Genomic DNA, 55,601 nt, shown 5'->3' with positions numbered 1-55,601 from the left:
GATTTCGAGGGGTCCGGCGCGGAGAAACCGGTGACCCGTTCGGGTGTCACGCGGACGATGAACCGGCGGATGGTGTCAGGCTCCGGCGGCGGCTGTTCGCCGAGATACTTCCGGGACAGTCGCAACGGTAGCGATTTGCCCGGATCCTCGATCAGTTCGGCGGTGCCCTGGATATCCACTGAGCGGTACGGGTTCGTGGCATCCAGAACGGTGAGCGAGATCCGCGGATCGCGCGCCAGATTGCGCACCTTGCGGCGGGTGGTCGTCGAACTGAACAGGATGGAGTCGCCCTCCCGGTCCATCCAGACCACCGAGGTCTGGGGGCGGCCGTCCGGGTCGATCGTCGCCACGGTGGCGAAATTCTTCCCGTCCAGCAGGCGGCGGGCCTCGGCGGGCAATTCGATCGTCATATCGGTTCCTTCGTGTCGTTCCGGTTCGGTCGGATATCGGTGCGGGATCGGAGCCGGGGTCAGGAACGAGCCGCGGCGGGCGCGTTGACCGGGAGGGCGGCCGTCGGGGCCGGGCGCAGCACGGTGACCGCCACTGTCAGTGCGGCCACCAGCAGACCGGCGGCGACGGCGAAGGCGGTGCGGTATCCGCCGGTCGATGCCTCGGCATCGGAGGCACCGGCCGCCGCCAGGGCGCCGGTGCGGGAGGCGGCGAGGGTGGTCAGTACGGCGACGCCGAGCGCCATACCGATCTGCTGGGTGGTGTTGAACAGACCGGAGATCAGCCCCGCGTCATCGGCCGCGGCACCGGACATGCCGAGCGCGGTGAGTGCCGGGAGCACCAGCCCGAATCCGGCGATCAGCGCCATCACCGGCAGCAGGTCGACCGGGTAGGAGGCATGCACCGGCACACTCGCGAGCCGGATCATGGCGGCCAACAGGAGCAGCAGGCCCGCGATCAGCACGGCGCGCTCACCGAAGCGGAGGGTGAGGCGGGCCGAGACGAACAGCGCCACCCCGCCGATCGCCACGGCCGCCGGCAACATGGCCAGCCCGGTCTCCAGCGCCGCGTAACCGAGGACCCGCTGGAGATACAGCGCCAGCAGCACTTGGAAGGCGAACATGGCCGAAACCGTCAGCATCTGCACGAGATTCGCCCCGGCTACAGCCCGCGAACGGAAGATCCGCAGTGGCAGCAGCGGGTCGGCGACCCGGGATTGCCGGATGACGAACGCGGCCAGCAGTACCAGCGATACGGCCGCGAGGGCGAGCGTGCGCGGCGAAGTCCCGCCGTGGCTCTCGATCCCGACCACCGTGTAGATACCCAGCATCAGCCCGGCGGTGACCAGGGTGGCGCCGAGCAGATCCGCCCGGCGCACACCGCCCTCGGCCCGATCCGCCGGCAGCACCGCGAACGCCAGGGCCACCGTGGCCAGCCCGATCGGCACATTGATCAGGAAGATCCAGTGCCAGCCGAAGGTGTCGGTCAGCACCCCGCCCAGTACCTGGCCGATCGCGGCACCGGCGGCGCCGGTGAAACCGAAGACCCCGATGGCGACTTTGCGCTGCCGGTTGTCGGTGAACAGGGTGACCAGAATGCCCAGCGCGACGCCGGAGGCGAATGCGCTGCCCACGCCCTGGAGGAAGCGGGCGCCGATAAGCAATGCGGGGGTGGTGGCCGCCCCGGCGACAAGGGAGGCCGCGGTGAACACCGCGTTCCCGACCAGGAATATCGTCTTGCGGCCGAGCAGATCGCCGAGGCGTCCGCCCAGCAGCAGTAGCCCGCCTAAGGCGATCAGGTAGGCGTTGACCGTCCAGCTCAATCCGGCCGAGCCGAATCCCAGATCACGCTGGATCTCCGGGAGCGCCACGGTGACGATGCTGCCGTCCAGGACGGTCATCAGGGTGGCTGCCGACAGCACGGCGAGGGCGAGACGTGCGTGGGTACTCATGGTGTTCTCCTGTCCGGAACCCGACAGGAGAGACTGTAATAGATAGTTTTGTTGCAGACAATCTATTGGAGATCTATTGCCGCGCGCGGCGCGCCGTCGACGGCGCTTCCACCACCTCGGCGAGATACCCCTCGGTCAGATTCCGCAACGCACGCACCAGAACCTCCCGCTCCCCCGCCGGCAGCGAGCCGAGTGTCGCGCTGTGCACCCCGTCGACGATCCGCTGACTGCGCTCGGCGACCTCCCGCCCCTTATCGGTGACGGCGATGATGCGGGCCCGCCGGTCCGCCGCGGACGGCCGCCGTTCGGCGAGCCCGGCCCGCTCCAGCGCGTCGACGGTGACCACCATCGTGGTCTTGTCCATATCCCCGATCGCCGCGAGTTGCGCCTGGGTCCGCTCCTCCTCCAGGGCGTGCACGAGCACGCAGTGCATGCGGGCGGTGAGTCCGATCTCCGCCAGCGCCGCCGCCATTCGGGTGCGCAGGACGTGACTGGTGCGGTCGAGCAGGAACGACAGGTCCGGTTCGGCGCGGACGGGAGCCATTGCGGTCATACCTTCATGATAGTTCCGTTGCAGACTTTCTACGGCAGCTGAAGATCACCGCTCCGAAGGGCGCTTTCCGATCATCCGTTCCGGCCTTCCGGACAGGGGCGACCGACCTCCGGGCCGGGTGCGGAACATGCCGCGGCAGCCACCCTGCTGTCCTGGAACCCGACGCCCACCCGACCGCCAAACCCCTCGAGAACGCGCTGGTAGAGGACGGAATCCCGTTCACCTCCGCGCGGTCGACGATATCCACGCCGAGCACGAGAGACTGCAAGCGCTAGGCGTGCGCTTCACCCAGACCCGGTGGACCACGGGCCGGTGACCACCGCGGTCCTCGACGACACCTGCGGCAACCTCATCCAGATCGCCGAGCACAAGGACCGACTTCCCGGCGGCGGTACGCAGGCGGGATTTACTGCCTGTGGGCACCGGACGCCCTACGCCGCGCCACGGTAGCCGACATACTCGGGTGCGGAACTGGCCACTCGGCAGGTCGAGGAGAAGAAGTGCAGACGAGTACTGTTCTCGCGGACCTCTTGCGGAAACAAGTACTGCCCGAGGTCGGCCGGCCGGTCGCGGACGCAGCGGACTACACGGCGACGGAGATACGCAGAGTGGGCGGCACACTCAACAATGAAGTGGCGCCACGCACCCTGGGAGCCGATGCGGAGGGCGCCCGCCTTGTCGGACACGCGAGCACCGACGACCCGGCCGCTGCCGGCCTCGACGACGTGACCGCGGTGATCGAACAGCGATCGGCCGAACTGGGCTTGCGTTCGGCAGCAGAGCGCGCGCTGGAATCGAGCCTGCTCATCGACGAACCACTGCACCGAATGGCCCTGATCCGCGACCAACCACACCCGGAACTACTATTCGGCGACGGTGAATGGGCCGGCTACCTGGACGCCCGCGCGTTCGCCCGGCGGCACGGCTCCGGGGAGCTGTCCATATCATTCCTCACCGAACTCCACCAGCGCCTGGCGCGCTTCTCCCCCGACGGGGCCGGCGGAGTCTTCGCCGATCGCGAGCGCTGGGGTACCCAGAGCCGTCGGCTCACCGACGAGGAGATCGCGCAGCTCGAGGCGAACCCGCACCTGGAATACCTGCCACCGGGCACCGGTGGCTTCCTCCTCGACGGCGGCTTGAGATACCTCATTTCGACACCGGACGCCGCGCGGGCGAAACTCGAATCCCTGTGCGACTGGTATCGGAATGTCCGGGGCGGGGCCGGTTTCGATCCCTATGCCCTCGCCGCCGAACTCCAGCAGCGCGCGGTATCGATCCACCCCTGGCAGGACTACAACGGCCGGTTCTCCCGCCTGCTGATGAACTGGTCGCTCGAATGCGACGGCCTGTCCCCGGCCGCGCTGCACGATTTCGACAAGGACGTCTTCTCCACCACATCGGATTGGGCGGACGCGGTACGAACCGGCAGCCAAGATTTCGCGGTGCGGGCACATCGGCTGGAAACCGGTGCGGGCGAGATGGAACCGGTCGAATTGTTCGACCTGGACGGAGATTACGAACACTACCGTGCGCTCGGCCGGTCCACGGCCCCGTTCGACTGCGGCGACCACCAGGATATCGAGGGCTGCCGCAGGCAACTCGACCAATTGCGCGCGACGCCCCGGGATTCCTAGCGAGAGCGTAGAGCGCCGACGCCTCGCCGCCCCCGACCATCACGACCGGCTACGCGTCGTACCCGTATCCGACGGCCGGGCGACTTCCGCCGCCAGGGCCGTGCTTCGAGCGGCCGGCGGGACGATCGCGTGCGATCCGCGATCGCGGGCCGGGATCCAGCCTGTCTTCGCCTCCGGACGGACGCCGACACGACGCGGCGACCGCGCGCGGGCAGCAGCACCGGGGACTGCGGGCCGGATCAGGACTTGCGACCGACCCCGGCGTAGCCGGGCACCTTCGTGTCCATCGACTTACGGAGGCCGCGCGAGGATCGCGCCGGTGCACGCCCCGGCGCCGGCGGTGGCGGAGTTCTGCCAGGATGACCGCATGAGAACCATGGCCCGCTCCGGCACGATCTCCGCCGGGACTCTGGTTCTGCTGGCCGCCCTGTATTTCGCGCAGGGGCTGCCGTACGGGTTCTTCACCCAGGCGCTGCCGGTGGTCCTCCGCGAATCCGGGTTCTCGCTGATCGAGATCAGCGCCACCGGAATCCTGTTCGCACCGTGGGCGCTGAAATTCCTGTGGGCGCCCTACGTCGACCATTACGGCACCCGCCGGCAGTGGCTGCTGACCCTGCAACTCGCCGCGTCGGCGGTGACGCTCGGCCTCGCCTGCCTGGACCTGTCGGCCTCCCTGCGCTGGCTGCTGGTGGGCATCGCGGTGGTCAACGCGATATCGGCGACCCAGGACGTCGCCACCGACGGGCTCGCCGTCCAACTTCTCGGTCCTCGGCAGCGCGGCCTGGGCAACGGTATCCAGGTCGGCGCGTACCGGATCGGCATGATCGTCGGTGGCGGCGCGCTGCTCTGGCTCTTCGCGCTCGCGGGGTGGCGCGTCCTGTTCGTCGTGATGTCGCTTCTGCTGCTGCTCACGGCGATTCCGGTGTGGTGGTCACCGCGGACCACGATCCGCAGTACATCGGAGAAGGCGCCGTCGAGCCCGGGCCGGTTGCCGATCGGATGGTGGCAGCGGCTGCGTCGGCCGGGCATGCTCGCGTTCATCCTGCTCATCGGCGGCTTCAAATTCGGCGATTCGATGGGTTCGGCGATGGTCGGCCCGTTCATGTCCGACACCGGACTCACCCTTGGGCAGATCGCCCTGGTCAAAGGGGTCCTGTCCTCCGCCGGCGCGCTCGCGGGCGCGGCCCTGGGCGGCTGGCTGTGCTATCGGCACGGCCGGCGACGCGCCCTGCTGATCGGCGGTGTCACACAGACCCTGAGCCTGGCTCTGTACCTGCTCGCCGCACTGGGCATCGGCGGCTTCGAGTTGATCGTCACCGCGAGCCTGGCCGAACACATCCTCGGCGGCGCCGCGACCGTGGCGGTGTTCACCCTCATGATGGACGCCGCCGATCCCGACCATGCCGGCAGCGACTACACACTGCTGGCCTGCGCGATTGTGGTGGTACAGGGTATCGCGGGGTTCGCGGCGGGGACGGTCGGTGAACTGCTCGGGTATCCGGCACTGTTCGGGTCGAGCCTGGTGCTGTCGGGAATCGGCTGCGCGGTGTTGCTCATCGCGACGGACCGGGGCGCGGGGCCGGCGGGGGTACACGCGGTGTGGGCAGCACACGGTCGCCGCCCGATCGAGCAGAGCCCGGCCCGCTGACCGCACGTACGAGAGAACCATTCACAGTCCAACCTCACCGCGGCTCACGCCGCCGCCGGAACTCGGGGCGCCCAGTTCAGTTCGCTGCCAGCAGACCCGTGAGCACTCGGCCCAGTAAGAGTTCGAAAAGGTCACCCGGATGCTCCGCGTCACGGTTCGAGGCGGCGAGCGCTGCCGCCAGATACGGATGACCGCCCGCCTCGGCGGCCCTGTGCACATACGCCACCTGGGCGGTACGGCGCGATTTGTTCGCGGTCCACTCGGCGAACTCGGCGCGAGCGAACTGCTGGGCGAGCGCGTTCAGTACCGCGACTGTTTGCAGTTTCACCTGTTCGGACACATCGACGGAGGCCATTGCCCGGAGCGCGTACTCGAGATAGTCGATACCGCGCGGGCCGAGGCGTAACGGCTCGACCGGAATATCGGCCAGCCACGGATATTTCAGGTACACATTCTTCGCCCGGACGCCCAGTGCGGTGAGGTCGTCGATCACCGCGCCGGTCAGCGCCACCCCGAAGTCCATCTCGCCGGCGGCGACGTCGGCCATGAGGTCGAGTACATCGTCCCGGCCGGATACGTAGCGATACAACGCCGATTGGCTCACCCCGAGCCGCTGCGCGATCCGGCGCGTGGACACAGCGGCCAACCCGCCCTGCCCGGCGAGTTCGATGGCGGCGGCCGCGAGTTCCTCCCGGCTGTGCGCGGGGGCGGGTCCGCGCCTGCCGTCGGATCGCTCCCAGACCGTCAGGTCGGTCTTCCCGGACTGTGCCACTCGCCCTACCCCTCTGTTCAACGGCGCCTGCCAGGCCCTATTCTAAACTGCGTTCAGTGAACACTTTTATGGGAGGTACCGAATGCCGGCACAAGGAGCCTGGGAACCGCGAGGCTGGGCGCGGAACGGCGCGGTACGCCTCGCGTTCGACCGGTACATGCCGGAGCGAGGCGGGGAACCGCTGCTGATCGCCACCGGGCTGGGTGCGAACCGGCACTGGATCCCCGACGGATTCTGCGAGCAACTGACCGAACACGGTTTCGCCGTGGCGCGATACGACCAGCGCGACGGCGGCGAATCCACCCACCTGCCGCCGACGGCCGTACGAAACCCCATCACGGCGCTGCTCACCCGGCGCGGTGCGAACTACACCGCCGAAGACATGACGGACGACGCGGTCGCGGTGCTCGACGAACTGGGCTGGCACTCGGCACATGTACTCGGGGTATCCCTCGGCGGCGCGGTGGTGCAGCGCCTCGCCCTCCGGCACCCCGGCCGGGTGCGGTCACCTCGGCCGACGCTGTCCCCGGCGACGTCACCGGACTGCGCGCCCTCCGCTATATCCGGTTGCGCACCCTCGCGAAATTCGCCCGGGTGCAGTTCCCCGACACCCCGGACGGCGCGATCGACGCAGGCGTCACGGTAGCGAAACTGCTCGCCTCACCGCGCCACGAGTTCGACGAAGCCGCTGTACGAGCGCGGTTGGCAGCCCGGCCGGACAGCGGAATCCACGACGCGCAGGCCCAGAGCCGGCAGATCGGGGCACAGTGGAGCGGCCCGCCGATCACCGAGATCACCCGGCCCACCCTGGTAGTGCACGGCGAAGACGACCCCCTCATCAAGCCCGGCACCGCACGTGCCATCGCGTCCCGCATACCCGGCGCTCGTCTGCTCGTACTTCCCGGAATGGGGCACGACCTGCCCGAACACGCGTGGAAGCCGCTCGCCGAGGCAGTCCGCGAGCTGGCGGACGGGAGCGCAGGATGAATTCGGCCGAACCGCGCACGGCCACCGACGCCCGGACCGCGCTCTCGTGCTCGATCTTCGGGCGGACGCGAGGCAGCCGCCGGTACGTTGGCAGCCGGGCAGCCCGGCAGTGCGTTATCGTCGGCACCCCGATGGACACACCGACTGTCCGGGAGACATCGCGTCCTGATGTTCGATACCGACCCGATACGCGGTAGCAGGGAGGGATTGTGGACATAACCCAGCTGATCCTCGACGACCACCACGAGCAGCGGCGGCTCTTCGCGATCCTGGAACAGATCGATCGCCGGGAGACCGGCGTGCTCTCCGCGATCTGGAACAGGCTGGCGGCCTTCCTCGAACTCCACGCGCAGGCGGAGGAGGAGATCTTCTATCCCGCGCTCCTCCAGGTGGGTATCGCGGCCCGGCGCACGGCCGGAGTGGAGGCGGAGACCATCGACGCTGTCCACGACCACAACGACATCAGGGACGCGGTCGCCGAAGTGGCACGTCATCGGGTCGGCAGCGATGACTGGTACACGGCCGTGGCGGCGGCGAACACGGCCAACAGCGACCATATGGCCGAGGAAGAGCGCGAGGGCCTGACCGATTTCCGCCGTCTGTCGGGGTTGTCGCATCGCCATCGCCTGGCCGTCGCCTTCGCCGCGTACGAGGCGCGGAACTACGCGGGCGTCCGCCCGGTCGACAAGGATCCCGTCGGCTATGTCCGCACAGCGGAGAAAGAGCTGCGGACCACCCCGAGCGGATCCCTGAGTGTCGGCACCCTGAAGCGTGCCCGCCCTCGCGACGCGGACTCTCCGGCCGGCTGAGCCGCAGGTTCCGGCAATGACGACTCGGCGATGCCGGCGTCGAAGATCAGAATCCGCATTGCCGTGCCTCGCGTTCTCGGGCGCGGATCGGCGAACGGGTGACGATCCGCGGCACTACTCCGCGCGGCTGCCACGACCTGTGTCTTGAAGAAACGTCAGCGGCTCGGGCAGCGATCGCCCCGGCTTCACTCTTCCAGGGTCATATGCAGTAGCGGATACGGCCTTCCCGCTTCGTCGTGGTCACTGCGTCCGGCGACCACGAACCCACGCCGCGTATAGAAGCGCACCGCCTGTTCATTCTGTTCGTTCACGTCGACCCGCCGCACCCCCTGTTCGCGGACCGCGTGTGCGAGCAACTCGCTTCCGGCACCGCACCCCCGGGCGTCGGCCGCAACGAAAAGCATTTCGAGGCTGTCGCCGGCCGTCCCGGAAAAAGCGACCACTCTTCCGTCGACCTCCATGACCGTGAGCCGGACCTGGGGAAAGTACGTATCGATCAACCGACTCTCGATGTCCACGCGGTCGTCTTCCGCCAGAAAGTGGTGGGTCGCCACCACCGCACCGCGCCACACATCGACCAAACGGCCGTACTCGGCCGCACCGAGACAGTCACGCAGGCGTGATCGTGGCGACGGGCTCGTCTCCGCTCGCAGGCTTTCATCCATACCGGAACTCCATCACGTCGCTGCCGGCCGGTACCACGCCGCCGTCGGCCACGACGTGGTCCTGCCTGTCTCTCCGACCTTGCCCGCCGCCCTTCGCCGCAGCCATGGATACCGCCACGAACGCGGGCTCGCAGCGGCGACCACGTCGGCCGCGCCGCACCCGCGGCCGGAGTCTTGCGTTCGCCGAGCGATATCCAGCGGCGGCACGGGGTGCATTCGGCCTTGTCAGCGATCCGATGGTTAACGTTATGAACGGTTCGGGTAACAAGCGCGATTCCTGTGCGATGTGTTCATACAACATCAAACCAGGAGGTTCGACAATGCTCTCTGCGAAGCGACTTGCGGCCGGTGCCGTTGTGGCCGGCGCGACCGCGGCCACCGTGCTCGCCGGTGGTGGCGTGGCCCGGGCCGACGTACCAGTGGGGCAGGCGAACTGTCACGTCTACAACGTTTTCAATACCGGCGGGATGGCCAATTGCGAGCTGCCGACCTGGCACCAGGTGAAACTCACCTGCGTCGCGTGGCCGGTTCCGTTCACCTACTGGAAGTACGGCCCGGTGCAGTACGGGCAGAACCAGTCCTGGGCCAGTTGCGACTCGTTCAACGCACTGACGAGGATCGAGGTCATCCAGGCCTGAAACACAGAACGGCCCGCGGCACCCACTCTCCCGAGCACGCCGCCCCCCCGCTGCCGCAGCGAACGCTTTGAACCTACGACCGCTCCCACCGATTCTCCCGATGGAGATCAGTAGGGGCCGGGACAGCAGCGGGCGCCCGCTCAGCAATTATCGCGCAAGCGAGCGGCACCGACCCGGCCTACCCGCCCGGGTATTCCGCGTAGATATCACCACCAAACAATTTTCGGTAGAAGGCGTTCATCCGCGCGGCGGCAGGTGCGTGGCGGGTCAGGATCGAGGCCACCACCGGCGACACGTCGTCCGGGATGTGGCCGGCGGCGCATCGAAGTACGTACTCGTTACGGGCGGCAGGGCCACCGTCGGCCGCCGATATCCCACAGACATCGCTCACCAACCAGTTGACCAGTCGCATTGCGGCGTAGCAGGCGTCATGAGTGGCATGGCTTTCGGCGAAGTCACGTTCGGCCGGCGACAGCTCGAAACGCGGCGAGGTAGCAAGTCCGAAATCGGTGAGATAGATCCGCTGCCCGTCGGTGCGCATGTTGCCGAAGTGGCCGTCCATGTGCAGTAGCTGACGATCACGCAGGAATGTCACGATCTCCGAGAATTGCTGTTCGACCGTGGCGGCCTTGCCTTCCGGGTGCTCGCGCAGCCAGTCCGGCAACGGCCGCGGGATGTATTCGCAGAACAGCACGAGGCTCGACGCTGCGGCGGCCAGTGCTTCGAGACGCGCACGCACAGCCGGGCACCCGTCATAGGCGGCGACCACAGAATCTACGTCGGCGTGTTCGGCGGCGATCGGCGAGCGGCCGGGGAGCACCCGCCAGTGGTAGAGCATCGGGAACGATTGTGTCCCACCGGCCAGAACACCCTCGGTGACGAGGATGTTCGCGGCCAGCTCGCGCCAGGCGTTGAAACTCGGGCCGGCGATACCGTATTGGCAGAACACCGGCAGGCCGAACAGATTCGCGGTGGAGCCGCGGTGCGCGAGTTCCCGGTCGGTCAGCGGGATCCGCTTGGTGAACACCGGCACGCCGTCGATGTCGAGGACTGCCGAACCCCCACCCACTCCTATGGTATCGGTCTGCCCCGTTTCCATGAGCGCGGCAAGTTCGATGTCGCTGCGAGCGGCCAGATGAGCCGAAAGTTCCTGATAACGGACGCTCCTGGCAGCTGTCATCGTATAATCCTGGCACCGTTCGATGGATGATCACCGGCAGTCGGCCGGGCGATTACGGCCCACTCGCATATCCGCACTTGCCGCGTACCGCGCTACGGGACCGATGCGCCGCGACCGGCTCATTGCGGCACTCCGGTAGCCGCCGGTCATCCCCGGATCGAGTCCGGGGCCCGGCGCCCAGCAGTCGTGTTCACCGATCGGCGGCCAGTATTGCCGCGAGGCCTTCCTGCAGGTCCTTGACGAAATACTCGGGAACCTCCAGCGACGGAAAATGTTCTCCATTTGCGGTCGGGTCGCCTGCTGCTTCGCGTATGCCGCGCGGTGGCGCCAGAATTGGCGGGTTTCCTCGGTCCATCCGCGTTCGGCCGCCGTCAGCCCTTCCGTTGTCAGCCCGGGCGGTGCCTCGGCGAACAGGGTGTGGATGCCGAGAACGTGCGCCGGGAACCTGCCGCCGAGAACCGTGGGTGATATTCCCGCCCCAGTCGCCACCGTGGGCTGCGAACCTGCGGTAGCCGAGCCTCGCCATGAGTTCGCCCCAGGCAGCCGCGATCTTTTCGGTTCCCCATCCGGTGGTGGCCGGCTTGTCGCTGTAGCCGAAGCCCGGCAGAGAGGGCGCAACGACGTGAAATGCCGGTGTGGCCGCATCTCTCGGATCTGCCAACTCGTCTATTACATCGACGAACTCGGCGATGCTGCCCGGCCAGCCGGGCGTCAGGATCAGCGGCGTGGCATGCGGCCGAGCGGATCGGCGGTGCAGGAAATGGATTCCCAGATCGTCGATGGTCGTACGGGACTTTCCACGCTCGAGTGGGCTGTCCGGCTTCCGCGGCTCGGTCTGTGACCGGATCTCCGCGAACACATCCTCGAACTCACCCTCGTCGATGGCGTCGAACAACTCCCGGCGTAGCCGCAGCTTCACGCCCTCCTCCATCGCCGCCCGTACTACCGCTGCCTTGGTCTTCACCCCGTATACCCGCATCGCCTGCTCGACGATCTCCTCGTCCAGATCAATGACAGTCCTGGCCATCGGTCATCCCTCCAGCCGATTCGAGCACATCGACCGGCGCAGCTCAGCGGTGATACAGCGCGTGGAGCAACACCCTCACTCGCGACGGTTCCGGTTCCACAGCTGGTGCGTCAGACCGCTGGATGTACTGATGGACTCGACGCTGAATCGCTCTTCCAGGCCGGTGAGGTGATCCCAGATCCGCACACCGGCACCGAGCACGATCGGAATGATCGACACGTGCAGAAAATCGATGAGATCGGCCTGGAGGAACTCGCTCACGGTGGACGGCCCACCACCGATCCGGACGTCCAACCCGCCGGCTGCCTCTTGGGCCAAGCGAAGCGCCTCCTGCGGTGCGGCATCCACGAAGTGGAAACTGGTGCCGTTGTCGAACTCGATCGCTTCGCGCGGGTAATGGGTCAGCACGAAGACCGGAGTGTGGAAGGGCGGCGCATCTCCCCACCATCCCGTCCAGCCGTCGTCCGGCCATTCGCCCGCCTGCGGGCCGAACTTGCGACGACCCATGATCTCCGCCCCGATGCCTTGGCCCCACATGCTGAACATGGCACGGTCGACGGTCACCGGTTCGTCGATTCCGTGAATGCCGTGGATGACGCGGCCATCGAACTTGCCGAAGAGCGCCTGAGCTCCGCCGATCGGCGCCTCGAATGTCACATGATCACCGGCGGCATACCCATCCGAGGAGACGAAGAGGTTGTGCACTCGCGTACGGGGCATAACGGACTCCAATGCATGTAGTTGCAAAATGCAATCAGCGGCATCGTATAGTAGGGCGATCGTCAACTGCAACCACTTCGGCGGGCCGGTTGGCGAGAGGTCCGCCCCGATCAGGGTGCGCAATCGATGCGGCGATCGAGGTGCTGGGCGACTCCCAGAACCTCCTCGTGCTTCGCGAATCGTTTTCGCCGGTCGCCCGGCACTTCCGCAAGCTCCTCAGGCAGCCGCGCAGCAGGGGCAACATCGCGGTGGTGACACGGATGACGCCGATCACGTTGGTTTCCACCACAGCTCGCACGGTCGTAGCGCACTGACCGAACCGGCCGGGGGCGGTACAGCCGAAACGGCGAGCCCCCACCCGGATAGGGGCTCACCAGAGTCTCCACCAGCAGCGCTACAAACGCGGCCCTACTTCTTCGCAGAGGCTGAGCAGCTACACGTTGAAGCGGAACTCGACCGCGTTTCGGCACCGAGCAACGTCATGGCGAAGGTGCGACATATTCGCACTGCAGGTCGGACACCCTCGCGATGTGCTCGAAGTCGTGGTCCGCGGCAAGCACGGTCGCATCGTTCACGATGGCGTAGCCGGCGATGAGGATGTCGTGCGAGCCGGCCGCCCGGACAAGCCCCGCGTTCCATAGTGCTGCCTGGATGTCGAGCACGAGCGATTCGTCGGGTGCATGCTCGAGCGGAAACCCGAGGGAGATCTGCTCTCGGTAGTCCGCGTGCTCTTCGGGCGTCCGGGCGCTGTGGCAGAACTCGAGCACCTGCGGCGGGCAGGTGACGAACAGGTCGGCCGGCGCTCGCTCGATACGCCGCAGGCGCGCAGTGATACCCGGGTCCCCAGTGGCCAGCCTCGCCCAGACCGAGTTGTCGACCAGGTAGTCGGTCACGAGGACTGGGACCCGCAAGGAGGGACCACCGGCGCGCCGAGTTCGTTGTCGAGGTCGGCCAGTCCTGCGATACCGTCGATCATCGCGCCCTTCTGCTTCGAGGCGATGAGCCGGCGCAACGCGAGGTCGAGGACGGCTCGGTTGGATCGCTCGCCCGTGAGCGCTCGGGCACGCTCGATGAGCTGCGGATCCAGGTCGACGCTGGTGACTGCCATGATTACCCCTCCCGTTTGCTATATGACCGATTATATATCGAGCGGGTGTCACAGGGCCACCCAACCGTACCGGGACTACAACTCGGGCATGAGTACCAAAGCCACCGAGCCCTGCGGGCCCTGCACCAGGGCTACTGCCACAAGTCCGCTCCATTACGCCCACTGGGGTCCATGGCCAAGAGATCTTGTGCAGACCCGAGAGAGAGCGTGCTGGCCGACGGATTCGGCCCGTGGGAAGCAGCCACCTCATACGAGCCCGAGCCGGATTGGGCTCCCCAGGCCAATCGTGACCTGGCAGCTGTCGCGGAACAATTCGCTCCGGGCCGCCGAGCGTCGGCAACGGAGATCATCGCGCAGGCCACACAGGATACGCGGACCAGTCCGCCGATTCCCAGCCACAGGTCAACGAAGCGGCGTAACCGCTCCCCCGCGTGGCCGGACTCAGCCGGCACGCTGCGGGCTCTGCGCGGGCCGTAAAGGCCGCCCAACCCGCTCCGCCGCAGTTCGGACAGCCTTTTGCCAGACTTCTCACACGTTGAATCTGAACTCGACCACGTCGCCGTCGGCCATGACGTAGTCCTTGCCCTCCATCCGGACCTTGCCCGCCGCCTTCGCCGCTGCCATGGACCCTGCCTCGACCAAGTCGTCGAAGGCCACCACTTCGGCCTTGATGAAGCCGCGCTCGAAATCGGTGTGGATGACACCGGCCGCCTTCGGCGCGGTGTCGCCCTGGTGGATCGTCCACGCCCGGGACTCTTTCGGGCCGGCGGTGAGGTAGGTCTGCAGGCCGAGGGTGTGGAACCCGGCCCGGGCCAGTGCGTGCAGGCCGGGTTCGGCCTGGCCGATGGATTCCAGGAGTTCGGTGGCGGATTCCTCGTCGAGTTCGAGGAGCTCGGATTCGACCTTGGCGTCCAGGAACACCGAATCGGCCGGCGCCACGGAGGCTTTCAGTTCGGCGACCCTGGCTTCGTCGCTGAGCACCGACTCGTCGGCGTTGAAGACATACAGGAACGGCTTCGTGGTGAGCAGGGACAGTTCCCTGAGCAGCTCCCCGTCGACTTCTTTCGCGGCCGCGAACAGCGTGCGGCCGCTGTTGAGGATCTCCTGGGCCTGCTTGGCGGCGTCGGCGTAGGGCTTGCGGTCCTTTTTGACCTTGGCTTCCTTCTCCAGGCGGACGACGGCCTTCTCGAGGGTCTGCAGGTCGGCGAGGATCAGTTCGGTTTCGATGACTTCGATATCGGAGGCCGGGTTCACCTGGCCGTCGACGTGCACCACATCGTCGTCGGCGAAGACGCGGACGACCTGACAGATGGCGTCGGCTTCGCGGATGTTGGCGAGGAATTTATTGCCGAGGCCGGCACCCTCGGAGGCGCCCTTCACGATGCCGGCGATATCGACGAAGGAGACCGTCGCGGGGACAGTGCGGGCCGAGTCGAAGATTTCGGCGAGCTTGTCCAGGCGGGGATCGGGCAGCGGAACCACACCGACATTGGGCTCGATGGTCGCGAACGGGTAGTTCGCGGCGAGCACGTCGTTGCGGGTCAGCGCATTGAACAGCGTCGATTTTCCGACGTTGGGCAGGCCGACGATTCCGAGGGTGAGACTCACGAGGACAGCAGTCTACGCGGGTGAGTGCCGCGGGTGACGGTCGGCCGGGGCGTGCGCGCGGGCGCCGGCACGGAGGGCGGCGGAGAAGGCGGCGAACTTCAGGTGGTCGCCGGGCTGCCCGGTGATGTCGAGGAGTTCGGTGGCCCGTTCGTGCTGGACGGCGCGGACGGCGAAGTATGTCGGCAGGTCGGCGTACCGTGAGTCCATGAAGCCGACCTCGCAGGTGGTGACGGCCTACCCGGCCCCCGCACTGGCCGCCTTCATCGACCGGTACATCGGATATCGGATGACCGGATACGAGGCAGGTCTGCACCGCGGGCTGCCCTCACGACATATGACGTTCATCGTCGCCATCGGACCCGACATCGATGTGATCAGCCAGACCGATGCCCGCCAATCACCGGACGACTACCGCTGCGTGCTCAGCGGACTCCAGGACGGTCCGGCGATGATCGCGCACGACGGCACCCAGGAGGGGGTGGCCATCAAGCTCACCCCGCTGGGCAGCCGGGCCCTGTTCGGGCTGCCCGCGGCGGAACTGTGGAGTACCTCGATCGAGTTCGCCGACCTCATCGGCGCGCCGGGACGGCAACTGTGGGAGGAACTCCAGGAGCAGCCGGGCTGGCCGCAGCGGTTCGCGGCGTGCGACCGCGTGCTCACCCGGCTGCTGGTCCCCGAACGGTCGGTGGTGCCGGAACTGAGCTGGGCGTGGCGGGCGGTGACGGGGTCGCACGGGACGATGGGTGTGGAACCGCTCGCCGAACGGGTCGGGTGGAGCCGCCAGTACCTCACCAAACGTTTCACGAGCGAGTTCGGGTTGAGCCCGAAGGTGGCCGGGCGGGTGGCTCGATTCGAGCGGGCCAAACAGATGCTGCTGCACACGCCGTCGTTCGTCTCCATCGCCCAGGTCGCCGCCACCTGCGGCTACTACGACCAGCCGCATCTCAACCGGGAGTTCGCCCGGCTGGCCGGATGCAGCCCCACGCAGTGGCTGGCCGAGGAGATTCCATCCGTCCAAGACCCGGAGATCACCGGCGGGCCAGGCTGAAACCATGACCGCAACCGAGAAAACCACCACGACCACCACACCCGCACCCGCCGTCTGGCCGTGCCTGGCCTTCACCGATGCCCGCGGCACCGCGGACTTCCTGGTCCGGGCGTTCGGCTTCGAGCTGACGGCCATGTACGCCCGCGAAGGGGACCCGTCGGTAATCGAACACGCCGAAATGCGCTGGCCGGAAGGCGGCGGGATCATGTTCGGCACCGCGAACAAGGGCGGTGGACTGCCGGAGCGGCGCGTACCGGGCACCGAATCGATCTACGTGGTCTGCGCCGACCCGGACGCGCTGTACGAGCGGGCCACCGCGGCCGGTGCGGAAACCGTCGCCGGGTTGAAGGACGAGGACTACGGGTCGCGCGGGTTCACGGTCGCCGACCCGGAGGGCAACTACTGGAGCTTCGGGACCTATCGAGGGCAGTGAACCGCGTCGCTGCGCCGGATCGGGACCGGCACATGGTTCGCTGTTCCCGGTGGCCGCGGCGGTGTCGAGCCCTGCCGCGGCGCCTCTTCGAAGCGGGCAACGCGATCGGGACTTGACCTTCAGGTCGCTCGAAGCCCGATGATGGGCGCGTGCCCGAATCCGACCTGATCACCATCGGCGCGTTCGCCCGCTCGTGCGGTATCACGGCCAGCGCGCTGCGCTTCTACGACGACTCCGGCCTGCTCGCACCGGCCGGGGTCGACGCGACCACCGGATACCGCTATTACGCACCCGCCCAGGTCGAGCGCGCGGTGACCATCCGCCGCCTGCGCGCCATCGAAATGCCGCTGGACGAGATCGCCCGCGTGCTCGCCAGCGACCCGCATACCGCGGCCGGGCTCATCGACGACCATATGGCGGGGTTGCTTCAGCGGACCCGGCAGGCACGGCGGACCGCCGAAGTGGTCAAGGCCGCGCTCGGCGAACCCTCCGGTTGGTGGGTGGCGACGGTGCGGGGGCCGGTGCTGGCGGCGGCGGTCGAGCAGGTACTCGCCGCCACCGGCACCGACCCCGAGCTGCCGGTGCTGGCCGGGGTGCGGCTCGAGGCGACGCCCGAATCGCTCACCCTCACCGCCACCGACCGCTACCGGCTCTCCACCCGCACGCTGGTCCCCGAACAGCCCGGATCCGCCGAATGGGCCGCCACGGTCGACGGCGCCGACCTGAGCGCGGCGCTGCCGGAGATCCGCAATACCCACTCCATCGATATAGAAGCCGGTGAACACAGCGTCCGGTTTCGCTCCACCGACGGCGCCGTACGCAGCTGCCGGACGCTGGCCGAGCCGTTTCCCGACCACCGCGGGCTGCTGGCCGCGCTGCCGGCGGCGCCCACCCACGCCGTGGTCGCCAAACACGACCTGATGCGCGCGCTGGAACAACAGCGCGACCGGTACCTGTGGGTGACGACCGCGGCGGGCACCCTCACCGTCTCGGGCACCGGAGGCGAGCCGCCGGCCGAAGTGTCCGCGTGGGTCACCGGCCCCGACAGCCAACTCGTCTTCGGGTTCACCATCCTGCACCCGGCCGTCGCCACCGCCATCGGCCCCGATGTGCGGCTGGATATCGGCGGCCGCACCGATCCGATGGTCGTCCGGTCCGCGGACAACGGCGACCTCACCACCCTGGCCATGCCGGCCGACCCCGCAGTTGCCGACGAGAACGGAACCCCGAGATGACCACCACCGACCAACTCTCCTCCGACGCCACCATGAACGCGATCACCGCGGCTGTCACACTCGGCCGGTCCGGGGACACTGCCGCCGCCCGCGAGCGTCTCCGCGAGCTCTGGCACGGTATCGGCGTCACCGGCGACCCCCTGCACCGCTGCACCCTCGCGCACTACCTGGCCGATCTCTACGACGATCCCGCCCAAGCGTTGGCCTGGGATATTCGCGCCCTCGACGCGGCCGACGCCCTCTCCGACGACAGGGTGCAGCGACACCATGCGAATTTGCAGGTCGCGGGGTTCTATCCGTCGCTGCACCTGAACCTGGCCGACAATTATCGCTGCCTCGGATCGTGGGACGCCGCCGCAGAACGGCTCGCGGCCGCACGCGAACGGCTGGACGCCCTTCCCGACGACGCCTACGGCGCGATGATCCGCGCCGCGCTCGACGAGGTGGCCGACGCGGTCACCCGACGGTCCACCGAGCGACGACCGAGTGCACCGAGCCCGGCTTCCTGACACCGTTCCCCGTGGCCACTGCCCGGCCCGGCCGACGCCGAACGGCCGGGCCGCCGTGATCACTGCGCGGTGAGCGCGGCGAAGTCGGGTGCGTAGACGGTCGTCCAGTGCGGGCGCAGCCGGAAGAACACCACGTCGTTGTCCCAGTCGAACGCGTCGACGCCGTAGAAATCCTGGAAGTAGGCGAGCAGTTCCGGCCACTCGGCATCCGGTTCGCCACTCACCGGGTTCAAGATCTCGGCGGTACCGTGCGTGAACACACCCAATCCCTCACCGCGCATATGCGCGACGCTCGCGGCCGGGCGGGCGGTGAGGTGACGGGCCTTGGCGGCAGTGCGCGCGGTGCCGAAGTACCACCGGCCGTGCAGGAAGTGCCCGTCGACTCCGCTCACCCGCGGTTCGCCCTTGGCGGTCACCGTGGACAGCGTGAGCAGGCACATACCGGTGAGAACCGAGGTGAGCTGCGCAGCGGTCAGGGTGCGGTCCGTGGCGATGATCGAGCGGAGATGACCTGTGGCACCCGAGAGAGAGGTGTCGAGCAGGGTCTGCAGTGCGGCCAGTTCTTCGGGGGTTTCGCGCATTGCCCCACTGTATGTGCGCCGGGCCGCGTTCCGGTTGACCGAAATTGCTGCATATACCGGGCTGTTGTCGTTCGGTCGGAGAGGGGGCTACTGGAGGTCATCGGGCAGTAACCTGAAGGCCGCGTACCCGGTCAGCGGTCGCAGCACCCGGAAATCGCGGCGGTCCAGAGTGAGCACCGCATCGGTATCGAACGCCTCCGCGAGACATACGCACATCGCGTCGACCAGATCGAGGTTCATCGCCGCGTAGTGTCCACGGATCTCGACAGCCGTACGGATCGCCCTGGCGTCGACCTCCGGCACGACGATACGACCCGCGGCTATGCGATCGGCTATCAGCCGCAGAATTCCGTCGGCTACGCGGCGCTCGGCTCGGATACTCGCCACGTGGTGTACCTCTGTCAGCGCGAGCGGACTCACGACGAGGGCGCTGGCGGAATCAGCAGCGCGGCGGGCCGCGAAGTGTTCAGGGTCGGACCGGTTGAAGAGAGCCAGGAGTCCGGAAGTATCCGCGACGACTATCACGCCGACCGGTTCATGGCATCGTGGATCTCGTCTTTACCGATCGGCCCGCCGAGGTCGAAGGTCTCCTCGTCGGTCAGGAGGGGCGTATCCCACCGGCGGTGGCGCAACAGATAGGCGCGTACGGCATCCCGGGTTATCTCGTTCTTCGACCGTCCCTCGGCATCGGCCTGCGCGTTGAGCGCCTGCTCTTCGTCATCGGGTAAGCGCATTGTCCAGGCCATACCGCGATGATACCAAGCTAGATACCATTCAGGATCCCGTTAGCTACCCGAGTACGAGAGAGAGGAACGTTCCGCTCGCCGCACCACAACGACCGTTCACCGCAACCGCCGAAGCGCCGAACGGCCATCGGTTACGTTCGTGTGGCCGGCATGTTCCAGCTCGCTGTACAGGAGTTGCCCGATGGGGACTATCGAATATCTCAAGACCGACCCCGACCTACCACCCGTGGGTGTGGTCGACCGGTCCCCGATCACGCCCGCGAAGAAGGCGATCTTCGCGGCCATCGCGGTACTCGGCGCCGTGGCCTGGACGATCCTCGCGATCGCACGGGGTGAATCCGTGAACGCCGTGTGGATCGTGATCGCGGCGGTGTGTACCTACATCGTCGCCTACCGCTTCTATGCGCGGCTCATCGAATACAAGGTCGTCAGACCCCGAGACGACCTGGCGACTCCGGCCGAGATCCTGGACAACGGCAAAGACTTCATGCCGATGGACCGCCGGGTTCTCTTCGGGCATCATTTCGCGGCCATCGCGGGGGCGGGGCCACTGGTCGGGCCGGTGCTGGCGGCGCAGATGGGGTACCTGCCGGGCACCATCTGGATCATCGTCGGCGTCGTGTTCGCCGGCGCGGTGCAGGACTACCTGGTGCTGTGGGTGTCGATGAAACGGCGCGGGCGCAGTCTCGGGCAGATGGCGCGCGACGAACTCGGGGTCATCGGCGGTGTGGCCGCCATCATCGGCGTCCTGGTGATCATGATGATCCTGCTCGCGGTGCTGGCACTGGTGGTGGTGAACGCGCTGGCGCACAGCCCATGGGGTGTCTTCTCCATCGCGATGACCATCCCGATCGCCCTCTTCATGGGCGTGTACCTGCGGTATCTGCGACCGGGCCGGGTCGGTGAGATCTCGGCGATCGGTTTCGTCCTGCTGATCCTGGCGATCGTCGCGGGTGGCTGGGTCTCGCACAACGACACCTGGGCCGGCTGGTTCACCTTCCATCCCGTCACCATCTCGTGGATGCTGATCGGCTACGGTTTCGTCGCCTCCGTGCTGCCGGTATGGCTGCTGCTGGCCCCGCGCGACTATCTGTCGACCTTCATGAAGATCGGCACCATCGGCCTGCTCGCGGTCGGCATCCTGGTGACCTTGCCGGTGCTGAAGGCGCCCGCGGTCTCGGAGTTCGCCACCTCGGGCACCGGTCCAGCCTTCGCGGGCAGCCTGTTCCCATTCCTGTTCATCACCATCGCCTGCGGTGCGCTGTCCGGTTTCCACGCGCTGGTGTCCTCGGGTACCACGCCGAAACTGCTGGAGAAGGAATCGCATGCCAAGGTGATCGGCTACGGCGGCATGCTGATGGAATCGTTCGTGGCGGTGATGGCGATCATCACGGCGTCGATCATCGACCAGCATCTGTACTTCGCCATGAACGCCCCGGCCGGCGCGACCGGCGGCACCGCGGAAACCGCCGCGGCCTACACGAACGGCCTGGGCCTCTCCGGTCCGCCGACGACCGGCGCCGAACTGAGCCAGGCCGCGGCCGATGTGGGTGAGGAATCGGTGATCTCCCGCACCGGCGGCGCCCCGACTCTGGCCATCGGTATCTCCGAAGTGTTCGCCGGGTTCCTCGGCGGCGCCGGGATGAAGTCGTTCTGGTACCACTTCGCGATCATGTTCGAGGCGCTGTTCATCCTGACCACCATCGACGCGGGCACCCGCGTGGCGCGGTTCATGCTGTCCGATTCGCTGGGCAACCTGCGCGGCCCGGCGCGTAGGTTCGCCGATCCGTCGTGGCGGGTGGGCGCGTGGGTGTGCTCGGCGGTCGTGGTGGCAGCCTGGGGATCGATCCTGCTGATGGGTGTGACGGATCCGCTGGGCGGGATCAACGCGCTGTTCCCGCTGTTCGGTATCGCGAACCAACTGCTGGCCGCGATCGCGCTGGTGGTGGTGCTGACGATCCTGGTGAAGAAGGGCCTGACGAAATGGGCCTGGATTCCCGGTATCGCCCTGGCCTGGGACCTCATCGTCACCATGACCGCGTCCTGGCAGAAGATCTTCTCGGCCGATCCGAAGGTGGGCTACTGGAAACAGAACAGCATCTGCCGGACCGCCCGCGACGCCGGCGAGCTGTGCCTGACGGCGAAAACACCCGGTGACGTGGATGCGATCATCCGCAATACGTTCATCCAGGGTGTGCTGTCCATCGTTTTCGCGGTGCTGGTGCTGATCGTGGTGCTGGCAGCGGCCCGGGTCTGCTACCGCACCGTGAAATCGGGCGATACCTCGACCACCGAATCGCCGGAGGAACCGTCGAAGATCTTCGCGCCCAGTGGCTTCCTGGTCACCGCGGCGGAGAAGGAGGTCCAGCGGCAGTGGGACGAGCGGATCGCGCAGGGCGAGCCCGCGGTGCCGGGAGCGGCACACGCGGAGGTGCGGAGTTGACCGGGCGGCTCGCGGCGGTGCCGGGCGTGCGCGCCGGGACCGGGCGTGCCGAGCGATCCGAGCCACGCGGGGTGCCCGCGACGCAGGCCCGCGGGGTACGGGCGTTCGCCCGCGGGGCGCGGGCGGTGTTCCGGTACCTGGACTCCGTCGTCGGTGGGCAGGACTACCAGCGCTACCTCGCGCATATGCGGAGGGCGCATCTCGATCGCCCGGTGCTGAGTGAGCGGGACTACTGGCGGGAGCGGTACGCCGACGCGGAACGCAACCCGGGCGCGCGCTGCTGCTGAGCAGGACCGCGCGAGTTACGGCGGGGCCGGTGAGCCGGTCTCACCGTAGCGTCCGCACGGCCTGTGTCGCATCGGACGAACAATGCGGCCACCGTATCCTGGGGTGCACCATGATGAGAGATGGTGTTCGCGTTGAATTCACCGGGGAACACATCTGCCAGGCCGACGGATTCCCGGATTGAATTCGGTGACCGTGCGAACCTCATCCAGTTCCCCGGTTCTCGTCCTCCGTCCGTCGGTAGCCCAGAGGTGGGGCTTGCCCGGAGTGTTCACCGTGCTGTGGGGGCTGGTTCTCTGCTTCGTCTGGGTACCCGAACGGTCGAGGAGCCTGCTCCAGGTCGTCTTGCTCTGTGTGATCATCACAGTCGTGATCCCCGCTTGGTCGCTCAACCGAGCGCGGGTGGTGCTCGATCCGGACGAGATCGGGCACGCGAAAGTACGGCTGCTGGGCAGGGTGCGGCGCTGGCCCCGATCCGAGGTCGGGATGGTGGTGCGTGCGAATCTCATGGGCCCGCCGTCGCCTTTCACGACCACATCGGCCGTGCACAACGTATTCGTACTCGACACCCGGGGGAAACTGCTCATCAGGGCAAAAGCCACCATCTACACCCGGCACGACCTGGACCGGCTGGTGACCGAGCTCGGTGTCCGCGTTCGTAGCGCACACCGCGAGGTGACAGCCGAGAAGTTCGCCTCGATCTACCCTGGTCTCGTGTGGTGGTTCGAGCGCAGGATCGTCCTCGTGCTGGTCATAGTCACCACGACGCCGATAGCCGCAACTCTGTTGTTCTGCGCGCTTGTGGCGTGGGATGTGATCCGGCTCTGATCGGCGAATGACCGGGGACCGGCTGCCGATGCACGTTGCTGCCACTCATTCGGTGAGGGACGCCGGCCGCGTGCACCGAGCGCCGGCCGAAGTCCAGGACCTGTGTCGGCGCGGCCTCGGTGCCGAGGCGATGCATGGTGGTTTCCACTCGGCGGCAATGTCTGTTTTCCGCTAGCTCGGAGCTTCGCGAGCTGACATCGTGTGTGGGGTGAGCATCACGGCCCTGGATTTCGAACGCTGCTATCGCGCGGTTTCGGCCCGCGACTCCCGTTTCGACGGGCAGTTCTACACCGCCGTGCGCACCACTGGAATCTATTGCCGGCCGTCCTGCCCGGCGCTCACTCCGAAGCGCACCAATGTGACCTTTCTGCCGACCGCGGCCGCGGCCCAGCAGGCGGGCTACCGCGCCTGCCGCCGCTGCCTGCCCGATGCCGCGCCCGGGTCGCCCCTCTGGAACACCCGCGCGGATCTGGCCGCCCGGGCCATGCGGCTCATCGGAGACGGCGTGGTGGAACGCGGCGGGGTCCCCGCGCTGGCCTCGGCGCTCGGCTATTCGCAGCGTCAGCTCACCCGGGTGCTCACCACCGAACTCGGTGCGGGCCCGCTGGCCCTGGCGCGCGCTCACCGGGCGCATACCGCGCGACTGCTGATCCAGACCACCGCCATGCCCATGTCGGATATCGCCTTCGCCGCCGGTTTCGCCAGCATCCGGCAGTTCAACGACACCGTGCGCGAGGTCTTCGCGGTCAGTCCCAGCACCATGCGCACCGAAGCGCAGCGCACTCGCGACCGCACCGGCCCGGCCGCCAACGGCACGCTGTCCCTGCGCCTGCCCTACCGGGCACCGCTGGACCGCGACTGGCTGAACTGGTTCCTGTCCGCCCATGTGGCACCGGGCCTGGAACTCTGGCAGACCACGTCCGGCGGCGGAAACCACTACCTGCGCACCCTCCGCACGCCGCACGGTTACGCCGGCGTCCGGCTCGCGGTCCTGCCCGGGCATGTTCAGGCGGAACTGACCCTGCGCGATATGCGCGATCTCGCGCCCGCGGTGGCCCGGGTCCGGCATCTGCTCGACCTCGACGCCGATCCGGTGGCCATCGACGAGGCGCTCACCCGGGCGCGTGAGGGCACCGAGGCACCGCACGACGATCCGAACACTCGTTTCGCTCCCGGGATCCGGGTACCGGGATGTGTGGACGGGCCGGAATTGCTGCTGCGCACCATGATCGGTCAGCAGATCTCGGTGGCGGCGGCCAATACGCATACGGCCCGGCTGGTCGCCGCCCTCGGCGAACCGGCGGACGGGCCGGTCGGCCGGTTGTTCCCGGCGCCGGAGGTGATCGCCGAACGCGGCGCCGAAGTACTGACCGGCCCCGCCCAGCGGATCCGTTCCATCACCGCCGCGGCGGCGGCGCTCGCTTCCGGCGACCTGGTCCTGCACCAGGGCCGTACGGCCGCCGACCTGCGACGCGATCTGCTCGCGCTCGACGGGGTCGGACCGTGGACCGCCGACTACGTCACCATGCGGCTACTCGCCGACCCCGACATCATGCTGCACACCGACCTCGTCATCCGCCGCGGCGCCGTCCGCCGCGGTATCGACCTGACCGATACGACGCGGTGGTCGCCCTGGCGTTCCTATCTCTGCATGCACCTGTGGCGCACCGAACTGCGCAGCCGGGCCGAATCACGGAAAGCCGCCGCACCCGGCACCGAAACCGACGCGAAAGTGAGTACCGACTGATGTCCACCGCCACCCTGCCCGCCGCGGCCACCACCGCGACCGCCGACGTCGCCACCGTCGACACCCCGCTCGGCCCGTTCACCACGATCGTGGCCGCCGACGGCGCGGTCCTGGCGTCCGGATGGACCGCCGCGCCCGAAGAACTCCGCACACTGATCCACCCCGGCCTGCGCCCTTCCCACCTGCGCGCCCGCTCTGAACTGGGTGCGGTGACCGACGCTGTCACGGCCTACCACCGCGGCGACACGGCCGCGATCGATCCCGTCCCCGTGCGTCAGCGCTCGGGCGAATTCCTCCAGCACGCGTGGGAGGTGCTGCGCACGGTGCCCGCGGGACAGCCGATCACCTACACCGCGTTCGCCGCGCGCTCCGGCCGACCGGCCGCCACCCGCGCCGCGGCCAGCGCCTGTGCCCGCAACGCGGCCGCCCTGTTTGTGCCCTGCCACCGGATCGTGCGCACCGACGGCACCCTCGGGGGTTTCCGCTGGGGTCTGGACATCAAGCGACAGCTGCTCGATCTCGAGAGTTGACTCCCCCCACGCCTGAAGGCCGAGGACTCCCGCAGTCATCTGCGGGGTCCGCTTCCTCCCCCGACCGAAGCCGAGGGCTTCCTCGGAGCCATCAGGTGAATCCGCGCGGTCAGGCGATGGTGGCGTGCAACCGGGAACCGTTGCGGCCGCGCACCACGTGCAGGCGGCTGGGTATACGCTGCCGCATCTCGTCGACGTGACTTACCAGCCCCACCACCCGGCCCCCGGCGCGTAGTTCGTCGAGAACGCCCATCACCGCGTCGAGGGTGTCCGCGTCCAGGCTGCCGAAACCTTCGTCGATGAACAGGGTGTCGAGGATGATCCCGCCCGCCTCGGCCGCGACGGTATCGGCCAGCCCCAGCGCGAGCGCCAGTGACGCCATGAAGGTCTCCCCACCGGAAAGCGTGCGAGCGGGCCGGATGGCGCCGGTGTAGTCGTCGCGGATATCCAACCCGAGCCCGCCGCGCCGGCCGTGGGTTCCGGCCCGGTCGGTGTGCACGAATTCGTACCGGCCGCCCGACATCCGGCGCAACCGGGCCGACCCGGCCACCGCGACCTCCTCGAGCCGGGCCGCCAGCACATAGGAGCGCAGCGACATCCGCCGGTTGTTCGCGCCGCGGCCCGCGACCACCTCCGCCAGCTCGGCCAGTTCCTGATGAGCCCGCTGCGCAGGGGCGATCAGATCCACGGCCGCCCACAGCTGCCCGCACAGGGTTTCCAGGCGGGTGACCCGGTGCACGGCGGCGGAATGGGCCGCGACCGCCTCGTCCAGCGCGGCCCGGGCGGTCCGCACGGCTGCTTCGAGCGCTTCGGGATCACCGGGCGCGGTGCCGGCGGCGGCCCGTATCTCCGGTTCGTCCACTACGGCTTGCGCGGCGGCCCGTATCTCCTCCGCCGCGGCCAGGGCAGCGCTCAGTGTGTCCTGCCGCTGCGGGGAGCGGGTCGCGGCGCCGATCAGGGGCGAGTAGATCCGCAGCGTCGCCGACATCTCCGCCGAGCCGGCTGCCGGCACCCGGCCCCAGGCGCCCGCATTATCGGCCGCGGGATCCGGCGCGGCGCCGGCGGCACTCGTGGGCGGGGCCAGGCCCGCCGATCCGGCCAGTCGTTCGACCCGCAGCACACAGGTGGCCGCCCGTTCCCATGCCGCGCGGACCGCGGCATGGGTGTCCCGCCGGTCGCCCGCGGCGGCGATCAGCGCGTGCAGGCGCTCCCGGCGACGAGCGATGGTCCGGTCCCGTCCGGCGGCCGTACGCAGCTTCTCATCGATTTCGGCGAGCCGGGTCTGCGCGGACTCGATCCGCGCCGCGACTGCTCCCGCCCGGGTCTCGGTATCGCGCAGGGCATCGTGCAACCCACTCTCATCACTACGCAGGCGGGTGAGTTCGGCGGTGCACGCATCGGCCGATTCGGCCAGTTCCTCCGCGTCCCCGCACTTCTCGGTGGCTTCGCGCAGCTCGGCCGCGAGTTGTACGCGGTCGGTATCGCCGCCGCGGGCCAGCAGTGCCTCGATCTCCCGCTCCACCTCGGCCAGCGCCGCCCGCGCGCGTTCGCGTGCCACGTCGGCGGTACGTTCGGCGGCGGCCGCCGTCGCCTCGTCCTCGGTCGATACGGCGCCGGCCGCCGGCCGCGCCGGCCGGGGATGCTCGGCCGAACCGCACACCGCGCACGCCTGCCCGTCGACCAGGCGCCCGGCGAGTTCCGCCGCCATTCCGGCCAGCCGGCGTTCCCGCAGGTCCAAAACGTGTTCACGGGCCTCCAGGTGCCGGGCGCGCACCGTATCGAGATCCACCCGGGCCCGGTCGAGCGAGGTGCGCGCCCGAACCAGATCCACCGCCGCGGTCGCGGCCTCCTGCAAGCGCCGGAGTTCGGTCCGCAGACCGGGCAGCGTGGCTTTCGCCTCGTCGGCTTCCCGCGCCCGCGCCTGCGCGGCGGCGATGGCCTCGGGGAGCCGGGTCCGGTGTTCGGTGAGTGCGGCCGAACGCTCGCCGAGCTCGGCCGCCGCGGCATGGAGTTCGGCCAGTTCCCCGCGCAAAGTGTCGGCCGTGGCCGCGTCGGCGCGGATCTCGCCGAGTTTGCCCAGGAGCGCACTCCATCCGCGGATCGCGGTATCGAGGCCGAGGTCCTCGTCATAGCCGGCTCGATCGTCCATTCGGTCCGGCTCGTCGACACCGGTCTCGCCGAAGCTCTGCCGAGACGCACCGGGAGCTACGTCGAACAGTGCGAATTCGTCCTCCGACGAGGGGCCCTCGACCGCGAAATCCTCCGCGGGCAGCTCGTCCCCGGTTCGCCCGGCGGTCGGGTCCGGCACCAGACGGATACCCGGGATATCCGCACTGCCGGGTTCCGCGGCCAGCCGGGCCAGGTTCTCGGCCGCGGTCGCGGATTCCTCCTCCCGGCTGCGCGCCGCGCGGACCGCCGCCTCGGCCTCGGCCAGCGCCGCGGCCACCGGTTCGGCGCGGCGCGCACGATCCAGTTCGCCACGGTCCGCGGCGCGCGCCTGGGCGTCGGCGGCGTACTGCTCGAGCTGCTGCCGGGCCAGTGCCAGCCGGCGCCGCTGTTCGGCCGCCCGCCGCTCCTGTTCGGCCTGTTCGTCGGCGCGCGCCGACTCCACACGCCGTTCATCGAGTTCGTGCTGCGCTTTCTCCACCTCGCCGCGTGCCGCGGCCAGCAGATCCTGCGACCACTCGACCGCGTCCAGAATGTCGATCCGCTCGGTGCGGTCGATCCCGGCCGTTACCGCGACCCGGGTGATCAGGTCCTCCACATTGCGCTGCTGGGCGCCGATCTGCTCCCCCGACAATTTGCGCTGGGCGGTGAGCCACTGTTCGGCCGACCCGAAACGTCCGGTGTCGAAAAGTTTCTCGAGCAGTCGTTCGCGATCCTCGTTCTCCGCGCGCAGGAACTTCGCGAAATCTCCCTGCGGCAGCAGCACCACCTGGAAGAACTGATCGGCGCTCATCCCGAGCAACCGCACGATCTCGTCGCCGATCTCGTTGATCCGCGAGAGGTTGGTGCCCTGTCCGTCCAGCCAGGCCAGCGTGGCCTTGGCGTTCTCCACCCGGGTCCCGCTACCGCGCAGCTTCGGCCGCTCGAACTCCGGTTGCCGGGTGAGCCGGAGTCGCCGGCCGCCCAGCGTGGCCTCGAGCACCACCTCCGGGCGGGTGTGCGCGGGCGCGTGGTCGGAGTGCAGTCGTTTGTCCCCCCGTGCCCCCGGCACCCGCCCGTACAGGGCGTAGGCGATGGCGTCGAGCACCGTGGTCTTCCCGGCGCCCGTCTGCCCGTGCAGTAGGAAGAGGCCATCCGCGCCCAGTTCGTCGAAATCGACGGACGCCGTCTCGGCGAAGGGACCGAAGGCCGTCATCTCCAGCCGGTGCAGTCTCATGCGGTGAGTTCCGTATCGGCCGCCGGTGATGCGCCGAGATCGTCGCGGACCACCTCTGTCTCCCGGACCGCAGCGGCCATGGCTCGGGTCAGCCAATCCATTTCCGAGGTGTTCGGCTCGCCGCGCACATCGGTGAGGAAGGTGTGGGCGATATCGGTATCGGCGCGGCCGCGCACCCGCTCCCGGTAACGCAGGGCCGGGTCGCCCCGGGGCCGTTCCCATTCCACGTGCACCGCGTACGGGAAACGCTCACGCAATCGGCGCATGGCGTCCACCGGGCGGGCGTAGTCGGTGAGCGATACCGAGACGTAGTGCTGCTCGGCCGTTTCCCACGCGGGGTCGGTCAGCAGGTCCTCCAGAGTCCCGGTGAGCCGGCTCAGCCCGCGGACCAGCGGCAATTCCAGACCGCGCACCCGGGCGGGGCCGGTATCACCGAGGTCCACCAGCCACGCCTTCTTGCGGTGCGTGCTCTCCCCGAACGAATACGGAAGCGGCGAGCCCGAATAGCGCACCGTTTCGGCGAGGGTCTGCGGCGAATGCAGATGCCCGAGCGCGACATAGTCGAAACCCGGCTCGGTGAACATCCCCAGCGGCACCGTCTCCACTCCGCCCACCGAGATCGACCGCTCCGAGCCCGTCGCCGCACCGCCCACCACGAAGGCGTGCGCCAGCAGTACCGTCCGAGTGTCCGGCCGCTGCGCGATATCCACCCGGATCCGTTCCAGTACCGCCGCGAGCACCTCGGCATGCGACCGGGCCCGCGGCACGCCGAGCTCGCCGCGGCATATCTCCGGCTCCAGATAGGGGATGCCGTAGAAGGCGACCGCACCGTGCTCGTCGGACAGCAGCACCGGCTGTGCCGAATCCGCCACCGTGGTGCGCAGATACAGCCCGCCGGCCGCCGCGAAACCGGCGCCCGCCCCGAGCCGCGTCGGCGAATCGTGGTTACCGGAGGTGACCACGATGCGCGCCCCGGCCGCCCGGATGGCCTCGAACCCCCTGTTGCAGACCGCGATCGCGTCCGCGCTGGGGATGGAGCGATCGTAGACATCGCCGGAAAGCACGACGGTGTCCACCTCTTCGGCGGCCACGAGCTCGGCGATCGCTTCGAGTACCCGCGACTGGTCGGCCAGCAGGTCCACGCCGTGAAAGGTGCGACCGATATGCCAGTCCGACGTATGCAGGATTCGCATGACGGCGAATTTAGGGCACCGCACCGACAGCTTCAATGCCGGTACCGATACCCGGGACGCCACACCGGCAACACGCCGAGACCCGTACCGCCCCTGGCCCGGCGGACCCGTGACCACCAAGGACAGTGTCTCCATTGCGCCATCGTGTTGCGCGCCACCCATATCCCTTGACGGAATGTATACCGCCGCCGACCACCGTTTCCGCACAATCGGGGAGCCGGACCCGCCGTGCCGTAACACAGCCGACCCTTCCGGACGATAGTGTTCAATACGTGGCTGCTTCCCAACGAGTGAATTCCCGGGTGCCCGCGCCGCAACGTTCGTTATTGCCGACGGTGCCGGGTGTCCCGGCTTATGCCGCGGTTCTCATCGCTGCGGTCTGCACCTTCCTGGGTTTCCTCATCGATGCCCTCGGCGACGTCACGGACCTGACCGGCACCTTCAGCGCGTTCTACATCCTCGGATGTCTGGCGGCGGTGGCGGCGGTGCGGTTCCGCGGCCTGTTCACCACCATGGTGTTACCGCCGCTATTGCTGTTCGTGGCCGTACCGATCGCATACCGTCAGCTCACCGGGACCGGCACCGCCTCCCTCAAGGACATCCTGCTGAACCTGGCGATCCCGCTGGTGCACCGTTTCCCGCCGATGATGCTGGCCACCGTCCTGGTGCTGATCATCGCCGGGATCCGGATCGCACAGTTCCGCTCGGAGAACGCGGCCCGCGAGACCGCCGCCGCCCGGCGCGGCACGAGCTGGGGCCGTAGCGAACGGCGCGCGACCCGCGGCGAGACCAAGGAACGGGCAGAGAACCGGCCCCGCCGCGAGACCGCGAAGCGGCCGAGCCGCGGACAGGCGAAGCGTCCCGTGGGCGAAGGCAAAACGGCCCGAGGGAGCAAACCCTCGCGCGCCGAGACCCTGGCGGCACGATCCAAGGCCAACGGCCGGACCAAGGCGAAAGCGCGGCCGAAACGACCCGAGAACCCCGAGCCCGATTACACCCACGAATCGTTCGACGAGCCCCCACGCCGCGGCGGCCGGGGCCGTCCGCCCGCCGAGCCGGCCGCGCGGGGCGCCGCCCCTCGCACCCGTGAGATGCGTCAGCACCGGCCCGCCCGCCCGGCGGCACCGGTCCCGGACGAACCGGTGCGCGCGAACGCCCGCCGGGGCGAGCCGGCCCGGGCACCGCAGACCGCCCGGGTCCGCGAACCGATTCCGGAACGGCGGCGTCCCGAGCGCCGCTGAGCGCCGGGCCGTCGCCTGAGGTGAGCGCGGGTCAGCGCCGAGCGGCCCGCAGCTCCCGGGGCAGTGCGAACACGAGGGTCTCGTTCGCGGTGGTCACCGGCTGGACCTCGCCGAACCCGTGTTCGGCGAGCATGTCCAGCACTCCGCGCACCAAGATCTCGGGGACCGACGCGCCGGAGGTGATCCCGACCGTGCTCACCCCCTCGAGCCACGCCGGGTCCAACTCGCGCGCGTAGTCCACCAGATACGACGCGCGGGCCCCGGCGCCGAGGGCCACCTCCACCAGGCGCACCGAGTTCGACGAGTTGCGCGAACCCACGACGATCACCAGATCGCATTCCGGGGCCATCGCCTTCACCGCGACCTGCCGGTTCTGGGTGGCGTAGCAGATATCGTCACTGGGCGGATCCTGCAGCGCCGGGAACTTCTCCCGCAGCCGCGACACCGTCTCCATGGTCTCGTCCACGCTCAGCGTGGTCTGCGACAGCCAGATCACCTTGGACTCGTCACGTACGGTCACCTTCTCGACCGCGTCCGGACCGTCGACCAGTTGGACGTGTTCGGGGGCCTCGCCGGCGGTTCCCTCGACCTCCTCGTGGCCCTCGTGGCCGATCAGCAGGATGTCGTAGTCGTCACGAGCGAAGCGTTTGGCCTCCTGATGGACCTTGGTCACCAGCGGACAGGTCGCGTCGATCGTGCGCAGGTTGCGCTCGGCGGCGGTCGCGTGCACCGCGGGCGAGACACCGTGCGCGGAGAACACCACCAGTTCCCCTTCGGGGACCTCGTCGGTGGTGTCGACGAAGATCACGCCGCGCTCGCGCAGCGTTTCCACCACGTGGCGGTTGTGCACGATCTCCTTGCGGACGTAAATCGGCGCCCCGTGCTTCTCCAGCGCCTTTTCCACGGTTTCGACGGCACGGTCCACACCCGCGCAGTATCCGCGCGGTTCGGCGAGCAGCACTCGTTTTCCTTCGGGGGCGGCGGTCGCGGCGCCGGCCGAGCGAGCGATTCCGACATTCAACGGTATTGCCGAGGACATGCCCCACAGAATACGTGCGTACCTCCGTGCCCGCCGCGCCCGTGCACCCCGCCGGCCGCGCCGCGCCCCGACCACCGGTTCGACCCGTTCACCCCGCTCACCGGCGGCCCTCGACGGCCCCGCGGCACCGGTCGCCGGGGAACCACCCCTGGAAGAGGTGTGCGGGTTCACCCACCGATCCGGCTCTGCGCCGGTTCCGGATTTCCGCGACGCATCCGCGGGAGCGTCCGCCCGCCCAACGCCCGGCATCCACCGAGACCCGCCGCGGCGTGCCGGGTACGCGCACCCTCTTTTGCGTACCCCGCTATATCGGGCAGGCTATTACCATGTTTCGACCACCGTTCCTGGCCCGCGTCGCCGCCGGAGCCGCCGTCTATGTTCTCGAGGAGACGCGACGGCTGCCCTCGGCGGCGGCGAAACTACCGCTCACCGCGGTAAGCCAATTACTGCAGACGGGAATGCACGTCCAGCAGTTCGTCACCAGTCTCGCGATCAAGGGCGATTCGGTATTCGACCGGATCATCAACCGTCCCGAGGAACAGCCCGAATGGGCCACCTTCGACGAGGACGACAACCCGCCGGTGCGCGAGTCCGGTGCCATCCGGCGCCGCCGCAACAGCAGCTTCGACCGCGTCGAACCCGATCCGGCCGAGGTCGAGCAGGCCCTGCAGGAGACCTTGGCCGGGTTGCGCGCGATCCAGAACGGCAACCCGGTGCCCGCGGCCCGCACCTTCGACGCCGAGACCACCGTCGACGCCGGTGACGCGGTCAGCGATATCGAGGTGACCGGCGCGGCCGCGGTCGACGGACCCGAATCCGCCACCACCGCCGATCCCGAGCCCGTCGCCGAACCCGAGCCGGCGCCCGCGCCCGAACTTCCCGAGGCCGGCGCCCGCTACGACTACCCGAATATGACCCTCGCCCAGCTGCGCGGACGGCTGCGCACGCTCACGGTCAACGATCTGGTCGCCCTGCTCGACTACGAACAGCGCACCCTGGATCGCGCCGCGTTCGTGACCATGCTGACCAACCGGATCGCCACCGTGCGAGCCCAGTGACCGAGGCCGATCCCGCGCCCCCGGTCGGCCGGAGCGGTTCCGGCCGGCCCGGGCAGGCATCCGCCCCCGCCAATTCCGCCGAGCAGCCGTGGCCGGTGCGCTCGGTGTCGATGAAGGTCGCCCAGTGGATCGACCGGCTCGGCAGTATCTGGGTGGAAGGCCAGCTCACCCAGATCAACCTGCGGCCCGGCACCCGCACCGCCTTCCTGGTGCTGCGCGATCCGGCCGCCGATATGTCACTGTCGGTGACCTGCGATCCGGCCCTGTTGCGCGCCTCCCCTGTCCCGCTGCAGGAAGGCAGCCGGGTGGTGGTCTACGGCAAGCTTTCCTTCTTCCCCGGCCGCGGCACCCTGTCGCTGCGCATCTCCGAGATCCGCCCGGTCGGTGTCGGCGAACTACTGGCACGGATCGAACGGTTGAAGGCCCTGCTGGATGCCGAGGGCCTGTTCGATCCGCGGCTCAAACGCCCGGTCCCCTTCCTGCCCGGCACCATCGGGCTGATCACCGGCCGCGGCAGCGCCGCCGAACACGATGTGCTGAGCGTGGCCCGGGACCGCTGGCCCGCGGTGCGGTTCGAGATCCGCAACACCGCCGTGCAGGGTCCGTCCGCGGTCCCGCAGATCCTCGACGCGCTGGCGGCCCTGGATCGCGACCCGGCGGTCGAGGTGATCGTGCTCGCCCGCGGCGGCGGCAGTGTGGAGGATCTGCTGCCGTTCTCCGACGAGACACTGTGCCGGGCCCTCGTCGCCGCGACCACCCCCATCGTGAGCGCCATCGGTCACGAACCCGATTCCCCGGTCTCCGACCTGGTCGCGGATCTGCGCGCGGCCACCCCGACCGACGCCGCCAAACGGATCGTGCCCGACGCCGCCGCCGAGACCGCGCTCGTCCGGGAACTGCGCGCGCGGTCCGCGGCGGCACTGCGCGGCTGGGTCGAACGGGAGTCGGCGGCGCTGCGGCAATTGCGGTCGCGCCCGGTCCTGGCCGATCCGCTGCGCGATCTCGGCCACCGCCACGACGAGATCGAACGCCTGCGCACCGCGACCCGCCGCTGCGTCGAGAGTCTGGTCCGCGCCGAATCGGTGACCACCGACCATCTGCGGCGTCAGCTGACCGCGGTCGGCCCGGCCGCGACCCTGGCCCGCGGCTACGCTGTGGTGCAGCGGGTGACCGGACCCGAACGGCATGTGGTGCGCGCTGTCGCCGATTCGCCCGCCGGCAGCCAGTTGCGTATCCGGGTCGGGGACGGCGCGATCTCCGCCGCCGCCCTCGGTGCCGAACGGCTCGGCGAACACGGCTCCCGCACCCGCTCCGACGACTCCGAGAGGACCTGACCGTGTCCGATACCGGCACCGACGATCTGGCCGATATCGCCGGCCTCGGCTACGAACGCGCCCGCGACGAGCTGGCGGGCGTGGTGAAAATGCTGGAGCAGGGCGGTATGGACCTCGACGACGCCCTCGCGCTCTGGGAACGCGGCGAGGCGCTCGCCAACCGGTGCGAAGAACATCTGGCCGGGGCGCGGCAGCGGATCGAGAAAGCGCTGGCCGAATCCGACGACGCGGAATGACCCGCGCCTACCCCCAGTTGGCCGGTTACGTGGTCGGGAGCGGCCGGGCGGCCACCACCGCGGCGGCCAGGGTCTCGAAGGCCTCGGTATTGCCGGCGCCCCGGATCAGCACCCGGCTGTCCCCGAAATCGGCGACCCACGCGGGCTCGGCGCCGGGCTCCTGGTAGACCACCCATTTCTGCCCGGCGATATCCCGGGTCCCGGTGGCATACCGGCTGCCTGCGATATGTCCGGCCAGGACCTCTTCGGTGGCGTCGCTCTGGTCGAGTTCCATATAGGTGCCCACACCGGTGACATAACCGATGGTGCTGACCGTGCCGCCGCCGCGTTCGGTGATGGTGTCGCGGCTCCCGGAATTCGGCCGCCAGTTCTGTGGGACGGCCGGTTGACGGATCGGGAACGACAGGTTGCGCGCGTCCGAGCGCAGCGCCGCGGCGGCGTCGAAACTCGGTATCGTGCCCTGGGTGGGACCGGTCGTGGCGAGACTGCACTGACTGGTCAGTCCGGCGAACACCACGGCGATCAGCACCAACGGGATCAACGACCAGAAAAGATCCCGGTAGTCGTTCATGATGCGTGGCTTCTTGTTCGGCACGCTCCCAGTATCCATCGTGGTAACGGCGGGACCCCGCGCCGCCCCCGGTACTGCCGTACCAGGTGATCACCGGCACGCAATCCGGCGATGCGACAATTACGGCAAGTTACACAACCTAGGAGGCACCCGCCATGACGGCATCTTCGCCCGCTTCGAGCCGCCGCGAGGCGCCCGACCGCAACCTCGCGCTCGAACTCGTCCGCGTCACCGAAGCCGGCGCCATGGCAGCGGGACGCTGGGTGGGCAAGGGCGACAAAGAAGGCGGCGACGGGGCGGCCGTGGACGCCATGCGGCAGCTGGTCAGCTCGGTATCGATGAGTGGCGTCGTGGTGATCGGCGAGGGCGAGAAGGACGAAGCGCCCATGCTGTACAACGGTGAGAACGTGGGTGACGGCACCGGCCCGGAGGTCGATTTCGCGGTCGACCCCATCGACGGCACCACCCTGATGTCGAAGGGGTCCCCCGGTGCCATCTCGGTGCTGGCGGTCGCCGAACGCGGCGCCATGTTCGACCCGTCGGCGGTGTTCTACATGCAGAAGATCGCCGTCGGCCCCGACGCCGCCGACGTGATCGATATCTCGGCGCCCATCGGGGAGAACATCCGCAAGGTCGCCAAGGCCAAGCATGCCTCGGTTTCCGATATCACCGTGTGCATTCTGGACCGCCCCCGCCACGGCGACCTGATCCAGGAGGTCCGCCACGCCGGCGCCCGGATCCGCTTGATCTCCGACGGTGACGTGGCCGGCGCCATCGCGGCCGCGCGCCCTGATTCCGGGACCGACATCCTGGTCGGTATCGGCGGCACCCCCGAGGGCATCATCGCCGCGGCCGCGATGCGCTGTATGGGCGGTGCCCTGCAGGGCAGACTCGCACCCAAGGACGACGAGGAGAAGCAGAAGGCGATCGACGCCGGCCACGATCTGGACCGGGTGCTGGTCACCGAGGATCTGGTGGCCGGGGAGAACGTCTTCTTCTGCGCCACCGGCGTCACCGACGGTGATCTGCTGCGCGGGGTCCGCTACTACGGTGGCGGCGCGTCCACCCAGTCCATTGTGATGCGGTCGAAATCAGGCACGGTCCGCATGATCGACGCCTACCACCGGCTCACCAAACTCCGCGAATACTCGTCGGTCGATTTCCACGGCGACGAGCACGCCGCCCCGCCGCTGCCCTGAGCGCCGCGCGTGCGGTCCGGGCACTGCTCCGGACCGCACGGGCCCTCCGGCGCGCCGGGCGCATACCCGCCGTGGCCAGCAACTTTTCGGCATCCGGGCCGTGTTCGCGGTTCTTACGGGTAATATCCGCGTGGCCACCGAACTGGTAACGTCACGAATCTCCACAATCAGTAGCCGCGACGTTGCCGAACCCACAGCCGGAGTGATGAACCACCACGACCCGCCCGTCCATCACGCCGGCCTGTCGCGAGAGGATGGACATGCACCACTTCGCTCGACGCTCGGCCGGATTCACCGCGGCACTCGCCGCCGCGGGTCTGCTCGTCGCCGGTTGCGGTGACGACGACAACTCGGTGTCGGACACCGTCGGCTCCCTGACCTCGGCGGTGATGCCGGGCGGCAACACCGGCACCGGCACCCCGTCCGCCTCTCCGGGCGCCGAAGGCTCGGCCACCGAAACGACAGTCGCCGAGGGCTCGGCCACCCCCGACGAAGACCCCAATGCCAATGCCGGTGAAACCAGGGTGCAGACCCCGGACGGCAACGAAGTTGCCGTGAAGGGCAGCATCTACCAGAAATACACCGAGGCCGGCGGTCCGACCGGCACACTCGGTATGCCCGAGGGCGAGGAGCAGGTCGCCGGGGATGGCGGTCGCTACCAGAACTTCTCCGGCGGCACCATCTTCTTCAGCAAGGACACCGGCGCCCATATCGTCTGGGGCGATATCCGCGAGGCATGGGAGGCCAACGGCGGCGCCGACGGCCGATTGGGCTTCCCCACCTCCGACGAGGAGGCGACCCCGGAGGGTAAGAAGAGCGACTTCGAGGGCGGCACCATCACCTGGAACTCCTCGGACCGTTCCACCACGGTCACCGAAAAGTGAATCCAGCGCTCGGGGCGCCCACGGAAGTGGGCGCCCCGAACGCTGGCCGGAGCCCGCGCATCACACGATTCCGGGATCTTCGTTCACATCCGCGGAACGGGCCGGATTGTGCGAGTACCCGACCCGGATCGTCCGGATCGCCGATATTCCCCAACCCGACCCCGGCGCCGACCCCGTACTCGCTCCGACCCGCTACCGTGTGTGCGTGCAGAAACTGTTGACCGACCGCGACCTGCTGGAATCGCTCGCGGTAGAGGTGGAACTGACCATGCGGCGCCATACCGAGATCGCCGATGAATGGCAGCCGCACGACTTCGTCCCATGGGACGACGGTCGCAACTTCGCCTTCCTCGGCGGCGAGGACTGGGATCCCGCGCAGTCCGAACTCGGCGATACCGCCCGGCTGGCGCTCACCGTGAGCGTGCTGATCGCCGACAACCTACCCGCGTACCACCGGGAGCTCGGCAAATATCTGCGCACCGGGGCGTGGTGGCGCTGGGTGGGCCGCTGGACCGCCGAGGAGGCCCGGCACTCCATTGTGATCCGCAACTATCTGATGGTCACCCGTGCCTGTGACCCGGTGGAGCTGGAACGGCTGCGGATGGGTCATATGACCGACGGTTTCCGGCGCGAGCCGCTGCATCTGCTGGATGTGCTGGCCGCCTGCGCGTTCGAGGAGACCGCCGCCGCCGTGCGCCATCGCAATACCGCCGCGCTCGGGGAGAACCCGCTGATCACCGCGATCAGCGAGCGGATCGCCGAGGACGACGAGCGGCAGGCCGCGGTATTCGCCGACCTCGTCGCGGCGGGGTTCGAGCAGGCCCCGGACCAGACCATGCGCGCCGTCGCCGACCAGGTCGCCGCGTTCCGGGTCCCCTCGGTCGCCCTGCCCGACGGGCGCAGCAGCGACGAGGCACTGGCCGATGCCGGTATCTACGATCCGGAGCGGCAGGACGAGCTGATCTTCGCGCCGCTGCTGCGTCGCTGGGATGTGTTCGGCCGCACCGACCTCGGCGAATCCGGCGAAGCAGCCCGCGAAGAACTGGCCCGGTTCCGGTCCTGAATCCATCTACGGTGCGACGCGACCGTTGCGCAACCGTCGCGTCGCACCGAATGCCGCGTCATCCCGGGTTCCCGAAGCGGCACGGCATCAGTCGTTGTCGATATTCGTCATGGACAGCACGTCCAGGCGCCGGTCGAGTTCCTCCTCGCTCAACCCGTCGCCGATCAGCCCCCGATCGATCACCGTCTGACGGATCGTCTTCTGCTCCCGCAGCGCCTGCTTGGCCACCGCCGCCGCTTCCTCGTAACCGATCGCCGAATTCAGCGGGGTCACAATGGAGGGCGAGGATTCGGCCAGGGTGCGCAGCCGTTCGGCGTCGGCGATCAACCCGTGCACACACCGGTCGGCGAACAGCCGTGACACCGCCGCCAGCAGCCGGATGGATTCGAGCACGTTACGCGCCATCACCGGGATGTAGACGTTCAGCTCGAAATGCCCACCCGCCCCCGCGAAGGCGACCGCGGCATCGTTTCCGATGACCTGCGCCGCCACCTGGGTGACCGCCTCCGGCAGCACCGGATTCACCTTGCCGGGCATGATCGAACTACCCGGCTGCAGGTCCGGCAGTTGCAGTTCACCCAGCCCGGTCAGCGGACCCGAACCCATCCAGCGAATATCGTTGGCGATCTTGGTCAGGCTCACCGCGACCGTGCGCAGCGCCCCGGAGACCTCCACCAGCCCGTCCCGGGCCGCCTGCGCCTCGAAATGATCCTCGGCCTCGGTCAGCGCGTCGATTCCGGTGGCCCGCACCAACTCCGCCACCACTTTCGCCCCGAACCCGGCGGGCGCGTTCAGCCCGGTCCCGACCGCGGTACCGCCGATCGGCAGTTCGCCCAGTCGCGGCAGCGTCGCCAGCAGTCGCTCCATACCCGCCGCGACCTGCCGGGTGTAACCACCGAACTCCTGGCCCAGCGTCACCGGGACCGCGTCCATCAGATGGGTACGCCCCGATTTCACCACCGTGCGCCATTCGGTCGCCTTGTCCAGCAATGCCAACCGCAGATGCTCCAGGGCGGGCAGCAGATCCTTGATCACGGCCTCGGTGGCGGCCAGGTGGGTCGCGGTCGGAAAGGTGTCATTCGACGATTGGGACATATTCACGTGGTCGTTCGGGTGCACAGTGACCCCGCCCGCGGCCGCGATCGAGGCGATCACCTCGTTGACGTTCATATTCGAACTGGTCCCCGACCCGGTCTGGAACACATCGATCGGGAACTGGTCGTCGTGGCGGCCCTCCGCGATCTCGGTGGCGGCCGCGACGATCGCCGCGGCCCGCTCCGCCTCGAGCAACCCCAGATCCCGGTTGACGACCGCGCATGCTCCCTTCAACAGCCCTAGCGCCCGGATCTGCGCCCGCTCCAGCCCCCGCCCGCTGATCGGGAAGTTCTCCACCGCCCGCTGGGTCTGGGCACGCCACAGCGCGTCCACCGGAACGCGGACCTCACCCATGGTGTCGTGCTCGATGCGGTACTGCTTCTCCTCGCTCATATTCCCGACCCTATGCCGCGTCCCGGCGATGTCGGCGTGCCACGCGTGAGGTCTGAATCACCGGAATTCCCCTCGACGAATCCTGCCCCGCATCACTCCCGACCAGATGGGTAGTGCACTCGATGATCTAAAACTCGGTGCCGACGCCATCGACAACACAGCGGAAGCAGACATCCGAGTCGTCGCCCGGTCACCGGCCGAGGTTTCGCCCGGGATGTCACCGACCAGGCCGGATCCGGATACGCGAGATCCCTCGCTCGGCATATAGACGCCAATGCTGGTCGGCACGGGCCATGAGATCACCATCATCGACGCCACCCGGCTCGTTTTCCTCTCGCTGCGAACCTTGGCGGCGCTTGCCGATGACAGCGCCGAACCGCACGGTATCCAGATCTGCCTCGTCATCGACAATGCTCGCTTGTCCCGGCACGCCGCGACAATCGCGGGGCATCCATACCAGGCCCGCGCGATTCCCGGCGCGCAACCCCCGCCCTCGACGTCGGTTTTCCGGCTGCCGCCACCTCGACCAGCATCGAGCCCGCACCCGCCGGAATCGATCCCACGTTTCGTCGCGAACACCGCGTACTACTGCCCATAACGCGGCATAGTGAGGTACATCACGCTCTATCCGGCGTGCGTTCAGCGCCCGAGTCGACCGAGGAGTTCGTCATGACCTACGCCAAGCCCGGTGCCGACGGCAGCATCGTCAGCTATGCCCGCCGATACGACAATTTCATCGGGGGTGAGTGGACCGCACCCGTCGAAGGTAAATACTTCGACAATCCGTCTCCGGTCGACGGCGAGACCTTCTGCGAGGTAGCGCGTTCCACCGCGCCCGATGTGGAGCTGGCGCTGGATGCCGCGCATGCGGCCGCCGATGGTTGGGGGGCCACTTCCACCACCGAACGCGCGAATATCCTCAACAAGATCGCGGATCGGATCGAGGAGAATCTGGAGGCGCTGGCGGTCGCGGAGACCTGGGAGAACGGGAAACCGGTGCGGGAGACGAAGGCGGCGGACCTACCGCTGGCCGTGGATCACTTCCGGTATTTCGCCGGGGCCATCCGCGCCCAGGAGGGCGGGATCAGCGAGATCGACGCCGACACCATCGCCTACCACTTCCATGAGCCACTGGGCGTGGTGGGTCAGATCATTCCGTGGAATTTCCCCATTCTCATGGCGACCTGGAAATTGGCGCCGGCGCTGGCGGCCGGTAACACGGTGGTGCTGAAACCGGCCGAGCAGACGCCGGCGTCGATCATGAAGGTGGTCGAGCTGATCGGCGATCTGCTGCCGCCGGGTGTGCTGAATGTGGTGAACGGCTTCGGGGTGGAGACCGGTAAGCCGTTGGCGTCGAGTCCGCGGGTGGCGAAGGTCGCCTTCACCGGCGAGACCACCACGGGCCGGTTGATCATGCAGTACGCGAGCGAGAACATCATTCCGGTGACCCTGGAACTGGGCGGGAAGAGTCCCAATATCTTCCTGCCGGATGTGCTGGCGGCCGACGACGATTTCCTGGACAAGGCGGTCGAGGGTTTCGTGATGTTCGCGCTGAACCAGGGCGAGGTGTGCACCTGTCCGTCGCGGGCGCTCGTCCATTCGTCGATCTACGACGAGTTCATGGCCCGCTGTGTGGAGCGCACCAAGGCCATTGTGAGCGGCGATCCGCTCGACGACGCGACCATGATCGGCGCGCAGGCCAGTAACGACCAGCTCGAGAAGATCCTCTCCTACATCGATATCGGCAAGAAGGAAGGCGCCGAGGTACTCACCGGCGGCGGGCCCCGGTCGGTCGAGGGCTACCCGAACGGCTATTACGTGGAGCCCACCATCTTCAAGGGCAGCAACGATATGCGCATCTTCCAGGAGGAGATCTTCGGCCCGGTCGTCTCGGTCACCACTTTCGATTCCACCGAGGAGGCCCTGAAGATCGCGAACGACACCCTCTACGGTCTCGGCGCGGGTGTCTGGACCCGGGACGGCAACACCGCCTACCGGCTCGGTCGCGGTATCAAGGCCGGACGCGTGTGGACAAATTGCTATCACGCCTATCCGGCGCACGCGGCGTTCGGCGGCTACAAGAAGTCGGGTATCGGCCGGGAGAACCACGCGCAGATGCTTGACCACTACCAGCAGACCAAGAACCTGCTGGTCAGCTATTCACCGCAGAAGCTCGGGTTCTTCTGATGCCGGACCCGAACCGGGTGGAACTCACCGCGACCGCTGCCGATCTGCTGCATGAGCTGATCGAACGGCACGGTCCGGTGATGTTCCACCAGTCCGGCGGGTGCTGCGATGGCAGCGCACCCATGTGCTATCCGCGGGGCGAGTTCCGGGTCGGGGCGCAGGATGTGCTGCTGGGGCAGGTGGATGTGGACACCCCGTTCTGGATGAGCGCGGACCAGTACGAGTACTGGAAGCACACCCATCTGACGGTGGACGTGGTGCCCGGGCGCGGGAGCGGCTTCTCCCTGGAGGCGCCGGAGGGTGTCCGGTTCCTGATCCGGTCCCGGCTGCTCACCGACGAGGAGTTCCTCCGCCTGGAAGCCGCGCCGCCACCACCGACAGGTGCTGAGATCACCGACTGATCGCCGCCCGGCCCGCCCGGCCTCGGCTCGTGCCGATCGGCCCGGCGGGTCGGATCGGGTGTCGGCCACGATCGCGCCGATCATCGGGCAGCACCGGTCCACCTCACCCCTTCCCTGGTCACCTGCACGGTCGAGCCGGTCCCGGCTCTGGATGCCGGCGAGCGGCCGGCGGAGCGCAGACCTGGGGTTACGAAAGCCCAGATCACCGCGCCGGGCTCGCGCCGACCGGGCCCGGCGGGTCGAGCCGGATGCGCCGCGCCGGTGCCGGATCATCGATCGAATCCGGCCGGAGCCGATCAATTACGGCTCCGGGATCCGTCGTCAGTGCATACCAGCCGTCAGCTGAGGAGGATCGTCATGCAGAAGATCGTCACCAATCTCTGGTACGACACCCAGGCCGAGGAGGCCGCGGAGTTCTACTGTTCCCTGTTCCCGGACGGGAAGATCACCGGGGTGCAGCGGTATACGGATTCGGGCATGCGGGAAGCGGGAACGGTGATGCTGGTCGACTTCCAGCTCGCCGGCCAGCAGTTCACCGCTATCAACGGCGGCGGCGACTACCACTACACCCACGCGATGTCGCTGCTGGTCAACTGTGACGATCAGGCCGAGGTCGACCGGCTGTGGGAGGCGCTGCTCGCGGACGGCGGCGAGGAGATCCAGTGTGGCTGGCTCAACGACAGGTACGGGGTGCCGTGGCAGATCTGGCCCAGCGAGGCCAACGACCTGCTCTCCGGTGACGATCCGGTGGCGGTCGATCGCGCTCTCGCGGCCATGTACCAGATGAAGAAGATCGATTTGCGGGCCATGCGGGAGGCCTACGCAGGCTGATCCGCTTCCGGCGGCCGCGCCGGGTGGGTTCCGGCGCGTTGCCAGCGCCAGGCGAACTCCCCCGGCCGCGGCGGCGGGCCCGGCAGCTCGCCCGCGGCGGCCAATCCGGAGATCAGGACCGCGAGCACCCGGCGGCGCAGTTGCGCGGTGCGCTGCCGGTCGGGTGTCGACACCGCCGCGCACGCTTCCAATACCAGGCCGATGTCCTGCGGCGTCACCCCCTCCCGCAGCCGGCCCGTGGCCTGCGCCCGGCGTACCAGTTCTGCGTTCGTCTCGTCGGCGTGCGCCACATCGGGCAGCATCGCCGGGTCGGGTTCGAAGGTGCCCGCGAGATGCACCGTCAGGGAGTGCACGTCGGCATCGACCACTCGTTCCAGGAACCCCACCAGGGCCTGCCAGCCGTCGGGTTCGGCCAGCGCGGCGTCGGCCTCCGCGTTGTAGCGGCGCAACCCCTCGTGGCACAGCGTGCGCAGTAGCGCTTCCTTGCTGGGGTAGCGGCGGTAGAGCGCGCTGATTCCGACGCCCGCCCGTTCGGCCACCGCGGCGATCGGGGCCTTCGGTTCGGCCAGGAACACCTCCCGAGCGGCTTCCAGGACGAGACCGTCGTTGCGGGCGGCCTGCGCTCTACGGCCGCCCAGAGGCTTGTGAGCAGGTGTTTCCGCTGATTTCGACATACGCCGAGCGTACCAGTTGAAACGGAATGTTCCGTTCTGTTACCTTCAAACGGAACAAACTATTCCGTTCTGAGTGAAGGATTCGATATGGCCACCATCAAGCCGTTCCGCGTCGAGATCCCCCAGGTCGATATCGACGATCTGCGCAACCGGCTCCAGCGCAGCCGCTGGGCCGATCAGATCCCGGGCTCCGGCGAGGAGTACGGCGTCAGCGTCGGCCGGGTACGGGCCCTGGCGGAGCATTGGCTACGGCTCGACTGGCGAAAGATGGAGGACCGGCTCAACGCCCACCCCCACTTCGTGACCGAGATCGACGGTCAGCGGATCCACTTCCTGCACGTACGCGCACAGCAGGGCACCGGGTTCCCACTCGTCCTCACCCACGGCTGGCCCGGGACCTTCGTCGAATTCCTGCGCCTGATCGAGCCGCTGAACGCCGCGGGTTTCGATCTCGTCATCCCTTCGGTCCCCGGTTACGGCTTCTCCGGACCCACCACCGAGAACGGCTGGAACGACCAGCGGATCGCCCGGGCCTGGGCCGAACTGATGAGGCGGCTGGGCTACGCGCGATACGGCGCGGTGGGCAATGACGGCGGATCGATGATCTCGGTCGAACTGGGCCGTTTCGCACCGCACCGTGTGGTGGGAACGCATGTGGCCCAGGTATATTCGTTCCCGTCGGGCGACCCTGCCGAACTGGCCCACCTGGATGCCGACGAGCAGCGGTCCCTGGAAACCCTGAACTGGTTCGTGACGAACAAAATGGGTTTCAATGTGCTGCAGTCACAGCAGCCGCAGACCCTCGCGCACGCCCTCGCGGACTCACCGTCGGGCCTGCTCGGCTGGAACGGACAGCTCCTGGGACCGGAACTCGACGACGACTTCGTGATCGCCAATATCGCTGTCCACTGGTTCACCGGCACGGCGGGTTCGGCGATCCGGCACTACTTCGAGAAGGACAAGGCCCCCACCCCCACCGCGCCGTCGACGGTGCCGCTGGCACTGTGCGGCTCGACCGGCGATTTCCACGGAATCCGGCGGTTCGCCGAGCGCGATCACCACATTGTGTCGTGGCGTACACATGATGTGCACACCCACTACCTGCACCACGTCGCGGCGGATCTCATGGCCGCCGAGATCACCGAGTTCTTCGGCGAGTACCGCGGCGAGTGAGCCGAGGCCGTAGCGATCCGGCACCGCGACGGGTCCGCGGTGCACTTCGCTGCACGACGGTCAGGAATGCTCCTTCAAGTACTCCAGATAGAACCCGCGCAGCGCCTCGGCGAGTTCGCCGTCACCTGCGTGAACATAGTCGTCGAGCATGGGCACCACCCATTTGATATCGGCTTCGCTCTCCCCGGTCCGGCCCGCCGTGGCCTCCGCCGCCGGGATCCGGGTCAGCAGGTCCCAGAGGAAGCGGATATCACCGTGCCGCACCGCGAGCCTGACCGCGCGGTCGTGCAGTTCCTTCGACGAGAGCTTGTCCGACTCCTCGTACTGGGTCATATCGCCGACTCTAATCCCGGCACCGGGTTCCGGGCCGGTTTCCGGGAGGGTCGCCGGGCCGTCACCGCGTGGCGTACCCACTCCGGCCCGATACCGTGCTGCGATGACCCGATGACCGACGAAATCCCCACCCCACCGCCCGGCTTCCAGGTCAAACGCGTCTACGAGGCCCCCACGGCCGACGACGGATACCGGGTGCTCGTCGACCGCCTGTGGCCGCGCGGCCTCGCCAAGGCCGCGGCCCGGGTCGACGAATGGCCCAAGGAGATCACCCCCTCGACCGAGCTGCGCAGGTGGTTCCACGAGGACCCCGATGGCCGGCGCACCGAATTCGCCGACCGCTACCGGGCCGAGCTCGCCGAGCCGGCGGCCCGCGAAATATTGAACCGGCTCCGGGAGCGCGCCGGCAGCAGCCCGCCGGTGACATTGGTCACCGCTGTCAAAGAACCGGGTCACAGCCACGTTCCGGTACTCGTGGAGCAGTTGCGGGAATGAACCGGCCCGCGCCGGGCGACACGAAAGCGAACGTGGAGCGAACACGCCGCTCAGGACCGGGGACAGCACGACTTTCACCGATACCTGATCCGAATCGACCGCGGACGGTCGATACCCACGCTGACCTGCGTGAAAACGGTCGAACCGGGGCCAGTTCACAGCGAATTCACCAAACCCTCGCGCATTTCTTCGAGCGCACAGGGGTGGTGAGGAGGTAGCTTCGGAGTGGCGGGTCGCACGTAGCGGTTCGCTCGGGAGGTCCTGACCGTGACTGAGAAACTCAGTACGAGGGGGCCGGCACCCGGTCCTCGTGGCCACTGACGCACCACGTCAGCAGCCATCCGGACCTACCGGCCCAGCGAGACTGTCTGTGTGGGTGCCGCGCAGACCATAGGAGCCTACCGTGACTGATAATCGCTCCGTATCCGCCCCTTCGGCGAATTCTCGCTTCATTGAGAAAGGTTTGAAAACCTTCGTTATCGACACCTCGGTGCTGCTGTCGGATCCCTGGGCAGTGACCCGGTTCGGCGAACATCATGTGGTGTTGCCGCTGGTCGTGATCAGCGAACTCGAGGGTAAACGACACCATCACGAACTCGGCTGGTTCGCCCGCGAGGCCCTGCGCATGCTCGACGATCTGCGGGTGGCCCACGGCCGGCTCGACGAACCGCTGCCCATCGGCACCGACGGTGGCACGTTGCAGGTGGAACTGAACCACACCGATCCCTCGGTGTTGCCGGTCGGTTTCCGCACCGAGAGCAACGATTCCCGCATCCTGGCCTGCGCGTTGAACCTCGCGGCCGACGGATGCCAGGTGGTGTTGGTGTCCAAGGACATCCCGATGCGGGTGAAGGCCAGCGCGGTAGGTCTACGGGCGGAGGGATATCACGCACAGGATGTGGTGACCTCCGGCTGGACGGGCATGGTCGAGATCGACACGGCCTCGGACATCGTCGACCGACTCTACAGCGAATCGGTCGTCGATCTCGACGAGGCGCGAGAACTGCCCTGCCACACCGGAATACGCCTCCTGGGCAACAGCTCCAGCGCCCTCGGCCGGGTCACACCGGACAAACGGGTGCAGCTGGTGCGGGAACGGGAGGCGTTCGGGCTACACGGCCGCTCCGCGGAACAGCGGGTGGCACTGGACCTGTTGCTCGACGAGAGCGTCGGCATCGTCTCGCTGGGTGGCCGCGCCGGCACCGGTAAATCCGCACTGGCACTCACCGCCGGCCTGGAAGCGGTGCTGGAGAAGCGCACCCAGCGCAAGGTCGTGGTCTTCCGGCCGCTGTACGCGGTGGGCGGCCAGGAACTCGGTTACCTGCCGGGCACCGAGAACGAGAAGATGGGCCCGTGGGCACAGGCCGTCTTCGACACCCTCGACGGTCTGGCCAGCCGCGAGGTCATGGAGGAGGTACTCGGCCGGGATATGCTGGAAGTTCTCCCGCTGACCCATATTCGAGGCCGGTCGCTGCACGATTCGTTCGTGATCGTGGACGAAGCCCAGTCATTGGAACGCAATGTCCTGCTGACGGTGCTGAGCCGGCTCGGCAGCGGTTCCCGGGTGGTCCTTACCCACGATGTGGCCCAGCGCGACAATCTGCGGGTCGGCCGGCACGACGGTGTCGCCGCGGTGGTCGAGAAGCTCAAGGGTCACCCCTTGTTCGCGCATATCACCCTGACCCGCAGTGAGCGGTCGCCGATCGCCGCACTGGTCACCGAGATGCTGGAGGAATACGGGCCCAACGCGTAGGCCCGGCAGCCGTTCGAGAGCGTTTCACGGCGCTCTCGAACGGCGTCCGCGCCATCGCGACCCGATAGGTCAGCGGCCGAAGAGCGCCTTCACGACCCCGACCGCGGTGCCGCGCAGAAAGTTCTCCCAGCTGAAATGGTCGTGCCACAACACGATTCGGCCGTCGTGCAGCTCGAACGTCCCCATCACCCAGAACGAGATGCGCACCGGCCCGAACCGCAGCACATCGGTGCGATCGGTGAGCACCACGGATCCGTCCGCGGCGATATGGTGCATCTGCGCCGAGAACCCGAACTGCTCCCGGTCCAGGCCCCGTAGCAACTTCCCGACCCGTCGCGCCCCGCGCACATCCGGCAGCGAGGTGTTCTTCCAGACGATATCGGGATGCACCAGCTCCAGCGCCTCGTCGAGCGCGCCGATCTCCATCGCGGTGAAGAACTCGCGGACCGTGGTGGCCGCGTCCTGATTCAGCTCGGTATCCATCCTCCGAGCCTAGGATGCCGCTCCGGCAGGAGCCAGGTGCTGTGTACTCGGCGCGTGGGCCGAGCACACAGCACCGAAGATCACAACAGGTTCCAGTCCTCGAGGCCCTGGTAGAGCGGGAAATCGTTGGCGAGTTTCTTGACCCGGCCGCGCAGCGCATCCAGGTCGGCGCCGCCGGCGAGAGCAGTGGCGATGATATCGGCGACCTCGGTGAACTCGGTGTCGCCGAAGCCGCGGGTGGCCAGGGCGGCGGTGCCGATACGCAGGCCGGAGGTGACCATCGGGGGGCGCGGGTCGAAGGGGACGGCGTTGCGGTTGACCGTGATCCCGACCTCGTGCAGCAGGTCTTCGCCCTGCTGGCCGTCGAGGTCGGAGTTGCGCAGGTCGACCAGGACCAGGTGGACGTCGGTGCCGCCGGTAAGGACGCTGATGCCCTTACCCGCGACGTCGGGGCCGGTGAGGCGTTCGGCGAGGATCTTGGCACCGGTCAGGGTGCGCTGCTGGCGTTCGGCGAACTCGGGGGTGCCGGCGATCTTGAACGCGACCGCCTTCGCGGCGATGACGTGCATCAGCGGGCCGCCCTGCTGCCCGGGGAACACCGAACTGTTCAGTTTCTTGGCGTAGTCCTGTTTCGCCAGGATGAGGCCCGAGCGGGGGCCGCCGAGGGTTTTGTGGACGGTGGAGGAGACCACGTCGGCATACGGCACCGGGGAGGGGTGCAGGCCGGCGGCGACCAGTCCGGCGAAATGCGCCATATCGACCCACAGGTAGGCGCCGACCTCGTCGGCGATCTCCCGGAACGCCGCGAAATCCTGATGCCGCGGATACGCCGACCATCCGGCGACGATCACCTTCGGCCGCGCCTCCCGCGCGATCGCCCGGACGTTGTCCATATCCACCCGGTGGTCTTCCTTGGAGACCCCGTAGGAGTGGACGTCGTAGAGCTTGCCGGAGAAGTTCAGCCGCATGCCGTGGGTGAGGTGGCCGCCGTGGGCCAGGTCCAGGCCGAGCAGCCGGTCGCCCGGATCGAGCAGCGACATCAGCACCGCGGCGTTGGCCTGGGCGCCGGAATGCGGCTGCACATTCGCGAAATCCGCGCCGAACAGCGCCTTGGCGCGTTCCCGGGCGAGGTTCTCGACCACGTCGACGTGTTCGCAGCCGCCGTAGTAGCGACGACCGGGATAGCCTTCGGCGTACTTGTTGGTGAGCACACTGCCCTGCGCCTGCAATACCGCGCGCGGCACGAAGTTCTCCGACGCGATCATTTCCAGGGTGTCGCGTTCCCGGGCGAGCTCACCCGCCATCGCGGTGGCGAGTTCGGGATCGAGCTCACCGAGAGACTGGGTATTGACAGAGGCGGTCGTCTGCGTCACCACGCCAGTGTATGAGTCACCCCAGGGATCGGTTTATCTGCCCCGCCTTCGGCGGGGCGTGGTCGGGGCCCGGTGTGACCCCGGCCACGAAGGCCCGCTATCCGGAGATGGCGCGGGCTCGGCACCCGGGTCAGACGGCGCGCAGGGCGGAGGGAATGAGGGGTTCGTCCAGCAGCCGGCGGAAGCGGTCGGCGCGGTCGTCCTCGTCGGTGGCGCGGTCGAGCCAGCCACCCAGCAACCGGTAGCCCTCCACATAGGTGCTGACGTAGGCCCGCCACAGCGGTGAGGACAGGAAGCGCAGCGACTGGCGGGCGCGGTCGGGAGTGGTGAGCGACCAGCGCTCCAGGAAGGCGGCCACATCGTCGGCGTCCCTGCCCATGTCGTGCAGCATGAGCGCGGCATCCTGCCGGACCCCGAGCAATTGGCCGGAGGCCTCGACGAGTCGTTCGGCGCGTTCCCCGTCGAACCGCAATCCGAGGTCGGCGTAGATCTCCTGCGCCCACCGGCCCCAGCCCGGCCCGACGATCGAACGCAACGCCAGGTCCGCCAGCCCTTCGGCCATCAGGCACTGCGGAGTGTTGACCAGGAAGATCGTCTGCTCGGTCTGCCCGGCGGCCACCAGGCCGGCCTCTTTGCGGCAGTGCTCGGTGTGGTGCCCGGGGTAGGACTCATGCGAAATGAGCCGGGGCAGGTTCGCCATGTGCTGGCGCAGGTCGGAGTTGATGGCGACCGTGGACCGGTAGTTGCCGAGGTAATAGTTGAAACCGGACCACGGCTTGTCGCCGACCACCTCGTAGGTGACGTGCTCGTGGTCCGGCAGCGGGTACCGGGCGCGAACCAGTTCGCGGAGCGCGCCGGAGAACGCTTCGACGCACGCCTCGAGCTTGTCCGGCGGGATCTCGTCGGCTTTCCGATAGGCCGCCATCCGTTCGGTCAGCGGACCCGAGCCACCCAGGACCTCATCGATCTTGCGGTGTGCCTCCTGATAGTCGGCGGGATCACCGGGCGCGATCTCGACGTCGAAATAGGCGCGGACCTCGTCGATGAAACCGATATCGTCCCCGGCGAACTTGCGGCCCGAACATTCCAGCGCCCGCAGATGCGCGTCGATGAACTCGGACCGCTGGGCGGGCAGGCCGGCGTTCGGCAGTTCCGTACGTAACCGCGCGGCCGTCCGGGCCAGCTCCCGGGGTTCGGGCTTCGGCGCGTTCTCGACTTCCTGCCGCAGCCGCGGGTCGGCCGTGTAGGCATCGACGAATCCCTCTTCGATCCGGTCGAATGCCAGACCGAGGCGCAGGTATTCGATCACCAGGGGATGGGCTTCCATGGCCTCGACCCTAACGGGCGCGGCCCCTCCGCGATCCGCGTACGCGACGAAGCCGGGACATGGCCGGGCCGGCCGGACGGCCGCACCCGGTGCGGATTCGGCCGGCGGATACCGGCCACGTATCCCCGTTACCACGGGAAGCAGTTGTTCTACACAACAGTAATGGACCCCCCGATCCCCCCACTCCCCGCCGAGGGGCAGAATTCAGCCATGAGGGCACAGCCAGAGCGCCGGACCTGGCGGGGTCGCGACAGCCGCAGCGGCGGAATCCCACGCGCAGGGCACCGCGAGCACGAGTGTCCGGCAGAGTGGAGCGCTGAGTAGATGGCCAAGGCGAGCGAGCCGAGTCCGTATGTGGAATTCGACCGGAAACGGTGGCGGGAACTGCGCAAATCGACTCCGCTGGTGCTCACCGAAGAGGAATTGATCGGACTGCGAGGTCTGGGCGAACAGATCGACCTCGAAGAAGTGGCCGAGGTCTATCTGCCGCTGGCCCGGTTGATCCACCTGCAGGTGGCGGCGAGACAGCGCTTGTTCGCGGCCACCGCCACCTTCCTCGGGGAATCACATCCGGACAAACAGGTCCCCTTCGTGATCGGTGTGGCCGGCAGCGTGGCGGTCGGCAAATCCACCACCGCCCGCGTACTGCAGGCGCTGCTGGCCCGCTGGGATCATCACCCCCGGGTCGATCTGGTGACCACCGACGGATTCCTCTACCCCACGGCGGAACTCACCCGCCGCGGGCTCATGCACCGTAAAGGCTTCCCGGAGAGCTACGACCGCCGCAAACTGCTGCGCTTCGTCACCGAAGTGAAATCGGGCGCCGAAGAAGTATGCGCGCCGGTTTATTCACATATCTCCTACGACATCGTCCCCGGCGAATTCCACTGTGTACACCAGCCGGATATCCTCATCGTCGAAGGGTTGAACGTATTACAGACCGGGCCGCGGCTGATGGTTTCCGATCTGTTCGATTTCTCCATCTACGTGGACGCGCGGATCGAAGATATCGAAACCTGGTACGTACGAAGGTTCCTGAGCCTGCGGGCCACCGGGTTCGCCGATCCCAAGGCTCATTTCCATCACTACGCGCGGTTCACCGACGCCGAGGCGACGGCGGCCGCAAAAGACATCTGGAACTCCACCAACCGCCCGAATCTGGTCGAGAACATACTGCCTACCCGCCCCCGCGCCACCTTGGTCCTGCGGAAGGACTCCGACCACACGATCAACCGGTTGCGGTTGCGGAAGTTGTGATCGCGACGGCGGACTTGCGAGTGAGGGCGATGCCAGGTCGGCAGACCCCGCGACGCCGCAGGCGGCGCCAACAATTCAGGTCCCGTAGCGGCGGTGGCGGGCGGCGTAGTCGCGGAGGGCGCGGAGGAAGTCGACGCGACGGAACTCGGGCCAGTAGACCTCGGTGAACCAGATCTCGGAGTAGGCGCTCTGCCACAGCAGGAAGCCGGAGAGCCGCTGTTCGCCGGAGGTGCGGATCACCAGATCGGGGTCGGGTTGCCCCGAGGTGTAGAGGTGCTGGCCGATGGCGCCGACCGTTATGGACTGGACCAGGTCCTCGCCGGTTTCGCCGGCCGCTATCTCCTGGCGGACCAGTTGGCGCACGGCGTCGGCGATCTCTTGGCGACCGCCGTAACCGATGGCGACGTTGACGTGGGTACCGGTGCGTTCACGGGTGCGCTCGGTGGCGGTGCGCATGCGCTTGGCGACCAGTTCGGGCAGGCCGTCAAGGGTGCCGACGATACGGACCCGCCAGTTCTGTTCGGGGTCGGCGAGTTCCTCGACGACGTCGGTGATGACTTCGAAGAGGGTTTCCAGTTCCTCCTGGCCGCGGCTGAGGTTCTCGGTGGAGAGCAGGTAGACGGTGACGAGCTCGATTCCTTCGGCTTCGCACCAGCTGACCAGTTCGGCGACCTTGAGGGCGCCGACCCGGTGTCCGTGGGTGATATCGGTGAACCCGTTCTCCCGGGCCCAGCGGCGATTACCGTCGCACACCACCGCTACATGCCGCGGATGCTGTTTGTCCGCAAGCTTCTTGGCCAGACGGGCCTCGTAGATGCGATAGGGAAAGCCCCGCAGCCGACTCGGAAATTCCACGACGCCCAACAGTACGCCTTTCCGGTCGGGGTCCGTAGTTGTGGCGAAAAGCGATGACGGTCACTGCCGCGGCCGAGACAGCCCCCTCTCGGCGGGTGAGGCGGTACAGTGACCACAGGGTAACCTACGCAGACGTAGGTTACCCACGAGTTCAGTATCGGCTCCGTCGGGCCGCGGAGGCATCCGCGGGTCCGCAGCACCGGTAGGCCGTCGCGCTGCCGCCGGAAGCCGGGCCGCGCATACTCGAACCAGGAGGCAATGTGTCCGACCCTTCCCCCGGCAGTCACCCGAACCCCGGCGACCTCGATCCCACCGGCGACCTCGCCGGTGCCGCGGTCGACTCGCAAACCGGCCCCGACAGCGAAGACCCGGTCCCCAACCCGGCCGACTCACTGGTCGCGCTGGTCAAACCGCGGATGCGCGGCTGGATCCACACCTGGGCCACCGGTATCGCCGCGGTGGCCGTGATCGCGCTGGTCGCCACGGCGGCCACGATCTCGGCGACGGCGGTCGTCGCGACCCTGATCTACGGACTCACCATCTGCGCTCTGTTCGGGATCAGCGCCACCTATCACCGCATCACCTGGCAGACCGTCCAGGCCCGGATACGGATGAAACGTGCGGACCACTCGATGATCTTCCTGTTCATCGCGGGCACCTACACACCGTTCGCACTGCTCGCCCTACCCGCTCCGACCGGCCCGATCCTGCTCGCGGTGGTGTGGACGGGCGCACTGGCCGGCGTCGCGCTGAAATTGCTGTGGCCACTCGCCCCGCGGTGGGTGGGAGTGCCGTTGTATCTGCTCCTCGGCTGGGCGGTGGTGCCGGTGGGCGGAGAACTCTATCGCTCGGCCGGCCTGCCCGCGGTCCTGCTGCTGGTCGCCGGCGGGCTGGCCTACAGCATCGGCGCGGTGCTCTACGCCACCCGCTGGCCCAACCCGTGGCCGAGCACCTTCGGCCACCACGAGTTCTTCCACGCCGCCACCGTGGTGGCCGCGCTCTGCCACTACGTGGCGGTCTGGCTGGTGCTACTGGATTGAGCGAACACGTTCCCGGACCGCTGACCAGCTGAGTCGATTAGGCTGCTGATTCGTGTCCTTCCATAGCGGCCGCCCGCGCTCCAGCGGCCACCGCGGGTAATTCCGCCGATGGCCTACAGTGTCGGATCCCGGCCGCGGGCCGGGATGGTCACCCGGCTGATGCAGTGGACCGTCCTCGCCCGCTGGGGGCTGGCGTCGGTCGTCATCGCCGCCCACCTCAGCGGTCTCGCGGTCATCGTGACCCAACTGGTGCTCATCGGCTTTCCCGGCCGGGTCGGCACCGATCAGCTGAGCGGGCTCATGCTGGTCACCGTCTACCCGGTCGTCGCGTCGCTGTTGGGGATCGCGCTGGCCGTCCGCGACCGCCTGACCTATTTCGCCTGGCTGGACAGCTCCCGCAAACCGACCCCTGAGGAGGCGCGGCGGATCCTGCACCTGCCGCTCGCCATCACCCTGCGTTCGCTGGTGATGTGGGGGCCCGGGGTGGTGCTTTCGGCGATCCTGCTGGCCGGGCTGACCACCGAGAAGGATCTCACCGTCCTACTCGCGATGTTCATCGTCGGTGGGCTCGAATCGGCCGGCCTGACCTATCTGATCGTGGACCGGGTCATCCGGCCCGTGGTGCCGATCGTGGCCGGCGTACTCGGCGCGACCATGCACTGGAGTTCGTCGGTGTTCGTGCGGGTGGCGCTGGCCTGGGCGGTCTCGGGCGCCATGCCGCTCAGCGCGCTGATCGTGGTACTCGCCGATCCGGCCACCTCCATGGAACACCGGATCCGGACCGGTATCTATCTCGCCGCGATCAGCCTGGTCGTCGGGGTCCTGGCCACCTGGGCGCTGACCCGGGCCGTGGCCACACCCCTGCGGACGCTGCGGATAGCGGTGGACCGGATCACCCGGGGCGATCTGGATGTGCGGGTGTCGGTGGGCAGTGCCAGCGAGATCGGCCGGTTGGAACATTCGGTGAACGAGATGTCGGCGAACCTGCGCGAACGGTCGCGGATGCGGGATGTGTTCGGCAGGCACGTGGGCGAGGAGGTCGCCGAGCGGGCACTCGCGGGAGGTATCGATCTGACCGGTGACGTGCGAGAGGTTTC

57 protein-coding genes and 3 pseudogenes (2 of these 60 cut by a window edge) are annotated in these 55,601 nt (G+C 68.2%); 33 read left to right on the top strand and 27 right to left on the bottom strand.

Going from position 1 to position 55,601, the window contains the following annotated elements:
• The 3 genes from NGR01S_RS15655 to NGR01S_RS15645 form a co-directional block, all read right to left on the bottom strand.
• Positions 1-410: the 5' portion of a PPOX class F420-dependent oxidoreductase gene (locus NGR01S_RS15655; RefSeq protein WP_063037340.1), read on the bottom strand. Its footprint begins 25 nt before the window's first position; the window shows 410 of its 435 coding nt (coding positions 1-410); it begins with the start codon at positions 408-410; the stop codon falls past the left edge of the window.
• A 59-nt stretch (positions 411-469) separates the two neighbouring features.
• Positions 470-1,900, bottom strand: a complete 1,431-nt coding sequence (locus NGR01S_RS15650; protein ID WP_063037338.1) for an MFS transporter — start codon at positions 1,898-1,900, stop codon at positions 470-472.
• A 73-nt stretch (positions 1,901-1,973) separates the two neighbouring features.
• The gene (locus tag NGR01S_RS15645) at positions 1,974-2,453 is read right to left on the bottom strand and encodes a MarR family winged helix-turn-helix transcriptional regulator (protein ID WP_063037336.1); all 480 of its coding nucleotides are present in this window, start codon (positions 2,451-2,453) and stop codon (positions 1,974-1,976) included.
• 149 nt (positions 2,454-2,602) lie between these two features.
• Here NGR01S_RS15645 and NGR01S_RS30285 point away from each other — a divergent pair.
• The 3 genes and pseudogenes from NGR01S_RS30285 to NGR01S_RS15635 form a co-directional block, all read left to right on the top strand.
• Positions 2,603-2,903: pseudogene (locus NGR01S_RS30285) on the top strand (VOC family protein); the annotation flags it as partial.
• 50 nt (positions 2,904-2,953) lie between these two features.
• On the top strand, positions 2,954-4,087 hold the full coding sequence (locus NGR01S_RS15640) for a Fic family protein (RefSeq protein ID WP_063037334.1): 1,134 nt from the start codon (positions 2,954-2,956) through the stop codon (positions 4,085-4,087).
• Positions 4,088-4,454: 367 nt separating this feature from the next.
• A complete protein-coding gene (locus NGR01S_RS15635; protein WP_063037552.1) occupies positions 4,455-5,735 on the top strand; it encodes an MFS transporter in 1,281 nt (426 codons plus the stop codon).
• 76 nt (positions 5,736-5,811) lie between these two features.
• Here NGR01S_RS15635 and NGR01S_RS15630 read toward each other — a convergent pair whose 3' ends face one another.
• Complete coding sequence (locus NGR01S_RS15630) at positions 5,812-6,507, bottom strand: TetR/AcrR family transcriptional regulator (protein WP_218020773.1); 696 nt, start codon at positions 6,505-6,507, stop codon at positions 5,812-5,814.
• Between the two features lie 82 nt (positions 6,508-6,589).
• On the opposite strand from NGR01S_RS15630, the gene NGR01S_RS31965 reads away from it, so the two are divergent.
• The 3 genes from NGR01S_RS31965 to NGR01S_RS15620 all read left to right on the top strand — a co-directional run bounded on the left by NGR01S_RS31965 (position 6,590) and on the right by NGR01S_RS15620 (position 8,303).
• A complete protein-coding gene (locus NGR01S_RS31965; protein ID WP_218020772.1) occupies positions 6,590-7,153 on the top strand; it encodes an alpha/beta fold hydrolase in 564 nt (187 codons plus the stop codon).
• A complete protein-coding gene (locus tag NGR01S_RS31960) occupies positions 7,102-7,494 on the top strand; it encodes an alpha/beta fold hydrolase (protein ID WP_218020771.1) in 393 nt (130 codons plus the stop codon). Before NGR01S_RS31965 ends, NGR01S_RS31960 begins: the two co-directional genes overlap by 52 nt.
• 209 nt (positions 7,495-7,703) lie before the next feature.
• Complete coding sequence (locus NGR01S_RS15620; protein ID WP_063037332.1) at positions 7,704-8,303, top strand: hemerythrin domain-containing protein; 600 nt, start codon at positions 7,704-7,706, stop codon at positions 8,301-8,303.
• 185 nt (positions 8,304-8,488) lie between these two features.
• Here NGR01S_RS15620 and NGR01S_RS15615 read toward each other — a convergent pair whose 3' ends face one another.
• Positions 8,489-8,968 carry a GNAT family N-acetyltransferase gene (locus tag NGR01S_RS15615; RefSeq protein ID WP_063037330.1) on the bottom strand — a complete coding sequence of 160 codons (480 nt, stop codon included), beginning with the start codon at positions 8,966-8,968 and terminating at the stop codon, positions 8,489-8,491.
• A gap of 320 nt (positions 8,969-9,288) precedes the next feature.
• Between NGR01S_RS15615 and NGR01S_RS15610 the strand changes: the two genes are divergently transcribed.
• Positions 9,289-9,606 carry a hypothetical protein gene (locus NGR01S_RS15610; RefSeq protein ID WP_063037328.1) on the top strand — a complete coding sequence of 106 codons (318 nt, stop codon included), beginning with the start codon at positions 9,289-9,291 and terminating at the stop codon, positions 9,604-9,606.
• A 178-nt stretch (positions 9,607-9,784) separates the two neighbouring features.
• On the opposite strand, the gene NGR01S_RS15605 is transcribed toward NGR01S_RS15610, so the two are convergent.
• From NGR01S_RS15605 to NGR01S_RS15575, 8 genes and pseudogenes are all read right to left on the bottom strand, one after another.
• Positions 9,785-10,786 carry a BUD32 family EKC/KEOPS complex subunit gene (locus NGR01S_RS15605; RefSeq protein WP_063037326.1) on the bottom strand — a complete coding sequence of 334 codons (1,002 nt, stop codon included), beginning with the start codon at positions 10,784-10,786 and terminating at the stop codon, positions 9,785-9,787.
• 282 nt (positions 10,787-11,068) lie between these two features.
• Positions 11,069-11,645: pseudogene (locus NGR01S_RS31955) on the bottom strand (alpha/beta fold hydrolase); the annotation flags it as partial.
• Between the two features lie 45 nt (positions 11,646-11,690).
• Positions 11,691-11,813: pseudogene (locus tag NGR01S_RS33200) on the bottom strand (type II toxin-antitoxin system VapB family antitoxin); the annotation flags it as partial.
• A 75-nt stretch (positions 11,814-11,888) separates the two neighbouring features.
• The gene (locus tag NGR01S_RS15595) at positions 11,889-12,533 is read right to left on the bottom strand and encodes a dihydrofolate reductase family protein (RefSeq protein ID WP_063037324.1); all 645 of its coding nucleotides are present in this window, start codon (positions 12,531-12,533) and stop codon (positions 11,889-11,891) included.
• 479 nt (positions 12,534-13,012) lie between these two features.
• Positions 13,013-13,426, bottom strand: a complete 414-nt coding sequence (locus tag NGR01S_RS15590; protein WP_063037322.1) for a PIN domain-containing protein — start codon at positions 13,424-13,426, stop codon at positions 13,013-13,015.
• The gene (locus NGR01S_RS15585; protein WP_063037320.1) at positions 13,423-13,641 is read right to left on the bottom strand and encodes a type II toxin-antitoxin system VapB family antitoxin; all 219 of its coding nucleotides are present in this window, start codon (positions 13,639-13,641) and stop codon (positions 13,423-13,425) included. The genes NGR01S_RS15590 and NGR01S_RS15585 overlap by 4 nt, the downstream gene beginning before the upstream one ends.
• 528 nt (positions 13,642-14,169) lie before the next feature.
• Entirely contained in the window at positions 14,170-15,249 is a 1,080-nt protein-coding gene (gene ychF, locus NGR01S_RS15580) for a redox-regulated ATPase YchF (protein WP_063037318.1), read from the bottom strand.
• 12 nt (positions 15,250-15,261) lie between these two features.
• Entirely contained in the window at positions 15,262-15,456 is a 195-nt protein-coding gene (locus tag NGR01S_RS15575) for a hypothetical protein (RefSeq protein WP_063037316.1), read from the bottom strand.
• Between NGR01S_RS15575 and NGR01S_RS15570 the strand changes: the two genes are divergently transcribed.
• From NGR01S_RS15570 to NGR01S_RS15555, 4 genes are all read left to right on the top strand, one after another.
• Positions 15,455-16,297: an AraC family transcriptional regulator gene (locus NGR01S_RS15570; RefSeq protein ID WP_063037314.1), complete on the top strand. Its 843-nt coding sequence runs from the start codon at positions 15,455-15,457 to the stop codon at positions 16,295-16,297. The two genes, NGR01S_RS15575 and NGR01S_RS15570, sit on opposite strands and share 2 nt — an antisense overlap.
• 4 nt (positions 16,298-16,301) lie before the next feature.
• Positions 16,302-16,730, top strand: a complete 429-nt coding sequence (locus tag NGR01S_RS15565) for a VOC family protein (RefSeq protein WP_063037312.1) — start codon at positions 16,302-16,304, stop codon at positions 16,728-16,730.
• Positions 16,731-16,879: 149 nt separating this feature from the next.
• Positions 16,880-17,965 (top strand): DNA polymerase III subunit beta family protein, encoded by a 1,086-nt coding sequence (locus tag NGR01S_RS15560; protein ID WP_063037310.1) that lies wholly within the window; start codon positions 16,880-16,882, stop codon positions 17,963-17,965.
• Positions 17,962-18,474 (top strand): hypothetical protein, encoded by a 513-nt coding sequence (locus tag NGR01S_RS15555; RefSeq protein ID WP_063037308.1) that lies wholly within the window; start codon positions 17,962-17,964, stop codon positions 18,472-18,474. The genes NGR01S_RS15560 and NGR01S_RS15555 overlap by 4 nt, the downstream gene beginning before the upstream one ends.
• A 59-nt stretch (positions 18,475-18,533) precedes the next feature.
• Here the strand turns inward: NGR01S_RS15555 and NGR01S_RS15550 are convergent, their stop codons facing one another.
• The 3 genes from NGR01S_RS15550 to NGR01S_RS15540 all read right to left on the bottom strand — a co-directional run bounded on the left by NGR01S_RS15550 (position 18,534) and on the right by NGR01S_RS15540 (position 19,801).
• Positions 18,534-19,055, bottom strand: a complete 522-nt coding sequence (locus tag NGR01S_RS15550) for a pyridoxamine 5'-phosphate oxidase family protein (RefSeq protein WP_063037301.1) — start codon at positions 19,053-19,055, stop codon at positions 18,534-18,536.
• A gap of 87 nt (positions 19,056-19,142) precedes the next feature.
• Positions 19,143-19,580: a type II toxin-antitoxin system VapC family toxin gene (locus tag NGR01S_RS15545; protein WP_063037299.1), complete on the bottom strand. Its 438-nt coding sequence runs from the start codon at positions 19,578-19,580 to the stop codon at positions 19,143-19,145.
• Positions 19,577-19,801: a ribbon-helix-helix protein, CopG family gene (locus NGR01S_RS15540; RefSeq protein ID WP_084481071.1), complete on the bottom strand. Its 225-nt coding sequence runs from the start codon at positions 19,799-19,801 to the stop codon at positions 19,577-19,579. The genes NGR01S_RS15545 and NGR01S_RS15540 overlap by 4 nt, the downstream gene beginning before the upstream one ends.
• A gap of 181 nt (positions 19,802-19,982) precedes the next feature.
• Between NGR01S_RS15540 and NGR01S_RS15535 the strand changes: the two genes are divergently transcribed.
• The 5 genes from NGR01S_RS15535 to NGR01S_RS15515 all read left to right on the top strand — a co-directional run bounded on the left by NGR01S_RS15535 (position 19,983) and on the right by NGR01S_RS15515 (position 25,634).
• Positions 19,983-22,244, top strand: a complete 2,262-nt coding sequence (locus NGR01S_RS15535; protein WP_063037295.1) for a carbon starvation CstA family protein — start codon at positions 19,983-19,985, stop codon at positions 22,242-22,244.
• Positions 22,241-22,531, top strand: a complete 291-nt coding sequence (locus NGR01S_RS15530; protein ID WP_063037293.1) for a YbdD/YjiX family protein — start codon at positions 22,241-22,243, stop codon at positions 22,529-22,531. Before NGR01S_RS15535 ends, NGR01S_RS15530 begins: the two co-directional genes overlap by 4 nt.
• A gap of 256 nt (positions 22,532-22,787) precedes the next feature.
• Positions 22,788-23,357 carry a hypothetical protein gene (locus tag NGR01S_RS15525; protein WP_157107280.1) on the top strand — a complete coding sequence of 190 codons (570 nt, stop codon included), beginning with the start codon at positions 22,788-22,790 and terminating at the stop codon, positions 23,355-23,357.
• Between the two features lie 208 nt (positions 23,358-23,565).
• On the top strand, positions 23,566-25,104 hold the full coding sequence (locus NGR01S_RS15520; RefSeq protein WP_063037289.1) for an Ada metal-binding domain-containing protein: 1,539 nt from the start codon (positions 23,566-23,568) through the stop codon (positions 25,102-25,104).
• Positions 25,104-25,634, top strand: coding sequence for a methylated-DNA--[protein]-cysteine S-methyltransferase (locus NGR01S_RS15515; RefSeq protein ID WP_063037287.1), 531 nt, complete (start codon positions 25,104-25,106; stop codon positions 25,632-25,634). Before NGR01S_RS15520 ends, NGR01S_RS15515 begins: the two co-directional genes overlap by 1 nt.
• A gap of 109 nt (positions 25,635-25,743) precedes the next feature.
• Here the strand turns inward: NGR01S_RS15515 and NGR01S_RS15510 are convergent, their stop codons facing one another.
• Together NGR01S_RS15510 and NGR01S_RS15505 are read right to left on the bottom strand one after the other, a co-directional pair.
• Complete coding sequence (locus NGR01S_RS15510) at positions 25,744-29,016, bottom strand: AAA family ATPase (protein ID WP_063037285.1); 3,273 nt, start codon at positions 29,014-29,016, stop codon at positions 25,744-25,746.
• Entirely contained in the window at positions 29,013-30,209 is a 1,197-nt protein-coding gene (locus tag NGR01S_RS15505) for a metallophosphoesterase family protein (RefSeq protein ID WP_063037283.1), read from the bottom strand. The genes NGR01S_RS15510 and NGR01S_RS15505 overlap by 4 nt, the downstream gene beginning before the upstream one ends.
• 272 nt (positions 30,210-30,481) lie before the next feature.
• On the opposite strand from NGR01S_RS15505, the gene NGR01S_RS15500 reads away from it, so the two are divergent.
• Positions 30,482-31,450, top strand: coding sequence for a DUF6542 domain-containing protein (locus NGR01S_RS15500; RefSeq protein WP_084481068.1), 969 nt, complete (start codon positions 30,482-30,484; stop codon positions 31,448-31,450).
• A gap of 31 nt (positions 31,451-31,481) precedes the next feature.
• Here the strand turns inward: NGR01S_RS15500 and NGR01S_RS15495 are convergent, their stop codons facing one another.
• Positions 31,482-32,489, bottom strand: a complete 1,008-nt coding sequence (locus NGR01S_RS15495) for a 4-hydroxy-3-methylbut-2-enyl diphosphate reductase (RefSeq protein WP_063037279.1) — start codon at positions 32,487-32,489, stop codon at positions 31,482-31,484.
• 326 nt (positions 32,490-32,815) lie between these two features.
• Between NGR01S_RS15495 and NGR01S_RS15490 the strand changes: the two genes are divergently transcribed.
• Genes NGR01S_RS15490 through NGR01S_RS15480 form a run of 3 tightly spaced genes read left to right on the top strand, consistent with a single transcriptional unit; the run spans position 32,816 to position 35,117 of the window.
• Positions 32,816-33,547 carry a lipid droplet-associated protein gene (locus NGR01S_RS15490; RefSeq protein WP_063037277.1) on the top strand — a complete coding sequence of 244 codons (732 nt, stop codon included), beginning with the start codon at positions 32,816-32,818 and terminating at the stop codon, positions 33,545-33,547.
• Positions 33,544-34,881 carry an exodeoxyribonuclease VII large subunit gene (gene xseA, locus NGR01S_RS15485; protein ID WP_063037275.1) on the top strand — a complete coding sequence of 446 codons (1,338 nt, stop codon included), beginning with the start codon at positions 33,544-33,546 and terminating at the stop codon, positions 34,879-34,881. The genes NGR01S_RS15490 and xseA overlap by 4 nt, the downstream gene beginning before the upstream one ends.
• Positions 34,882-34,883: 2 nt before the next feature.
• The gene (locus NGR01S_RS15480; protein ID WP_030522151.1) at positions 34,884-35,117 is read left to right on the top strand and encodes an exodeoxyribonuclease VII small subunit; all 234 of its coding nucleotides are present in this window, start codon (positions 34,884-34,886) and stop codon (positions 35,115-35,117) included.
• A 25-nt stretch (positions 35,118-35,142) separates the two neighbouring features.
• Here NGR01S_RS15480 and NGR01S_RS15475 read toward each other — a convergent pair whose 3' ends face one another.
• Positions 35,143-35,712 (bottom strand): DUF4245 domain-containing protein, encoded by a 570-nt coding sequence (locus NGR01S_RS15475; RefSeq protein WP_063037273.1) that lies wholly within the window; start codon positions 35,710-35,712, stop codon positions 35,143-35,145.
• 131 nt (positions 35,713-35,843) lie between these two features.
• Between NGR01S_RS15475 and glpX the strand changes: the two genes are divergently transcribed.
• From glpX to NGR01S_RS15460, 3 genes are all read left to right on the top strand, one after another.
• Positions 35,844-36,887: a class II fructose-bisphosphatase gene (gene glpX, locus NGR01S_RS15470; RefSeq protein ID WP_063037271.1), complete on the top strand. Its 1,044-nt coding sequence runs from the start codon at positions 35,844-35,846 to the stop codon at positions 36,885-36,887.
• 260 nt (positions 36,888-37,147) lie between these two features.
• A complete protein-coding gene (locus NGR01S_RS15465) occupies positions 37,148-37,771 on the top strand; it encodes an LGFP repeat-containing protein (RefSeq protein WP_084481117.1) in 624 nt (207 codons plus the stop codon).
• A gap of 205 nt (positions 37,772-37,976) precedes the next feature.
• Positions 37,977-38,834: an acyl-ACP desaturase gene (locus NGR01S_RS15460; protein WP_157107279.1), complete on the top strand. Its 858-nt coding sequence runs from the start codon at positions 37,977-37,979 to the stop codon at positions 38,832-38,834.
• Positions 38,835-38,921: 87 nt separating this feature from the next.
• On the opposite strand, the gene NGR01S_RS15455 is transcribed toward NGR01S_RS15460, so the two are convergent.
• Positions 38,922-40,322 (bottom strand): class II fumarate hydratase, encoded by a 1,401-nt coding sequence (locus NGR01S_RS15455; RefSeq protein WP_063037267.1) that lies wholly within the window; start codon positions 40,320-40,322, stop codon positions 38,922-38,924.
• 274 nt (positions 40,323-40,596) lie between these two features.
• Between NGR01S_RS15455 and NGR01S_RS15450 the strand changes: the two genes are divergently transcribed.
• The 4 genes from NGR01S_RS15450 to NGR01S_RS15435 all read left to right on the top strand — a co-directional run bounded on the left by NGR01S_RS15450 (position 40,597) and on the right by NGR01S_RS15435 (position 43,741).
• The gene (locus tag NGR01S_RS15450; RefSeq protein WP_063037265.1) at positions 40,597-40,920 is read left to right on the top strand and encodes a hypothetical protein; all 324 of its coding nucleotides are present in this window, start codon (positions 40,597-40,599) and stop codon (positions 40,918-40,920) included.
• Between the two features lie 71 nt (positions 40,921-40,991).
• Positions 40,992-42,509, top strand: a complete 1,518-nt coding sequence (adh, locus tag NGR01S_RS15445) for an aldehyde dehydrogenase (protein WP_063037263.1) — start codon at positions 40,992-40,994, stop codon at positions 42,507-42,509.
• Positions 42,509-42,910, top strand: a complete 402-nt coding sequence (locus tag NGR01S_RS15440) for a DUF779 domain-containing protein (RefSeq protein WP_063037261.1) — start codon at positions 42,509-42,511, stop codon at positions 42,908-42,910. Before adh ends, NGR01S_RS15440 begins: the two co-directional genes overlap by 1 nt.
• Positions 42,911-43,267: 357 nt before the next feature.
• On the top strand, positions 43,268-43,741 hold the full coding sequence (locus NGR01S_RS15435) for a VOC family protein (protein WP_063037259.1): 474 nt from the start codon (positions 43,268-43,270) through the stop codon (positions 43,739-43,741).
• On the opposite strand, the gene NGR01S_RS15430 is transcribed toward NGR01S_RS15435, so the two are convergent.
• Positions 43,729-44,415, bottom strand: coding sequence for a TetR/AcrR family transcriptional regulator (locus tag NGR01S_RS15430; protein WP_063037257.1), 687 nt, complete (start codon positions 44,413-44,415; stop codon positions 43,729-43,731). The two genes, NGR01S_RS15435 and NGR01S_RS15430, sit on opposite strands and share 13 nt — an antisense overlap.
• 87 nt (positions 44,416-44,502) lie before the next feature.
• On the opposite strand from NGR01S_RS15430, the gene NGR01S_RS15425 reads away from it, so the two are divergent.
• Positions 44,503-45,588, top strand: coding sequence for an epoxide hydrolase family protein (locus NGR01S_RS15425; protein WP_063037255.1), 1,086 nt, complete (start codon positions 44,503-44,505; stop codon positions 45,586-45,588).
• Between the two features lie 60 nt (positions 45,589-45,648).
• Here the strand turns inward: NGR01S_RS15425 and NGR01S_RS15420 are convergent, their stop codons facing one another.
• Positions 45,649-45,921 carry a hypothetical protein gene (locus NGR01S_RS15420; protein WP_063037547.1) on the bottom strand — a complete coding sequence of 91 codons (273 nt, stop codon included), beginning with the start codon at positions 45,919-45,921 and terminating at the stop codon, positions 45,649-45,651.
• Positions 45,922-46,032: 111 nt separating this feature from the next.
• On the opposite strand from NGR01S_RS15420, the gene NGR01S_RS15415 reads away from it, so the two are divergent.
• Positions 46,033-46,416: a DUF488 domain-containing protein gene (locus NGR01S_RS15415; RefSeq protein ID WP_063037253.1), complete on the top strand. Its 384-nt coding sequence runs from the start codon at positions 46,033-46,035 to the stop codon at positions 46,414-46,416.
• Between the two features lie 403 nt (positions 46,417-46,819).
• The gene (gene phoH2 / locus NGR01S_RS15410; protein WP_063037251.1) at positions 46,820-48,169 is read left to right on the top strand and encodes an RNA 5'-3' helicase PhoH2; all 1,350 of its coding nucleotides are present in this window, start codon (positions 46,820-46,822) and stop codon (positions 48,167-48,169) included.
• 69 nt (positions 48,170-48,238) lie between these two features.
• On the opposite strand, the gene NGR01S_RS15405 is transcribed toward phoH2, so the two are convergent.
• From NGR01S_RS15405 to NGR01S_RS15395, 3 genes are all read right to left on the bottom strand, one after another.
• The gene (locus NGR01S_RS15405; RefSeq protein WP_063037249.1) at positions 48,239-48,652 is read right to left on the bottom strand and encodes a limonene-1,2-epoxide hydrolase family protein; all 414 of its coding nucleotides are present in this window, start codon (positions 48,650-48,652) and stop codon (positions 48,239-48,241) included.
• A gap of 80 nt (positions 48,653-48,732) precedes the next feature.
• Positions 48,733-50,025 carry a serine hydroxymethyltransferase gene (glyA, locus tag NGR01S_RS15400; RefSeq protein ID WP_063037545.1) on the bottom strand — a complete coding sequence of 431 codons (1,293 nt, stop codon included), beginning with the start codon at positions 50,023-50,025 and terminating at the stop codon, positions 48,733-48,735.
• A 130-nt stretch (positions 50,026-50,155) separates the two neighbouring features.
• Positions 50,156-51,352, bottom strand: a complete 1,197-nt coding sequence (locus NGR01S_RS15395) for a hypothetical protein (RefSeq protein ID WP_063037247.1) — start codon at positions 51,350-51,352, stop codon at positions 50,156-50,158.
• Between the two features lie 324 nt (positions 51,353-51,676).
• Here NGR01S_RS15395 and coaA point away from each other — a divergent pair, with 324 nt between their 5' ends.
• The gene (gene coaA / locus NGR01S_RS15390; RefSeq protein WP_063037245.1) at positions 51,677-52,609 is read left to right on the top strand and encodes a type I pantothenate kinase; all 933 of its coding nucleotides are present in this window, start codon (positions 51,677-51,679) and stop codon (positions 52,607-52,609) included.
• A gap of 75 nt (positions 52,610-52,684) precedes the next feature.
• Here coaA and NGR01S_RS15385 read toward each other — a convergent pair whose 3' ends face one another.
• Complete coding sequence (locus NGR01S_RS15385; RefSeq protein ID WP_157107278.1) at positions 52,685-53,473, bottom strand: isoprenyl transferase; 789 nt, start codon at positions 53,471-53,473, stop codon at positions 52,685-52,687.
• A gap of 383 nt (positions 53,474-53,856) precedes the next feature.
• Between NGR01S_RS15385 and trhA the strand changes: the two genes are divergently transcribed.
• Positions 53,857-54,504, top strand: coding sequence for a PAQR family membrane homeostasis protein TrhA (trhA, locus tag NGR01S_RS15380; protein ID WP_373861426.1), 648 nt, complete (start codon positions 53,857-53,859; stop codon positions 54,502-54,504).
• Between the two features lie 108 nt (positions 54,505-54,612).
• Positions 54,613-55,601, top strand: partial view of an adenylate/guanylate cyclase domain-containing protein gene (locus NGR01S_RS15375; protein WP_084481062.1) — the 5' portion only. 541 nt of this gene lie beyond the right edge of the window; 989 of the gene's 1,530 nt are visible here — the first part of the coding sequence; its start codon is at positions 54,613-54,615; its stop codon lies off the right edge, out of view.

It is taken from the genome of Nocardia grenadensis NBRC 108939, assembly GCF_001613445.1.
Lineage (GTDB): Bacteria > Actinomycetota > Actinomycetes > Mycobacteriales > Mycobacteriaceae > Nocardia > Nocardia grenadensis.
This window is presented reverse-complemented; position numbering and strand designations above follow the sequence as displayed.

What these genes read in the sequence shown, in the direction of transcription:
- NGR01S_RS15650 (WP_063037338.1), bottom strand. Translation starts at nt 1,900, where the DNA reads ATGAGTACCCACGCACGTCTCGCCCTCGCCGTGCTGTCGGCAGCCACC.
- NGR01S_RS15645 (WP_063037336.1), bottom strand. Translation starts at nt 2,453, where the DNA reads ATGACCGCAATGGCTCCCGTCCGCGCCGAACCGGACCTGTCGTTCCTG.
- NGR01S_RS15635 (WP_063037552.1), top strand. Translation starts at nt 4,455, where the DNA reads ATGAGAACCATGGCCCGCTCCGGCACGATCTCCGCCGGGACTCTGGTT.
- NGR01S_RS31965 (WP_218020772.1), top strand. Translation starts at nt 6,590, where the DNA reads ATGCCGGCACAAGGAGCCTGGGAACCGCGAGGCTGGGCGCGGAACGGC.
- NGR01S_RS15615 (WP_063037330.1), bottom strand. Translation starts at nt 8,968, where the DNA reads ATGGATGAAAGCCTGCGAGCGGAGACGAGCCCGTCGCCACGATCACGC.
- NGR01S_RS15610 (WP_063037328.1), top strand. Translation starts at nt 9,289, where the DNA reads ATGCTCTCTGCGAAGCGACTTGCGGCCGGTGCCGTTGTGGCCGGCGCG.
- NGR01S_RS15605 (WP_063037326.1), bottom strand. Translation starts at nt 10,786, where the DNA reads ATGACAGCTGCCAGGAGCGTCCGTTATCAGGAACTTTCGGCTCATCTG.
- NGR01S_RS15595 (WP_063037324.1), bottom strand. Translation starts at nt 12,533, where the DNA reads ATGCCCCGTACGCGAGTGCACAACCTCTTCGTCTCCTCGGATGGGTAT.
- NGR01S_RS15585 (WP_063037320.1), bottom strand. Translation starts at nt 13,641, where the DNA reads ATGGCAGTCACCAGCGTCGACCTGGATCCGCAGCTCATCGAGCGTGCC.
- NGR01S_RS15570 (WP_063037314.1), top strand. Translation starts at nt 15,455, where the DNA reads ATGAAGCCGACCTCGCAGGTGGTGACGGCCTACCCGGCCCCCGCACTG.
- NGR01S_RS15575 (WP_063037316.1), bottom strand. Translation starts at nt 15,456, where the DNA reads ATGGACTCACGGTACGCCGACCTGCCGACATACTTCGCCGTCCGCGCC.
- NGR01S_RS15565 (WP_063037312.1), top strand. Translation starts at nt 16,302, where the DNA reads ATGACCGCAACCGAGAAAACCACCACGACCACCACACCCGCACCCGCC.
- NGR01S_RS15555 (WP_063037308.1), top strand. Translation starts at nt 17,962, where the DNA reads ATGACCACCACCGACCAACTCTCCTCCGACGCCACCATGAACGCGATC.
- NGR01S_RS15550 (WP_063037301.1), bottom strand. Translation starts at nt 19,055, where the DNA reads ATGCGCGAAACCCCCGAAGAACTGGCCGCACTGCAGACCCTGCTCGAC.
- NGR01S_RS15540 (WP_084481071.1), bottom strand. Translation starts at nt 19,801, where the DNA reads ATGGCCTGGACAATGCGCTTACCCGATGACGAAGAGCAGGCGCTCAAC.
- NGR01S_RS15535 (WP_063037295.1), top strand. Translation starts at nt 19,983, where the DNA reads ATGGGGACTATCGAATATCTCAAGACCGACCCCGACCTACCACCCGTG.
- NGR01S_RS15515 (WP_063037287.1), top strand. Translation starts at nt 25,104, where the DNA reads ATGTCCACCGCCACCCTGCCCGCCGCGGCCACCACCGCGACCGCCGAC.
- NGR01S_RS15510 (WP_063037285.1), bottom strand. Translation starts at nt 29,016, where the DNA reads ATGAGACTGCACCGGCTGGAGATGACGGCCTTCGGTCCCTTCGCCGAG.
- NGR01S_RS15505 (WP_063037283.1), bottom strand. Translation starts at nt 30,209, where the DNA reads ATGCGAATCCTGCATACGTCGGACTGGCATATCGGTCGCACCTTTCAC.
- NGR01S_RS15495 (WP_063037279.1), bottom strand. Translation starts at nt 32,489, where the DNA reads ATGTCCTCGGCAATACCGTTGAATGTCGGAATCGCTCGCTCGGCCGGC.
- NGR01S_RS15490 (WP_063037277.1), top strand. Translation starts at nt 32,816, where the DNA reads ATGTTTCGACCACCGTTCCTGGCCCGCGTCGCCGCCGGAGCCGCCGTC.
- glpX (WP_063037271.1), top strand. Translation starts at nt 35,844, where the DNA reads ATGACGGCATCTTCGCCCGCTTCGAGCCGCCGCGAGGCGCCCGACCGC.
- NGR01S_RS15465 (WP_084481117.1), top strand. Translation starts at nt 37,148, where the DNA reads ATGCACCACTTCGCTCGACGCTCGGCCGGATTCACCGCGGCACTCGCC.
- NGR01S_RS15455 (WP_063037267.1), bottom strand. Translation starts at nt 40,322, where the DNA reads ATGAGCGAGGAGAAGCAGTACCGCATCGAGCACGACACCATGGGTGAG.
- NGR01S_RS15450 (WP_063037265.1), top strand. Translation starts at nt 40,597, where the DNA reads ATGCTGGTCGGCACGGGCCATGAGATCACCATCATCGACGCCACCCGG.
- adh (WP_063037263.1), top strand. Translation starts at nt 40,992, where the DNA reads ATGACCTACGCCAAGCCCGGTGCCGACGGCAGCATCGTCAGCTATGCC.
- NGR01S_RS15440 (WP_063037261.1), top strand. Translation starts at nt 42,509, where the DNA reads ATGCCGGACCCGAACCGGGTGGAACTCACCGCGACCGCTGCCGATCTG.
- NGR01S_RS15435 (WP_063037259.1), top strand. Translation starts at nt 43,268, where the DNA reads ATGCAGAAGATCGTCACCAATCTCTGGTACGACACCCAGGCCGAGGAG.
- NGR01S_RS15430 (WP_063037257.1), bottom strand. Translation starts at nt 44,415, where the DNA reads ATGTCGAAATCAGCGGAAACACCTGCTCACAAGCCTCTGGGCGGCCGT.
- NGR01S_RS15425 (WP_063037255.1), top strand. Translation starts at nt 44,503, where the DNA reads ATGGCCACCATCAAGCCGTTCCGCGTCGAGATCCCCCAGGTCGATATC.
- NGR01S_RS15420 (WP_063037547.1), bottom strand. Translation starts at nt 45,921, where the DNA reads ATGACCCAGTACGAGGAGTCGGACAAGCTCTCGTCGAAGGAACTGCAC.
- NGR01S_RS15415 (WP_063037253.1), top strand. Translation starts at nt 46,033, where the DNA reads ATGACCGACGAAATCCCCACCCCACCGCCCGGCTTCCAGGTCAAACGC.
- NGR01S_RS15405 (WP_063037249.1), bottom strand. Translation starts at nt 48,652, where the DNA reads ATGGATACCGAGCTGAATCAGGACGCGGCCACCACGGTCCGCGAGTTC.
- NGR01S_RS15395 (WP_063037247.1), bottom strand. Translation starts at nt 51,352, where the DNA reads ATGGAAGCCCATCCCCTGGTGATCGAATACCTGCGCCTCGGTCTGGCA.
- coaA (WP_063037245.1), top strand. Translation starts at nt 51,677, where the DNA reads ATGGCCAAGGCGAGCGAGCCGAGTCCGTATGTGGAATTCGACCGGAAA.